The organism is Streptomyces sp. NPDC006476 (genome assembly GCF_040612015.1).
Lineage (GTDB): Bacteria > Actinomycetota > Actinomycetes > Streptomycetales > Streptomycetaceae > Streptomyces > Streptomyces griseorubiginosus_B.
Window position 1 is genome coordinate 1 of the sequence record NZ_JBEXPK010000051.1, and the last position, 56828, is coordinate 56828.

Here is a 56828-nt window from a genome sequence, read left to right on the forward strand (position 1 = left end):
GGCAGGGTGCCGGTGGCCCCGGCGGGCCGGACGACGCGTGCCCGGACACTGCCGGTCGGGCCGCCGGAGACGGTGATCCACTCCTCGTCCACCGCGGGCTTGGCGATCTCGCCGGACTGCACCTCGTCGACGGCCTTACGGCCCTCGGCGGGCGGCAGGTCGAAGAGGTACGGCGGGTTGGCGGTGGCCTCGACGAAGGCCTGGGCGGCCGGTTCGAGGACCGGCTTGACCGGTTCGGCGGTCTGGGACATCAAGTTCTCCCCAAGTGTGTGACTGGTGATGCGCGAGCACGTCGACGAGCACGCTAGGAGCGCAGGGCCGGGGCGAGTTGACTGCCGGCGCATGACTGCTGGTCCCGCAGCGCACGGGAGCGACCGCCCGCCGTCTCGCGCCACTCGCTGGGGGACATGCCGTAGGCGGCCCGGAACACCCGGCTGAAGTGCGGGGCGCTGAGGAAGCCCCAGCGGGCGGCGACGGCGGCGATGGTGCGCCTGCCCCGGATGCGGTGCAGCAGATCGCGCCGGCACTCCTCCAGACGTCGGCGCTGGATCCACCGGCCGACCGTCATGTCCTCGTCCTGGAACAGCTTGTGCAGATAGCGCACCGAGATGTGGTGCGCCGCGGCGATCACCTCGGGGGAGAGGTCCGGATCCGGTAGATGCCGGTCGACGTACCTGAGGATCCTGGACAGCAGCGGCGACTGGGCGCCCGGCGCTTCCGACGATGCCTCGCCCGAGCGCTCGGTGGCCAGGGTGGCCAGCAGGTTCACGGCGTTCCAGGACAGCATCTCGCCGATCTCGGGTGGGGAGACGGAGACCGTGTCGGCGAGCTCCGACAGGAACGGGGACAGCAGCCCACCCAGCCGGGAGGACCGGCTGACCGGCGCCGTCAAAACCCGCCGCAGGGCCTGCTCCGGCAGCCCCAGCGCCTCGCGCGACACCAGGAACACCTTCAGCCGGGCGCCCTCGGGAAGATCCAGTGACGGGGGGTGGTCGGCGTCGTAGAAACAGATGTCGCCAGGGGAGAGGGCGATGTCCGCGGGAGTCTCCGGAGCGGGTGTGCCGCCCCGGACGCCGACGAGGAGGAACTCGCCGCCGACCCCGGCGGAGAGCCGGTGCGCGTCGGGGTGGGGCAACCGCTCGCCGGGCAGCCGCACCGGCACCGCGTCGGTGACGACGATGTCGAGACCCATGGGCATCCTGCACACCTCCGAACAGGACCGAACAAAAACTCTCATCGCCTCGGAGCGTAGGGGGAAGGTGTGAAAAAAGAGTGACGAAGCCATGGCGGCACGGCTGTGACCTGCGGTTATGAACGACGGTTCAGCTCGTCGGCGAAGATCCGCAGCAGGGGATGCCCGGTGTAGCGGCCCGGTGCCGACTCGGTGACGAGGTGGGCGTCGGCGAGTTCGTCGAGCAGCCGACGGGCCGTGCGGACCGGGACGTCGGCGAGCGCGGCGGCCGTCTCCGCCGTGAGGTCCGGTCCGGAGCGGGCCGACAGCCGGAACAGTCGGGCCGTGTCGGCAGGCAGACGGCGGTAGGAGCCGGCGAACGCGGTGCGTACGTCGGCGAAGGCGTCGAGACCGGCGGAGCGGCGCAGTTCGGCGGCGACGGACGTGAGAGGGCCGGTGGCCGCCAAGTGGGCCAAGGCGAGCGGCAGTCGCCCGTAGCGCACCATGATCTCCTCGGCCGCCTCCGCTTCGGCAGGAGTCCGTTCCCGGTCGGGGTGCCGGAGCAGGATCTCGAGCGCGTCCGCGGGGGAGGGCAGACCCAGCCGCAGCGGACGGGCTCCGGCGGCGACCAGCCCGGACAGTCCGCGCCGGCTGGTGATCAGCGTCAGACAGCCGGGCGAGGCGGGCAGCAGCGGCCGTACCTGCTCGGTGTCGAGGGCGTCGTCGAGCAGTACCAGCACCCGGCGACCGGACAGCGTGCTCCGGTACAGACCGGCCAGGGCGTCCGGACCGCTCGGCAGACGGTGCTCGGGCACGCCGAGCGCGGTGAGCAGGGAGCGCAGGGCCGCCTCGGGGGTGAGCGGGTCGTCGAGGGGATCGAAACCTCGTAGATCCAGATGGAGTTGGCCGTCCGGATACCGCGCGGCGGCCTGGTGCGCCCAGCGCACCGCCAGCGTGGTCTTGCCGATGCCCGGCATGCCCGTCATGAGGACCGGTGAGGAGTCCACTGACGCGTGCAGCATGCTCAGTTCGGCCTCTCGGCCCACGAACACGTCCGGGTCCGGCGGGAGTTGGGCAGGTGGTGCGAAGGGTTCACGCGGCCGGGACCGGACTTCCTGGCGGAGCACACGTGTGTGGGCCGCCGCCAGCTCCGCGCCGGGCTTGACGCCCAACTCCCGTTCCAGCAGGAGCCGCACCGACTCGTACGCGGCGAGTGCGTCGGCCTGGCGGCCGGCGGCGGCGAGTGCCATGACCTGCCTGGCGTGCAGCGACTCGTTGAGCGGATCGAGCCGGACCGCGCGAGCGAGGTGGGGCAGTACGTGGTCCGGTGCGCCGCACAGCAGGGCCGCGTCGGCGGCCATCACGGTTGTGGCGACGAGTTCGCGCTCGACCTCGGTGAACACGGCGTGGTGGCGCACCGGTGCGGGGATGCCCGCCGCGACGGGACCTCGCCACTCGTCCAGTGCCGCGGCGAAGTGCCGCAGCGCCGGTTCGGGTCGCCCGGTGGCCGCCTCCCGCTTCGCCTGCCTGGTGAGCTCGCGGAACCTCAGCAGGTCGACCTCGTCCTCGGCCGCCTCCAGCCGGTAGCCGTCGGCCCCGCGCAGCAGTCGGCGGCCGGGGGCCCGGGCCGGCAGTCCTGGTTCCAGCAGGCGGCGCAGCGAGCCGACGTAACGGCGGACCACGTTCGGCGCGCTGGCGGGCGGGCCGTCCGGCCACAGGACGTCGATGATCTCACCGGCGGGCAGGGGCCGGCCCGCGCGTATCAACAGCAGGGCCAGCAGCGCGCGTTGCTGGGGGAAACCGAGGTCCAGTTCGGCCTCCCCGCGCGTCACCCGCAGGGGGCCCAGCACCTCGAACCGCATCACCTCGTCGTCCGTCACGCTCTGGCCGCTTCCTCAGGCGAGGTCGCGTCGGCCTTCCTGGGCGAACAGCCGCTCCCGGACCTTTTCCGCGTCGGGGTGGCCCAGGGACACGAAGAGGGTGAGCGCCTCGCGCCAGGCGGCGTCCGCCTCGTCGGGGGCGCCCATGGCGCGATGGGTGTCCCCGATGTGGACCAGCGTGGAGGCCTCCAGGTAGGGCACGCCCAACTCTCGGTACAGGGTGAGGGCGTTGTGGTAGCCCAGCAGGGCGTGCGGGTGGCGGCCCAGTCCGTGCTGGGCGTAGGCGATGCTGTCCCAGGTGGACGCCTGGCCGTAGCGGTCGCCCAGGTCCTGGAGCATGGCGAGGGCTTCGAAACAGTGGCTGAGGGCTTCCCGGTACTGGCCGAGCAGCGCGTGGTACCAGCCGACCGAGTTCAGGACGCTGGCCTGCGCGGCCCGGTCGCCGCTCGTACGGAACAGCTGAAGCGCCTGCTGGTTGTGGTGCAGGGCGCCGGGGAGGTCGCCCTGCTGGTCGGCCTCCCAGCCGAGGCTGCGATGGGTCTGGGCCCGGCCGATTGGATCACCCAGCTCCGTGAAGAGTTCCAGGGCGCGGCGCAGCCGGGGTCCGGAGCGGTCGTGCAGGCCCAGCCGGCCCTCCGCCCGGCCCAGGCCGCGCAGGCCGTGCGCCTCCCAGACCGGGTCGGACAGCCGCAGCGCGCTGGTGAGCGCGGTGTGTTGGGCGGCCAGTCCGTCGTGCCAGTGGCCCCGCCGGTCGAAGAACGGTTCCAGGGACCAGGCGAGGAGGGCGGCGAGACGGTCCCGGCCGGACTGGGCGGCCGCGTCGATCACGGCCGGCAGGACCGGGTACTCGGCGGTCAGCCAGGCCAAGGCCTGCCGGTCGTCGGACAGGTCCTCCACGCTGACGCCGGCCGGGGGTGGGCCCGGCGGCAGGGGATCGGCGTGCGGGGCGAGGATCCGGTCGGCCGCGTGCGCGGAGTGAACGTAATACGCGTACAGGCGGTCGACGGCCGTGTCACGGTCCTCCTCGGACTCGACCAGGTCGGCGGCGTGGGCGCGCAGCAGGTCGTGCAGGGCGTACCGGCCGGGAACGTGCTCGCTCGCCAGATGGACGTCCGCGAGCTCGGACAGCAGTCGCCGTGCCTCCCGCACCGGAACTCCCGCCAGTGCCGCGGCGGCCGGCGCGGAGACGTCCGGGCCGGGATGCAGGCCCAGCAGCCGGAAGAGGCGGGCGGCGCCGGGTGAGACGGCCGCCAGCGACCAGGAGAACACCGCCTCGACGTTCGCGGCCGGGTCGCTCCGGCCGAACCCGTCGAGGCTGCCCTGCGCCGCCCGCAGCTCCGCCGCCACGGCCGACAGCGGGAAGTGCGGGTGGGCGGCGGCGCGCGCCACCACACAGGCCAGCGCGAGCGGCAGCCCGCCGCACAGGGCGGTGATCTCGGCGACCGCCTCCGCCTCACCCGCCAGCCGTGCCGCGCCCAGCCGGCGCTCCAGGAACGCCCTGGCCTGCTCGGCGTCGAGCGGCTGCAGGGTCAGCGTGTGCGCCCCGTGCGCGGCGACCAGCCCGGACAGCCGGCTGCGGCTGGTGACGATCGCCAGACTGCCGGGGGTGCCCGGCAGCAGCGGCCGTACCTGCTCGGTGTCGCGCGCGTTGTCCAGCAGCACCAGGAACCGCCGGCCCGCCAACAGGCCGCGGTACAGGGCGGCTTGGGCCTCCACCCCGTACGGCACCTGTTCCGGCGGCACACCCAGCGCGGCAAGGAAGACCCGGACCGCCTCGCCCGAGCTCATCACCGAACCGGACGGGTCGAAGCCCCGGAGGTTGACGTACAGCTGCCCGTCGGGGAAGCGGTCGGCGACCCGGTGGGCCCAGTGCACGGCGAGGGTGGTCTTGCCGATGCCCGCCATGCCGCCGATCGCGGAGATGACCACCGCCCCGGTCGCGTCCGACAGGGCCAGTACGTCGTCGAGTTCGGCCTCCCTGCCGGTGAACGTCGCCAGGTCGTGCGGGAGTTGGGCGGGCTTCGGCAGGGCTGCGCTCGACGGGCCGTCCTGCCGCAACGCGCGGTGGGCGTCGCGCAGTTCGGCGCCGGGATCGATACCCAGCTCGTCGGCGAGGCGGGCGGCCGCGGTGCGGTAGGTGTCCAGGGCCTCCGGCCGGCGTCCCGTGGCCGCCAGCACCAGGATCAGCCGGGCCAGCAGGGGCTCGTCCAGCGGATGGCCGGCCGCCGCCTCCCGCAACCGGGGCAGCACCGCCTCCGGCACCCCGGCGCGCAACGCGGCGTCGGCCGCCTCCCGCACGGCCGCCACATGCTCCCCGTCGACCGCGCCGAACCCGGCCCGCTCGCGAACCTCGGGCGGGATCCCGGCGGCCACCGGCCCGTGCCACAACTCCACCGCCTCCGTGAGGAGTTCCGCCGCGCGCCCGGGCGCGGCCCACCGGGCCTCCTCCCGCAGCGCACGGAAGCGCAGCAGATCGAGCGATTCGGCGTCGGCCGCCCAGCGGTACCCGCCCGCGTCCCGCAGCAGTAGGCGTCCGGAGGCCCGGGCGGGCAGGCCGGGTTCCATCAGGCGGCGCAGCGCCCCGACATGCCGGCGCACCACGTTGAGCGCGCTGTGCGGAGGGTTCGCTCCCCACAGCACGGTCACGATCTCGCCCGCCGGGACGGGCTCCCCGGCTCGTACCAACAGAAGCGCCAGCAGGGCCCGTTCACGCGGACCGCCCAGAGCGAGCTCCGCCCCCGCCCGCCGTACCCGAACCGGCCCCAGGACCGAGAACTCCACCGGCCCCACCCCCTTGTTGATCTTCAGCCCCCAGTCGACCCTACGTGACGTTCCGAGTTACCCAGGGTCACGGCTGGGAGGGGGCGGCCAGGGCGGGGCCGAGCGTCGTCGGCCCGGAGGGCGCGCCTGGCATCCGGGGCGGCACACCTACGGCCGGTAGCGGGCCGTCACAGTCGTGAGGTACCCCCGCAGCATCACCTTCGCCTCCTCCAGCAGCCGCTCATCACCCTGTGCGTCGCGCCGGAAGGCCTCCTGGGCCAGCGCGTCCGCGGCCAGGACCGAGGCGTGACAGGCGCGGGCGAGGGCCTCGTCGTCCCCGGCGAGGTCGAGGGCGAGCAGGACGCGGCGGATCCCGTCGGCCATCCGGCGCTTGTGCTCGCGGTCGGCGGCCCGGGTGCGCTCGGTCAGGCCGCTGCCGAACCACAGGGCGCGGAAGCCGTGTTCACTGCGGTAGATCGCGGCGTAGGCGTCCACGAGCATGCCGACCGGGTCCGCCCACCGCTCGGTCGCCGCCGCCTCGGCGAAACCGTCCATGGCGGCCTCCAGCTTGGCGAAGTACCCGGCCGCCAGGGCGTCGATGATCGCGTCACGGTCGGGCAGGTACTGGTACAGCGAGCCGACCGACACCCGTGCCGCCGCGGCCACCCGGGTCGTGGTCAGCGCCTCGACCCCGTCACGGATCAGGATGTGCTCGGCCGTCTCCAGCACCCGCGCCAAGCGGGCCTTGCTGCGCGCCTGTTGCGGGGTCCGGCGCAGGGGGAGGGCCCCGCCGGGATCCGCGGTCGGCTCTCCCACGAAGGAACCTCCGAACGTGAACGTGACATTGTTTCACGTTTAGACTACGGTCGCGCCCATGACCGTCTCAAGCTCGGCGCTGGGGCCGCAGCGGGCCGCCGTGGCCGAGGCCTGCCGGCGTCTGGGGGCCGAGGGCCTGCTCATCGGTACGGCCGGGAACGTCAGCGTGCGCGTCGAGGACCGGGTCGCCATCACCGCCACCGGCGCGGTGCTCGCCGAACTGACCCCGGACCAGGTGAGCGTGGTCGACCTGGACGGCAAGCTCGTGGCCGGGACGCTGGCGCCGACCTCGGAACTGGACCTGCATCTCGGTGTCTACCGCCGCTACGGCACCGGAGCGGTCGTCCACACCCATGCCCCGATGGCCACCGCGCTCTCCCTCGTCCTCGACGAACTCCCCTGCATTCACTACCAGTTGCTCGCTCTGGGCGGTAGCGTCCGGGTCGCGCCGTACGCCACCTTCGGCACCCCCGAACTCGCCGAGTCGGTGATCGCCGCACTGGAGGGCCGCAGCGCCGCCCTGATGGCCAACCACGGCGCGGTCACCCACGCGACCACGCTCGACAAGGCCGTCGAGCACGCGCTGCTGCTGGAGTGGGCCTGCGGCGTCTACCAGCACGCCGCCGCGCTCGGCACCCCCCGCGTCCTCGACGAACAGCGGCAACTCGCAGTGATCGAGGCCGCGATCGCCCGTGACTACGGCACCACCCACCCCGTACCACCCGCGCAGGAGGAGAAGCGATGAAGGTCGTCACGATGGGCGTGCACGTACTGGACGTGCTGGTACGGCCGGTTGAGGCGATACCGGAGGGCCAGGGCGCCACCCTCGTCGAGGACATCAGGATGACCGCCGCCGGCACGGCGGCCGGCACCGCCCTGACCCTCGCCAAGCTGGGCGCCGAGGTCCGCACCGCCGGCGCGATCGGCACCGACCCGACCGGCGACCTGCTCCTGCAACTGCTGGAGCGGGCGGGAATCGACACCGGGCTGGTCGTCCGCCGGATCGACACCTCCACCTCGGCCACCGTCCTGCCCATCCGCCCGAACGGCGACCGCCCCACCCTCCACCTGCTCGGCGCCAACATCACCTACGGCCTCGACGACGTCCCCTGGGACGCGCTGGCCGAGGCGACGCATCTGCACCTGGGCGGACCGGAGTTGATCGGCGCCGAGGTCGCCGCGCGGATCCTCGCGCACGCCAAGGAGCACGACGTCGTCACCTCCGTCGACCTTCTCGCGCCGGGCGAACTGGGCACCTTCGACCAGATCGAGCCGATCCTCCCGTACATCGACTACCTGCTCCCCAACGAGGACCAGGTCCTCGGTTTCAGCGAGGAGCAGGATCTGGTCACGGGGGCCGGGAAGTTCCTCGCGGGCGGTACCGGTCTTGTCGCCGTCACCCGCGGCGGCGACGGCGCGCTGCTGGTCACGACCGAGGGCACCGAGGCGGTCCCCGCCTTCGACGTCGAGGTCGTCGACACCACCGGCTGCGGCGACGCCTTCTCGGCCGGCTTCCTGCGCGGCGTCAGCCTCGACCGCACCCCGAAGGAGGCCGCCGTACTCGGCAACGCGGCGGCGGCCCTGGTGGCGCAGGGCCTCGGCAGCGACCACGGCGCCTTCGACCTCCCGGAGGCCGACGAGTTCGCGATGACCCACAAGGCTCGGTGACCGCCGTGTCACCAATCGAGTGGTGACGGTCGCGGCACGGGCGTACGGTCGGACAGTGGACGGCATCGTTCACTGAGAGCACTTCACCATGAGCAGCAGCCCGCAGCCGACCTCCGCAGCACAGGCCACCTCCCGAGCACCGGGCGGTGGCGGAAACGGCATGGCGCTTCTGGTCATCGCGTCCTGCCAGCTGATGGTGGTCCTCGACATCACCATCGTGAACATCGCGCTGCCGCACATCCAGAGCGCGCTGAACTTCTCCACGACCAGCCTGTCCTGGGTGGTCAACGCCTACACGCTGACCTTCGGCGGGCTGCTGCTGCTCGGCGGCCGCACCGGCGACATCCTCGGCAGACGGCGCATGTTCATCGTCGGGGTGCTGCTGTTCGCCGTCGCCTCCCTGCTGGGCGGGCTCGCCCAGAACTCCGGCGAACTGCTCGCCGCCCGCGCTCTGCAGGGCGTCGGCGGCGCGATCGCCTCACCGACCGCGCTCTCCCTGGTCAGCACCACCTTCCCGGAGGGCCCCGAACGCAACCGGGCCTTCGGTGTCTTCGCCGCCGTCTCCGCCGGCGGCGGCGCCATCGGACTGCTGGCCGGCGGCATGATCGTCGAGTGGCTGAACTGGCGCTGGGTGCTCTTCGTCAACGTCCCCATCGGCGTCCTCATCGCCCTCGCCGCGCCCCGCTGGATCAGGGAGTCCGAACGCCACCCCGGCCACTTCGACATCCTCGGCGCCCTGACCTCGACCCTGGGCATGGTGCTGCTGGTGTACGGCTTCATCCGGGCCGCGCAGGAGGGCTGGCGGGACGCGCTGACGCTGGCCTCGTTCGCCGGGGCCGTCGTCGTCCTGGCCGCGTTCATCCTGATCGAACGGGGTTCCGTCCAGCCGATCACCCCCCTGCACATGTTCGCCGACCGCAACAGAGCGGGCACGTACGGCATGATGCTCAGCCTCGCCGCCGCGATCTTCGGCATGTTCTTCTTCCTGACCCTCTTCGTGCAGGACGTGCTGAACTTCAGCCCACTGCGGGCCGGACTCGCCTTCCTGCCGGTCAGCGCCGTCATCGCGGTCGGCGCGGGGCTCGCCTCGCGGTTCCTGCCCCGGTTCGGTCCCAAACCCTTCCTCGTGGTGGGCGCCCTCCTCGCGGCGGGCGGTCTGGCCTGGCTGACCCTGACCGACGTGCACTCCACCTACGCCGGCAGCATCCTCGGCCCGCTTCTCGTCTTCAGCCTGGGCATGGGCATGGAGTTCGTGTCACTGACCCTGATGGCGCTGTCCAACGTCTCCGTCCAGGAGACCGGCGCCGCCTCCGGGCTCCTCAACGCCACCCAGCAGGTGGGCGGTTCGCTCGGACTGTCCATCCTGGTCACCATGTTCGGCACGGCCAGCACCAACGAGGCCCACCAGCAGATCCCGCTCTTCCTCGCCCAGGCGACCCCGGTCGAGCGGCTGCGCTTCCGGCGCACCGGACAACTCCCGAGTCCCTGGTCCGACCAGGTCCTCACGCACGGGATCTCCGCGGCGTTCGTCGTCGCGGCGATCTTCGCCGTGGTCGCTGCCCTGATCGCGGTCGTCGTCATCCAGGTCCGCCCCTCCGACCTGGAGCGTCTCCAGGGCGGTATGGGACCCGGCCCCGTCTGAGACCACCCGCGTCAGGATTTTCCCTCCCCCATGTCACAGACACGGGGGGCTGTCTCGTCCACAGGGCAGAGACAATTCCGGGAACGGGAAGGTGATCGTTGTGCGGGTGTTCGTTGCAGGCGGGACGGGGGTCCTGGGACGGCGGCTGATTCCGCAGCTCGTCGCCAGGGGCCACCAGGTGACGGCTACGACGACCGGCGCGGCCAAACTGGGGCTGCTTGCGGACCTCGGCGCGGACGGCGTCGTGATGGACGGCCTGGACGCGGCCTCCGTCGGCGAGGCGGTGGCCACGGCACGGCCGGACGCGATCGTGCACCAGATGACCGGGCTCGGCACCGGCCAAGCCGACATGAAGCACTTCGACCGGTTCTTCGCCACCACCAACCGGCTGCGCACCGAGGGCACGGACCATCTGCTGGCCGCCGCCGAGGCGACCGGTGTGTCCACCTTCGTCGCCCAGAGCTTCGGCAGCTTCAACGGCATCCGCGAGGGCGGCTGGATCAAGACCGAGGACGATCCGCTCGACCCGATGACGGGCACGGTGCTGCGCCCGATGATCGAGGCGGTCAACCACCTCGAGGACGTGGTCGTGCGGGCCGGCGGCGCGGTCCTGCGCTACGGCGCGTTCTACGGGCCGGACGCCATCGACGACCAGGTCGAGCTGGTCCGCAGACGGAAGTTCCCGCTCGTGGGACGCGGCACCGGACACAGCTCGTGGATCCACCTCGACGACGCCGCGTACGCCACTGTCCTGGCCGTCGAGCAGCACGCGAAGGGCGTGTACTGCATCGTCGACGACGAACCGGCCCCGGCCGCGGAATGGCTGCCCCACCTCGCGGCCGTCGCGGGCGCCAGGCCGCCGATGCGGGTGCCGAAGTGGCTGGCGCGCCTCTTGGCGGGAGACCTGCCGGTGATCATGATGCTGGAGGGCCGCGGCTTCTCCAACGCCAAGGCCAAACGTGAACTGGGCTGGGAGCCGCGCCACCCGTCGTGGCGCCAGGGATTCAAGGAGGAGCTGGCGTGAGCCGCACGGAGGAGTTCGAGGAGCTGCGGCCGCTGCTGTTCGCGATCGCCTACCGCATCCTCGGCAGCGTCGGCGAGGCGGAGGACGCCGTCCAGGAGACCTGGCTGCGCTGGGAGCGCACCTCGACCCTGCCGAGATCGACCAAGGCGTATCTCTCGGCCGTGGTCACCCGGATCTCCGTCGACGTCCTGCGCTCGGCCCGGGTCCGGCGCGAGGAGTACGTCGGCCCCTGGTTCCCCGAGCCGCTGCTCACCGACCCCTACGAGGACCCCGAGCGCTCGGCGGAGCTGTCCGACTCACTGTCGATGGCGGCGCTGCTGCTGCTCGAACGGCTCTCCCCGCTGGAGCGCGCCGTGTTCGTGCTGCGGGAAGTGTTCGGCTTCGGCTTCCCGGAGATCGCCTCGGCCGTCGACCGGTCCGAGGCGGCGTGCCGGCAGCTCGCGGTGCGGGCGCGCCGGCACATGGACGCGGGCCGGCCGCGTTTCGAGGCCGACCGCAAGGAGCGCGAGGAACTCGCCGAGCGGTTCTTCGGCGCCTTCCGGGAGGGCGACGTCGACGGACTGCGGGACCTGCTGGCCGCCGACGTCCAGATGGTCGGTGACGGCGGCGGCAAGGCGCCCGCGCTGGCCAACGCCGTCCGCGGCCCGGAGAACGTGGCCCGCTTGATCGCCTCGTTCGTCTCGATGTGCGTCGCCACGGGTGTCGTGGCCGAGCCCCACCCGGTGAACGGCCAGCCGGGCGCGCTCTTCCGCGACCGGGACGGCAGGGTCGTGAGCACCTTGGCGCTGGACATCCTCGACGGACGGATCCAGACGATCCGCGGGGTCGTCAACCCGGACAAGCTCGGACACCTGGGCCCCGTGGCGGACACGTGGGCGCTCAAGGACGAGGCGATGCGGACACGCCGCCGCCAGCCCGACCCCACGGGCTGAGCTCCCCGCTCAGGACACCGACGTGCCGCCCCACTCCTCCGGGGCCACGTCCGCCAGCGTCTCGGAGAACGTCCAGTGGTGGCCGGCCACGTCCTCGGCGGTGTACTGGCGCTCGCCGTACTCGAAGTCGGTCGGCTCCATGAGGATCCGGGCGCCGTGCGCCCGGGCCCGCTCGCAGTGCGCCCGGGCGTCCTCCACCCGGACCGTCACCGAGTGCGTGACCTCGCCGGGGCGCGGTGGACGGCGGTCGTGCCGGACGTCCCCGATGATCACCGCCCCGTCGCCGAAGGCGAGTTGGGAGCGGTGGTCCTCGCCGATGCGCACCCGCTCGGTGAACCCGAAGGCCTCGCCGAGCCAGGCGACGGCGGCCCGCACGTCGGGATAGATCAGGACGGGGATGACCGTCGCGGAGGGGATGGAGCGGTTCGGCCTCATGACTGGCTCCAGGCGTTCGTGTCCCGTGGCGCGGAAGGCGCGGGCACCAAGCCCAGGCGCTGGGCCCGCAGCACCGTACTGATGCGGTCGCGTGTGCCCAGTTTGCGGTAGATCTTCTCGACGTGCTTGTGGACCGTGCGATCCGATATGCCGAGCCGCCGGCCGATCGCGGCCGCGGTCAGCGCGTCCGCCAGCAGTATCAGGACCGCCGTCTCACGGGGCGTCAGCCCGCACTCCGGGGCCGCCGAGGGGTCGGTCGAACGCCGGTGGCGTTCCAGGAGCTGCCGCTGCTGCTCCACGGCGGCCAGCAGCGGCTGGAGCTGGGCCGCCAGCCGGAGATGGTCGTCGGTGAAGTCCGTACCGGAGCGGTAGACCATGCACCCGGTGACCGGGGTCGTGGTTCCGGGCAGCGGGATCGCCAGGACGTGGTCGGCGGCCATGAGGTCGCCGATCAGCTCCGCGGTGGGGCTCGACGACCAGGCCCGCCCCGCCGCCCGGCGCGCGGTCAGCGGGGTGCGGTCCGGGCCGGAGGAGTACAGGGACGCGAAGGGGTAGCCCTCCCGCAGCAGGCCCACGGCCTCGTCCCCGAGCACCGCGAACTCGGCGGCGACGGCGGACGGCATGCCGACCGTGCCCCCGGACTCGTTCCAGTCGTCCAGCTTGTAGATCAGACTCTCACCGCCGCACACGCCGGGCAGGGCGTCCGCGAGCATCGGCCACAGCCGTTCGGGCTCCCGTTCGTGCAGTGCCGCGACCGCCACCGCCAGCATGCGTTCCTGCGCCCCGACCAACCCCTGTGCCACGTTCCCACTCCGCTCGTGCGCCGCGTACGCAGTTGTACCCATACCGGCGACGTCCAGCCTGCCTCAGACTGCAACGGAGCAACAAGGACGTTCACGGATGTACTCCAGCACAACGGCGCACCAGCGGCCGCGGCGGGGAGACCCGGCGGTTCGGTGGGGGACAGCCGGTGCTCTCCGAGGCCCGGAGCCCGTGCGGGCCGCCGGAGCGGGGGACCGGCGGCCCGCAGGGGTCCGCGGAGCTCAGGCTCCTCCCGCTCCTCCCGGCGGATTCGCCGCCCGCATCGCATCCGAGATGGACTTGACTCCGCCGTGCGCGCTCAGCCCGCCGTCCACCGGGATCTCGGCCCCGGTGATGAAGGACGATTCGTCGGAGAGCAGGAACACCACCAGCGGCGCGATGTCGTCCACCGTGCCGCTGCGGCCCAGCGGTGTCTCTCCGATGGTCGCCGCCCGGAACGCCGGGGTGGCGGCGGCGGTCATCGGCGTCTCGATGTACCCGGGATGGACGGTGTTGACCCGGATGCCCTTCGGCCCCAGTTCGGTCGCCGCGATCTTCGACAGCCCCCGCAACGCCCACTTGCTGGCGGTGTACGCCACCGGGTAGTAGCCGGTGAGCCCGGCGGACGAACCGACGTTGACGATCGAGGAACCCGGTGGCATCAGCGGCGCGAGGTGCTGGATCCCGAGCAGCGGTCCGGTGGTGTTGACGGCCTGGACCTGCGCGAAGTCCTCCGACCGCACCTCACCGAGCCGTTCGCGCCGGATGACACCCGCGTTGTTCACCAGGCCGTGGATCTCGCCGTACGACTCCTTCAACTCCGCGGCCAGCGCGGCCCAGTCGCTCTCCCTGCTGACGTCCAGCCGCCGCACGTCACCCTGCGGCCGCACGTCCGTGGCCACCACCCGGGCGCCGGCCCGGGTCAGCGCCTCCACCTCGGCGGCGCCCTGGCCGCCCGCGGCCCCGGTGACGACGACGGTCTTCCCGGTCAGCCGCCGTTCGTATTGATCACTCATGCCGCCATCCTTCACCAGCGAGGCAGCTTTGGTCGCCAGCGGCAGCGGTTGCTCGGGGAAGGCCGATTTCACCGACCCTCCCCGACTCGTGCGCGAGACGGTGACCGCCGAACGCCGAAGAGGCCGCCCACGGTTCGTGGACGGCCTCTTCGGCGGAGCGTGTGCTGCTAGGCGGGGCGCACCGCTATGCGGATCGCGGCCTCGCCGGCGTAGTGGACCGACTCCTCGCGGATCACCGCGCCCGGTCCGGGGGCGTGGATCATCAGACCGTTGCCGGTGTAGAGGCCGACATGGCTGAAGTTGTCGTTGAAGAAGATCAGGTCACCGGGACGGCTCTCGGCGAGCGGGACCACCGTGCCGGTGCTCGCCTGCTCGTGCGTGGACCGCGGCAGCGCGACCCCGGCGGCCCGCCAGGCGGCCTGGGTGAGCCCGGCGTTGTCGTACGACTCCGGACCGACCCCGCCCCACAGACAGGGCCTGCCGATCTGCGCCCGGGCGAAGGACACGGCCCGGTCCGCCTTGGTGCCGACCGGCGGCTCGGCGGGCGCCTCGGGCACCCCCGTGTCGAGGACCGACGGCTCCTGGAGCCGGCGCCACTGGTCCGAGACGGGCAGGCTCGAGTCGACCGCGACGGGCAGGTTCCACGCACCCGTGTCCATGACGGACGGCTGCTGCGGGGCCGCCTCGACGGTGGGCTGCTGGAAGCTCCACTGCGTGCCGGTGTCCAGGGCGGTCAGCTGCTGCTGCGCCCCCGTGTCGGTGATGGACGGACCCATGTCGGGGACGGCCGGCTGCTGCAGGCCCCACGGTTCGCTCACCGGCACGCCCGTGTCGAGCACGGACGGCTGCTGCATCCGCCAGGCCTCCTCGGTCGCCCGGCTCGCCTGCTCCGACCAGGGCGCCGGCGCCAGATCCGCCTGCGGCGCAGGAGTCGCGAGCGCCGACTGCGGTGCTGCCATGGTCATCGAGGGCATGACGCCCGTCTGGGATGTCGTGGCCGCCGGGGACATGAGGGTCGCCTGTGGCTCCGTGGCCGTCGGCGACATGACGGTCGACTGCGGTGTCATGGCCAGCGAGGGCATGACCGCCGTCTGCTCCGCCATGGGCGTCGGTGACATGACCGCCGACTGCGGTGTCATGGCCAGCGAGGGCATGACCGCCGTCTGTTCCGCCATGGCCGTCGGTGACATGACCGCCGACTGCGGTAGGGACGTCTGCCGGGCCGTGTACCGGTACAGCAGCTCACTCGCCGCGGCGATCTTGCGCTGGCTCTGCTCCTTGGACGTGCGCAGCGACGCCTGCCGCGGCTCGCCGCCCGTCGCGCCCGTCGCCATGGCGGACTCCTGCCGCTGCGCCGGTATGGCGGGCAGCGCGGCCGTGCCGTCACCCGCGGTCAGCTCGGCGACCGGACGGCGCGTTCCGCCCGCCGGCAGCTCGGCCACGGGCCGGCCGGGTGCCTCCAGCTCGAAGCCGGTCCGTGCCTCCGGGGAGCGCGCGGGCCGCGACGGGGCCGGGCGGGGGGAGGAGGTGCGCTGGGCGGGCATGCGGTCGGCCGGCAGGATCGCCGGGATCGTGGGCCCCAGCGAGGCGCGCGCCGCGTCGAACCACTGCCGGGTCACGTTGTCCAGGTCGGGGTCCGAGCGCCTGCCGCCGCCCGTCGGCGCGCCGCGTCCTCGCGAGCCGGTCACCGTCGGCCGGGTGAAGTTCCACTGGCCGGTGTCGGACTCGGCCCGGTCGTAGAGGCTGCTCACCCGGTCCCGGACGGCCTCCCGGCTGGGGGCGTCCTCCCCGGCGAGGGGAACGGCGTCAGCGCTCTGCGAGAGCATGGCCACCGAGGTGAGGGCCGCTGCGGCGAGGGCGGAGTTGCGCATCCCGGGGAGGCCGGAGCCGCCCGTGCGCGATGGTCGATCCGGCGCCATGGGAGCCGTACTCCTTCCGTACTCCGCCTACCGAGTTAGCTGTCGGGTTCGGGCGGTCGTGTCCGGAAGGCATGCCCTACGACCCTTGCCCGTGCGGGCAGTTGGGCCGATTCACCCCATGATTCGGTTGGGTCCCCGGCTCCGGTTCGACACCGGACTCGGCGGAGGCCACGCGTCCCGACGGGGTTCGCCGGAGGAACTCGAGTGGCCTGGACCCACGCTAGCCAACTTGTGCGGCTGGTGTGAAGGTTGAAGGGCAGAATGTCCGATACGCTTTTGTGACCTTCGTCGTGACGGGCCGTCAGATCCCATTTCCGTGCACACAGCGGATCTGGAGCGTGACCGACCGTCGCGACGGCGGGTGCCTCAGGACCGCGGACCGTCCTCCCCGGCCGCCCGCTCGGCGTCGCGCTTCTTGATCCGCGCCGCCTCCTTGCGGACCTCCGCCTGGGTGGCCCGCTCCTTCACCAGCCACTCCGGCTGCTCCTGCTTGAGCGCCTCGATCTGCTCGGTGGTCAGCGGCTCGGTCACCCCGCCGCGGGCCAGCCCCGCGATGGAGACGCCCAGCTTCGCCGCGACCACCGGACGGGGGTGCGGTCCCTTGGCCCGCAGCTCGCGCAGCCACTCGGGCGGCTCGGCCTGGAGCTGGTCGAGCTGGGCGCGCGAGACGACACCCTCACGGAACTCGGCGGGGGTGGCCTCGAGGTACACACCCAGCTTCTTCGCCGCGGTCGCGGGCTTCATCGTCTGGGTGGTCTGGTGCGACTTCATGGGGTCCAGGGTATCGACCGGGTACGGGGCCCTCGACCACGGCCGGTAACCTGGCCAGGTGACAGGCTCGGAGACATCTCCCACGTTCCGGCTCGCGTACGTCCCGGGGACGACGCCCGCCAAGTGGGTGCGGATCTGGAACGAGCGGCTGCCCGGCATCCCGTTGCACCTCATCGCCGTACCGGCCGCCGAGGCGCCCGAGGTGCTGCGCGCGGGCGAGGCGGACGCGGGCCTGGTACGGCTGCCGGTCGACCGTGGGTTCTTCAGCGCGATCCCGCTCTACACCGAGACGACGGTGGTCGTGGTCCCCAAGGACCACGTGATCACGGCGGCCGACGAGGTGACGCTCGCCGATCTGGCCGACGAGGTGCTCTTCCACCCTCTCGACGACGTCTTCGACTGGGACGCCCCTCCCGGTGAACCCGCCTTCGAGCGTCCCGCCACCACCGAGGACGCCGTGGAGCTGGTCGCGGCGGGCGTCGGCCTCCTCGTCGTCCCCCAGTCCCTCGCCCGTCTGCACCACCGCAGGGACCTCACCTACCGCCCGGTCGTCGACGCACCCCAGTCCGGTGTCGCCCTGTCCTGGCCCGAGGAAGCGACCACCGACCTGGTCGAGGACTTCATCGGCATCGTGCGCGGCCGCACGGTCAACAGCTCCCGCGGCCGCAAACAGCAGCCGGAGGAGAAGCCGAGGCGGGAGGAGCAGGAGAAGTCCTCCGCCCGCCGCAAGCCCGCCCCCGCCAAGCAGCCGGGCCGCACTCCCCGCGCGGGCGGCTCCAAGCCCGGCAGGCGAGGCAGGCCCGGCCGCCGCTCGTAGGAACGGCTCACTTCGGCGGCAACCCCGCGGCGAAGGCGTACCCCTCGTCGATCCATGCGCCCAGGACCCGGTCGTCCGTCAGCGCGGACGGGTCGACGACGATCCAGCCGCGCATCGGCCGCCCCGTCATGTCGAGGAGCCGCGCTCCCGGTCGGGTCAGTGCCGCGTCCGTGGCCTCCGGCCCGACACGGACCATCAGCCCCCCGGCGCCACTCGCGCTCACTGCCATGTTCCCCCGCAGCAGAAACGCGAGCCCTCCGAACATCCGCTTCTCAGTGATGTCCGGATCGGCCCCCAGATACCGCCGAATCCGCTCGGCCAACGCTTCGTCGTACGCCATGCCACGCCTCGCTCCGTGTACCGACTCCCAGGATTCCAGGATGGCCCCGCACGCCTGTCCGGTTCAGGCGGAGATGGGCCGCCGGTGGGAGTGGGGGCTCTCCTCGCGTCGCGTCCGCAGGGACCGCACGGCGAGGCCGAGACCGTGGCGCGACGGCCGCCGTGTCACAGGCACAAGCCGGTGGCGACGAGGGCGCGCAGTGGAATGACCGCCGTCGCGTCCGCGTCGGGGACACGGCCCCCTGCCGCCCGCAGGACATGCTGACACCTTGCCACCACGGCCCCGGCCCGCCCCGGCCCATCAGTCCGCCCCCGCCCGTCGGGCCGTCCCCGTCCGTCGGGCCGTCCCCGTCCGTCGGGCCGTCCCCGTCCGTCGGGCCGTCCCCGTCCGTCGGGCCGTCCCCGTCCGTCGGGCTGCCCTCGTCGGTGGGGCGCCCTCGTCGGTGGGGTTGCCCTCGTCCGTCGGGCCGCCGTCGCCTATCGGGGCGCCCTCGTCCGTCGGGCCGCCGTCGCCTATCGGGCCGCCCCCGCCCATCAGGCCGCCCCGCCCATCACGCCGCCCCGCCCATCACGCCGCCCCGTCCATCGGCCCGCCCCCGCCCGAGAGTCGTACCGTCATCGGCGGTCGGTGGCAGAATCGAGCGGGTGGACCGGGGGATCCTCGAGCGTGAGGCCGAGCTGACGCGGCTGGCCGAGGCCGCATATGAGGCGGCGGACGGTGCCGGCTCGGTGGCGCTCGTCTTCGGCGAGGCCGGCATCGGCAAGTCCAGCCTGGTCAGAGCCCTTCCGGAGCGATTGCCCGAGGAGGCGCGGATCCTGGTCGGCCAGTGCGACGACCTCGCCACCCGCCGGCCCCTGGGCCCGTTCCGTGACCTCGTCGGCAGCGTCGGCGCCGAGCTGGCCCGCGCCGTCACCGAGGGCGGCGATCGTCCCCGCGTCTACGAGGCCCTGCGCGCCGAGCTTGCCGTGACTCCGCATCCCGCCGTACTGGTCGTCGAGGACGTGCACTGGGCCGACGAGGCGTCCCTGGACGCCCTGCGCTTCCTGGTCCGGCGCATGGAACGGCTCCCCGCGCTGCTCGTCCTCACCTACCGCGACGACGAGCTGGGCCGCGGCCACCCCCTGCGCCACCTCCTCGGGCAGGTCTCCCGCGCGCCCCGGGTGCACCGGCTGCCCCTGGCCCGGCTGTCCCTCGACGCGGTCCGCACGCTCAGCGCGACCGCCGAGCTGGACGCCGCCCAGGTGTACGAGGTGACCTCCGGAAACCCCTTCTTCGTCGCCGAGGTCGTCGCGGCGGGCGGCACCGGAGGTGTGCCGCCGACGGTCGTGGACGCCGTGCTCGCCCGGATGCGGGGCCTGGACGCCGCGACCGTGGACGCGCTGGAGCAGCTCGCCGTGGTCCCCTCGGCGGTCGAACGGCCCCTGGTGGACGCCCTGTTGGCCGAGGGGGTGACCGTACTCGCCGAGGCCGAGCAGCGCGGGCTGCTCGCGGTGACGCCGGAACGGGTGGCGTTCCGCCACGAGTTGATCCGCCGCGCGGTCGCCGACTCCGTGCCCACCGCCCGCCGTATCGACCTCAACCGCACCGTCCTCGCGGCCCTGGTCGCCCGCCCCGGATCCGACGCCGCCCGGATCGTGCACCACGCCGCCCACGCCGGCGACGAGGACGCCATCGCCCGCTACGGCCCCGACGCCGCACGCGACGCGGCCTCCGCCGGCGCCCACCGGGAGGCCGCCGCCCAGCTGCGGCTGGTCCTGCGCCGACGCCGGCGCCACGGCCCGGCCGACCTCGCCGACCTGCTGGAACGCTACGCGATCGAGAGCTACACCATCGCCGACTCGGCCGCCGCCGTCACCGCCCAACGGGAGGCGGTGGCGCTGCGCCGCTCGCTCGGCGACATCCTCGCCCTCGGCGCCGACCTGCGCTGGCTGTCCCGTATCCACTGGTGGGCCGGGGAAGCCGACGAGGCGCAGGACGCCGCCCGCGAGGCCGTCACCGTCCTGGAGCACGCGGGCGACGACCGGCTGCTGGCCCTCGCCGTCAGCAACATCGCCCAGCTGCGCATGCTGTCCGACCGCTACCCGGAGGCCGTCGACCACGCCGAGCGGGCCATCGTTCTGGCCCGCAAGACGGAGGACCAGGCGATCCTCGCGCACGCCCTGAACAACCTGGGGACGGCCCGCTGGCGGGGCGGCGACCCCGACGGACGCAAGCAGTTGGAGGAGAGCCTGGAGGTCGCCCTGGCCGCCGGCGAGGTTGAGCACGCCTGCCGCTCCTACGCCAACATCATCTGGACCCTGCTCGACAGCCTCCAGTACAGCGAGGCGGACCGTTATCTGCCCCCCGCCATGGACCTCGCCGACCGCGCCGAACACCTCGGCTTCCTCACCTACCTCCACGTCGAGCTGGCGATCCGGCGACTGGCCGCCGCCGACTGGGAGGACGCCGAACGGCACGCCGAGTTCGGCATCCACGACTTCCTCCCCGCCCGCTGCCCCGCGCTGACCGTCCTGGCCCGCGTCCGCACCCGTCGCGGCCACCCGGGCGCCGCCGAACTCCTGGCCGAGGCGCAGGAGATCGCCGTACGGACCCGGGAACTGCAGCGCACCGGACCGGTCGCCGCCGCGCTGGCCGAGGCGGCCTGGCTGCACGGCGACGACGCGGCCCTGATCGAGGCCGTGGCCCCGGTGTACGCGCAGGCCCGCGACCTGGCCGGCATCCCCTACCGCGCCGAACTCGGCTACTGGCTCAGCAGGGTTGGGCAGCCGGTCGACCTGGAGGACTGCGACCACCCGTACGCCCTCCAGGCCCGCGGCCACTGGCGCGAGGCCGCCGCACGCTGGCAGGAGGCGGGCTGCCCCTACGAGCACGCCGCCGCGGTCGCCGAGAGCCCGCACCCCGCGGACAAGCTCGTCGCCCTTGCCGAACTCGACGCCCTGGGCGCCGAACCGCTGGCCCGCCGCGTCCGCTCCGAACTGCGCCGGCTCGGCGTACGGCGCATCCCGCGCGGCCCCCTCGCCGCGACCCGCGGCAACCCCGCCGGCCTGACCGAACGGCAGCTCCAGGTCATGCGTCTGCTCGCCGAGGGCCTGACGAACGCCGAGATCGCCGACCGGCTCGTCGTGTCCGTCCGTACCGTCGACAACCACGTACGCGCCGTCCTGGAGAAGCTGGACGCGCCCACCCGGCGCCACGCCGCCGTACGCGCCGCGGAGCTCGGGCTCCTCCCCGAGCGGGACACGTAGGTACGTGAAACGCAGGTGTGTGAAACGTAGGTATCCGAACGCCCGAGCTAGGTGATGGCCACGGATGCCCCCGCCCGCGCTACCCGAGTAGAACGTGCACAACGGCCCGACTCACGACAAACGGGGGAAACCGTATGTCCAGCACAACCGCGCAGGCGGCACGACGGGAACTGACCGACTTCACCGGCGAGCTGATCGGCCCCGACGACTCCGGCTACGAAGAGGCCCGTACCGTCTACAACGCGATGATCGACCGCCGCCCCGCGCTCGTCGCCCGCTGCGCCGACGCGGACGCCGTGGCCCGCGTGATCGGCTTCGCCCGCGCCCACGACCTGCCGCTCGCCGTCCGCGGCGGCGGCCACCACGGTGCCGGGATGGGCACCGTCGACGGGGGAGTGGTCGCCGACCTCTCGCCCCTGAAGGAGATCCACGTCGACCCCGAGGCCCGCACCGTCCGCGTCGGCGGCGGCTGCGTCTGGGGGGAGGTGGACCGCGCGACCAACGCCTACGGCCTGGCCACCCCGAGCGGTATCGTCTCCACCACCGGCGTCGGCGGCATCGCCACCGGCGGCGGGCTCGGCCACCTCACCCGCAAGTGCGGGCTGACCATCGACAACCTCCTCTCGGCCGACGTCGTCCTGGCCGACGGGCGCAAGGTGCGCGCGAGCGCCGAGGAGAACACCGACCTGTTCTGGGCGATCCGCGGAGGCGGCGGCAACTTCGGTGTCGTCACGTCCTTCCTCTTCCGGCTGCACGAGATCAGCACGGTCGTGGCGGGGCCGACCTTCTGGCCGGTCGAGATCAGCGCCGACGTCCTCACCGCCTACCGGGACTTCCTCCCGAACGCGCCCCGCGAACTGAACGCCTTCTTCCTGCACGGCACTGTCCCGCCGGCCCCGCCGTTCCCCGAGGAGATCCAGCTGCGCAAGACCGCCGGGGTCGTGTGGTGCCACACCAGCGGGGACCCCGAGGCCGCCGCCCGTGCGATGGCCCCGCTGCTCGACGCGCTGCCCCAGCCGCTGCTGCACGCCGTCGGACCGATGCCGCACCCCGATCTGCAGTCCATGTTCGACGGGCTCTACCCGCCCGGCCACCAGTGGTACTGGCGTGCCGACTTCGTCGAGGAGATCCCGGACGAGGCCGTCGAACTGCATGCCAAGTTCGGTGCCGAGGTGCCGACGGTCCAGTCGACGATGCATCTCTACCCGATCGACGGCGCCGCCCACGACGTCGGCCCCGACGAGACGCCCTGGGGCTACCGGAACGCCCGCTGGTCCACCGTCTACGCGGGCGTCGACCCCGACCCCGCCAACGCCGAGCTGATCAAGCGCTGGGCGGTCGACTACTCCGACGCCCTGCACCCGTACTCGGCGGGCGGCGCCTACGTGAACATGATGATGGACGAGGGCCAGGAGCGTGTCCGCGCCAGCTACCGCGGCAACTACGACCGGCTGGCCCGGGTCAAGGCCGCCGTCGACCCGGACAACGTCTTCCGCCTCAACCAGAACATCCGGCCCAGCTGACGATGTCCGCACCATCCTGGTGACCGTGTTCACCAGGTGTCGATGAACGGACGGTGCCCCGGGCGGGGGACGGGGCACCGCTCCAGCGCCGCCAGGATCCATCCGCGCGACCCGGCCGGGTCGATGACCGCGTCGATCTCCAGTGCGGCCGCCGCGTTGACCGCCTTCCCGCGTTCGTACAGCTCGGCGACCCGCTCCTCGAAGGCGCGGACACGCTCGGCCGGGTCCTCGATCGCCGCCAGTTCCTTGCGGTAACCGAGCCGGACGGCACCCTCCAGACCCATCCCGCCGAACTCCCCGCTCGGCCAGGCGGCGGTGGCCAGCGGCGCCCGCGTGGAGCCGCCCATCATGGCCATCGCCCCCAGCCCGTACGCCTTGCGCAGCACCAGGCTCACCAACGGCACCCGCAGATTGGCCCCCGTCACGAACAGCCGCGCGAAGTGCCGTACGGTCGCGGTCCGTTCGGCGTCCGGGCCGACCATGAAACCGGGGGTGTCGCAGAGTGAGACCACCGGCAGCCCGAACGCGTCGCACAACTGCAGGAACCGCGCCGCCTTGTCCGCCGCGTCCCGGTCGATCGCCCCGCCCAGGTGCGCCGGGTTGCTGGCCAACAACCCCAACGGCCGCCCCTCGATCCGCACCAGGCACGTCAGCACCCCGACTCCGAACCCCGGCCGCAGCTCCAGCACCGAGCCGATGTCCGCGAGCCCCGTGACCGCCGCCCGCATGTCATAGGCCCGCCGCCGGTTCTCCGGTACAACGTGCCGCAGCAGCCGCTGATCCGGTGCCTCCCAACTGCCTTGCTGGTCCTGGAAGTACGACAGATACCGGCGCGCCACCCGCACGGCCTCCGGCTCGTCCGCCGCCACCACGTCCACGACCCCGTTCGGTACCTGCACCGACAGCGGCCCCACCTCCTCCGGCCGGAACACCCCGAGCCCACCACCCTCGATCATTGCGGGCCCGCCCATCCCGATCGTCGCGTCCGGCGTGGCGATCACCACGTCACAGCAGCCCAGCAGCGCCGCGTTGCCCGCGAAGCACCGCCCCGAGACGATGCCGACCAGGGGCACCGTGCCGCTCAGGCGCCCCATCCGCTGGAAGGTGGTCACGTCGAGCCCCGCCACCGACGTGGTGTCCGTGTCCCCGGGCCGGCCCCCACCGCCCTCCGCGAACAGGACGACGGGCAGCCCTCGTTCCTCGGCGAGCTCCAGCATCCGGTCGGTCTTGCGGTGGTTCTGCAGCCCCTGGGTGCCGGCCAGCACGGTGTAGTCGTACGACATCACCACGCACCGCCGGCCGTCCACGCGCCCGGTGCCGGTGACCATGCCGTCGGCCGGCGTCGAGCGGATCAGGTCCTCCAGGGAACGGCGGCGGCGCTGGGCGGCGATCGCGAGGGCGCCGAACTCGGTGAAGGTGCCCGGGTCGCAGAGGTCCTCGATGTTCTCCCGGGCGGTCCGCCGGCCGAGCGCATGCCGCCCGGCGACCGCCTCCGGCCGGTTCTCGTCCAGCCCGACGGCGTGCCGCTCGATCATCTCGGCGAGATCGGGACGCACGGCGTCGGGATCGGCCCGTTCCTCGGCGGCTGCGCCCGCGTCCGCGCCGCTCACCTCGTGCAGCGTGGCCAACGGAGAGCCCTCGCCGACCGTTTCCCCCACCCGCGCGTGCAGCGCCAGCACCACTCCGGAGCCGGGCGCGCGCACCATGTGCTCCATCTTCATCGCCTCAAGCACCAGCAACTGCTGTCCAGGACGCACCGGTTCACCGGGGGAGACGTCGACGGAGACGACGGTCCCGCTCAGCGGCGCGACGACTGCGCCCTCCACGGAGGGGACTTCGGGGCCGACGACCGTCCCCGCCACCTCGCCGACCACGCCCGTGTGCGCCCAGAAGCGTGGCCGTGCCAGCAGCTCCCGCAGCAACGGAATCCCCGTCCGCACCCCCTCCACGCCGAATTCACCCAGCGCCCGCCGGGCCCGGGCACCCGCCGCCTCGACACCGCCGTGCGGGACGTGGGCGATCACCTTCGCGAGCAACGGGTCGTAGCGCAGGCCCACTTCGGCCCCGGCCCGGATCGCGGTGTCGACGCGGACGCCCGGCCCGGTCGGCACGTCGAAGCGGGTGATCCGCCCCGCCCCTTCGCCGTAGACCCGTGCCTGCACGGCGAATCCGCGAGGACGAGCGGGCGGCTCGGCGAGCCCCAGCTCCCCGAGCGTGGCTCCGGCCGCCACCCGCAACTGCACCTCCACCAGGTCGACCCCGGTGACCTCCTCGGTGACCGTGTGCTCCACCTGTAGCCGAGGATTGGCCTCGATGAACCAGAACTCCGCGCCCCGGAAAAGGAATTCGAAGGTGACCAGGCTGGAACAGCGGGCGGCACGGGCCAGCCGCAGCGCGCGGTCGAGGATCTTCTCCCTCACGGCGTCGGGGAGTTCAGGGGCGGGCGCGATCTCGATCAGCTTCTGGTGGCGGCGCTGGGCGCTGCAGTCCCGGTCCCAGAGGTGTGTCACGGCGCCGGTGGCGTCCCCCACGACCTGCACCTCGATGTGCCGCGCCCCCTCCAGCAGCCGCTCGGCGTACAACGCGTCCCGCCCGAAACCCTGTTGCGCCTCCGAACGGCACCGCTCCCATGCCTCGTCGAGCTCCTCTGCCCGCCGCACGACCCGCATCCCGCGACCGCCGCCCCCGCCCACGGCCTTCACCATCACGGGCCCGTCCGTCAGCAACTCCCGTGCCCCGTCCGGCCCGTCGGCCCCGTCCAGCACCGCAACCCCCACTTCGACGGCCAGCTCCCGGGCCCGGGTCTTGTCCCCGAACACCGCCAGCACTTCCGGCGAGGGGCCCACGAACACGATCCCCGCCTCCGCGCAGCGGCGCGCGAAGTCCGCGTCCTCGCTCAGGAAGCCGTAACCGGGATGGAGGTAGTCGCAGCCGGTGCTCCGGGCGGCGGCGAGCAGGGCGCCGCCGCGCAGGTAGCCGCTCACCGGTACGGACTCGTCGGCGAGCCGGGCATGGGCGTCGTCGCCCTCCTCGTACACGGCGACCGTACGCAGCCCGGCCTCCGCCGCTGCCCTCAGCACGCGGACGGCGACCTCCCCGCGGTTGGCGACGAGCACGGCGGCAGACCCCATGGAACCCTCCAGGCAGCGGACGTCATCGACCGGCCCGATCATGCTCATCGACGCCGTTGCCGCCGTCAACGCGCCGATCGCACCAGCCAGTCGTGCGCGGCCCTCGCCGTGAACTCCGGCTGGCCGCCGCGCAGGAGCAGGTCCGCGGTGGCGAACTGCGGGGCGTCGGCCTGCGCGATGAGGTAGGGGACGGCGATGCAACGCATCCCGGCCGCGTGCGCGGCGGCCGCGCCGGGTGCCGCGTCCTCCACCACCACGCAGTCCGCCGGGGAGGCCCCGAGGCGCCGGGCGGCCTCCAGGAAGACGTCCGGCGCGGGCTTTCCGTGGGGCACCTCGTCGGCCGAGACGACCGTACGCAGATACGCGTCCAGGCCCGTGCCCGCGAGGATCGCCTCGATGGCCTCCGGTGACGAACCCGAGGCCACGGCCATCGGCACGTCCTCGGTCGCGAGCAGCTCCACGAACTCGCGCATCTCCGGGTACACGCGCGTGGCGGTGCGGGCCAGCAGCAGATAACGGCGGTTCGTCGCGGCGAGCAGTTCGTCGGCGGGGGCCGTCAGGCCGTACTCCCGCTTCCACAGCTGTGCCGTCTCCTGCGTGCTCACGCCGACGTACCGCTCGTGCTCGGTCCAGGTGAATCCGGGGACACCGTGCTCGGCGAGGGTCCGGCGGCTCGCTTCGTAGTAGTTCGGCTCGCTGTCCACGAGCGTTCCGTCGAGATCGAAGATGACCGAGAGAGTGCCGAGCTTGCTCATGCGCCCAGCATGGCAAAGGTCATGTCCGGCATGGCAAAGGTCATGTCCGGGCCGACCGGCCGATCGACTCGACCAACGGCAGCAGCCGTTGCGGAACGCGCTCGCGCAGGGCGACCTCGGTGCGGGTGCGCACGACACCGGGCAGGCTGATCAGCTTCTGGATCACGTCCTCGAGATGGGCGTTGTCCCGCGCCACCACCCGGGTCAGCAGATCGCCGCCACCGGTGATGGAGAAGGCCTCGACGATCTCCGGGACGGTGGCCAGCGCGTCCCCCACGTCGTCCAGGTGCCCTTGGGTGACCTCGATGTGGACGAACGCGAGGACGGGGTGGCCGAGGGCGGCAGGGGAGAGCACCGGGCCGGTCCCGGTGATCACGCCGTCCCGTTCCAGCCGGTCGAGACGGGCCTGCAGCGTGCCGCGGGCGACGCCCAGGATGCGGGCGTACTCGCGCACGCTCGTGCGGGGCTGCTTGAGCAGCAGCCGCAGGATGCGGGTGTCCAGTTCGTCGACGGCCATCGGCGGGCTCTCCTCGTGCCTGGTCCGTTGGCTCGCCCGTGGCCGCCCCCGAACCGTTCTCGCTGTACCAATGGCCCAGCATAGGCGGAGCCGCTTGAGCCAGGAGCGGGGCGGATGCTGCAATAGGCGCGTCGATGGCGCTGCGGACCCCGCGGCGCCTTTTCCATGCCGTGGTTCGCCGCGGCTCGCCGTGGTTCAAGGGGGCGGGAAGCAGTGCTGAAGCGGGTGTTCGTGGCTCCTGATCCGGGGCGCGTCCGGCTGCGGTTCGCCGGCCGGGCCGTCGTCGGCATCGGTCTCGCCGTCGTCGTGTGCGCGCTGGCCGGACTGTCCCTCGTCGGCGCCGTCACCGGCGGGCTGGCCGCGCTGCTCGCCCTGTTCACCGTCGCCGACGCCACGGTCCGCGGACAGGCCGTCACCACCGCGCTGCTGCCCGCCGTCGGCCTGCCGGTGCTCGCCGCCGCGGCGGAGCTGCACGACCACCCGGTGGCCCGCGACCTCACCTTCCTCGCGGTCGTCGGCGCCGGCGTGTACGCGCGCCGCTGGGGCCCGCGCGGACACAGCCTCGGCGTCTTCGCGTTCATGACCTTCTTCGTGGCCCAGTTCCTGCACGCCACCGCCGCGCGGCTGCCCGAGCTGTCCGCCGCCGTCGTCCTGTCCCTGCTGAGCGCGGCGGCGGTGCGGTTCGGCCTGTGGTGCTACGAGGACCGCATGCCCCCCGCGCCCGCCCCACCGGCCGGCACCGGCCTCGCCCGCGTGACCACGCGCCAGGCCGTCCAGGCGACCGCCGGCGCGGGCTTCGCCCTGGTCGTGGGCCAGTTGGTGTCCGGGCAGCGCTGGTACTGGGCCGTCGGCGCCACCTGGTGGATCTTCGTCAACACCGCCTCGCGCGGCGAGACACTGGTCCGAGGCTTCCGCCGGGTCCTCGGCACGGTGATCGGCATCGGCCTCGGCGTCCTGATCGCCGTACCGGTGGACGGGGCCGGCCTGCCCACGGCCGTCCTGCTCGCCGGCTGCGTCTTCGGGATCTTCTACTCGGCGGCCGTTTCGTACACCTGGATGATGCTCTGCGTGACCCTCCTCGCCGAGCTCCTCTACGGCCTCCTGGGCGTGCTCACCCCGGGCCTGCTGGCCCTGCGCCTGGCGGAGACCGGCGTCGGCGCGCTGGGCGCCGCGCTCGCCGTCCTGTTCGTCCTCCCGGTCACCACGCACCTCACCACCGACGCCTGGATCCAGCGGGCCCTGCGCTGTGTGCACGCCTGTACGGCGGAGGCCGCGGCCCGCCTCGCGGGCTCCCCGGACGCCGACCCCGCTTCCAGGGTGGCCGAGCTGGAGCAGCTGCTGGGTCGTGTACGACTGTCCGTCGCCCCCCTCGTGCACCCGCTCAACCCGATGCTCGGCCGCAAGCGACGCGCCCGCCGGGTACTGGCCCTCCTCGACGACTGCGCCCGCGAGATCCGCGGCCTGGTCTCGGTCGCCGCCGACCCGGAGGCCTCCCACGACGCCCGCCTCGCCGCGGCCTGCTGGCGCGTCGAGGCCGCGGTCGAGGCCCTCACCGGCGACGGAACCCGCCAGGTCGCCCTCGCGCCCGAGCCCCCCGCCGCGGGCGCCCTGGCCCACCTGCACGGCGTGGAACGCGCCCTCGCGGAACTCGCCACGCCCCTGCGCACACCGTCCTGATCCCCGCCGGCCGGCGCCTGAACATTCACCCGCACGACAGGAACAGTCCCCACTCTGGTCTAGACCGCACGTGATCGACTGCTACCGTCACCCCCAGCGGCACAGAACCGAGAGGGGACTGCGGTGACGGATGGCGGCGAGCGGCGGCGGAGGGCCTTCATCGGGTCGTTCACGGCGGCGGGAGGGCCGGGGATCGTGACGGCGGCCGTGGCCGCGAGCGGCGGCGCGCTGACCGCCCTGAGCAGCGTGGACGGCGTACCCGACCCGTCGTACCTGGCCCTGGCGCCCGGCGGGGGCCTCCTGTACGCGGTGAGCGAGACCAGTGAGGGCGCGGTGGCCGCCTACCGGGTCGCCGAGGACCGGCTCGAGCGGGCCGGGGCGCCGGTGCCGGTCGGCGGGCAGGGCCCCACTCACCTCAGCCTCCACGCCGGGCACGTCCTGACCGCCAACTACGGCTCCGGCAGCGTCACCGCCGTACCGCTGCGTCCCGACGGCACCCTCGCCGACGCCCCGTCCGCCGTGCTCCGGCACACCGGATCCGGTCCCCACAACCGCCGCCAGCAGGGCCCGCACGCCCACCAGGTGCAGCCCGACCCCAGCGGCCGCTGGGCCGTCAGCGTCGACCTCGGCACGGACTCGGTGCGCGTGTGCGCCCTGACGGACGGCGAGCTCACCGTGCACCGCGAGATCGCCCTGCGCCCCGGCTCCGGGCCCCGCCACCTGGCCTTCCACCCGGACGGCACGCGAGCGTACGTCGTCAACGAGCTCACCCCCACCGTCACCGCCTGTCACTGGGACGCCGAGGACGGCACCCTCAAACCGCTGACCGAGACCCAGGTACTGCCCGCCGCTCCGGCCGGCGACGCCTACCCCTCGGGGATCGTCGCCTCGCCCGACGGCCGCTTCGTGTGGATCGCCACCCGCGGCGAGGACGTCCTGTCCACCTTCGTCATCGAGGGCGAGGAGCTGCGGCTGATCGGCACGGTCTCCTGCGGCGGCCACTGGCCCCGCGACCTCACCGAGTCGGAGGGCTTCCTCTACGCGGCGAACGAGCGCTCCGGGGACGTGACCTGGTTCGCCGTCGACCCGGACACCGGTCTGCCGCGCTACGAGGGCTCGATCGAGGTGCCGGCCGCGTCCTGCGTCGTCCTCGACTGAGCCACGCGGAGACGAACGCCGAAGGGCCCGGCTCCGGACAGCGGAGCGGGCCCTTCGGCAGTGTCACGTCGTGCGGTACGGATCAGCGGACCGGCGCTCCCTGCGGCTGCTGCGGGGCGATGCCAAGGGTGGTCGTGTACTTGGCGAGCGCGAGCTTGCCGATGGCCGGGTAGGGGCCCAGCGCCTCGGCGGCCGCGCAGCCCGCCTCCTTGGCCGCCTCCTCGATCAGACCGGGGTCGATCTCCGGCCCTATCAGGTACGGCGCCAGCGCCAGCTGCTGCGAGCCCGAGGAGCGCAGCTGCTCGGCCACGGAGGCGATCGAACCGTCCTGGTCCAGGGCCGCCGCCATCACCGGCACGGCGAGGCGCGCGGCGAGCAGCATGCCGGTGATCCCGGCCGCCTGCACGGCCTCGTCACCGCCCACGGAGGCCAGGATGATGCCGTCCGCCGCGGTCGCCACGGTGAACAGCCGGGCGCGGTCGGCGCGGGCCAGCCCCGCCTCCGACAGCCGCACGTGCAGCGCCTCGGCCAGCAGCGGGTGCGGGCCCAGCACATCCGTCAGGTCGGCCGCGACACGGCTCTCCATCACGGCCTGGCGGATCCGGCGCAGCAGCGCGCTGTCGGGGCCGGCCAGCAGCGGCACCACGACCGCCACCGGGCCGTCGGGCTCCTTGATGTCCAGGCCGGCGGCCTTGGCCTGCTCATAGCGGGCCGTGCGCTCCTCAGCGGCGTGCGCCAGCACACCCTGGAGCGTCGGGAACTCCGTGTCGTCCCCGTCCAGGTACGCGATGCGCGCGTCCAGACCGGGGAGCTCGGAGCGGGCGATGCTCACGACCTCCTCGGCGAGGCCGCGCGTCGCGGTGCCGGGAGTGCCCGGCACCGCGAGGACGAGCGCGGGCGCGCCCTCGGGAGCCGCCAGCGGCTCGGGTCGGCGGTGCCGCCCGGGCTGGCGAGGTCGCGGCATTCGTACTGGCAGGCCGGACGCGGGTCCAGTGGGGGAGCTCATGGCGACGCATGTTACTGGCTTCTTGGGCTCTCCCGTTCGGGGAGGGTGCAGGTGAGCGGTATCCGTCCTGTTTTGTCTGATGAGTTACGCCGGAATCGCCGGTGATCGCCGTGCGAACCGGGCGCATTGCGGAGCCTTGGGATCAGTCCCCCTTTGCGGTCACCACGGACAACATCGTCGCGTCACCCGGCAGGGTGAGCGTGCCCGCGGCCAGGTCGGCCGCGATGCGCAGGGCGCCGCTCAACGGATCACCGGCAGCTGCCACCCGCCGGGCGTTCGGCAGCGCCCTCGTCAACTCCTTCTCCAGCGGTACGAGGAGGGGGGAGCCCAGGTTGAACACGCCCCCGGTGACGGCGACGTGCGGCTCGCCCTCGGCCGGGCACACGGCCGCCGCGGACTCGGCCATGTGCCGGGCGGCCGCGCGCAGGATGCCCGCGGCCACGGCGTCGCTCCCTGCGCAGGCCCCGACCTGGGGCGCGAAGGAGGCGAGGACGGCGGGCCGGTCCGTACGGGGATAAAGGCGCCCGGGGATTCCGGACGCCGGGCCGAACAACTCCTCGGCGCGGGCCAGCAGTTCCGCCGATCCGCCAGGCCGCCCGTCGTGGGTGCGCAGGGCGGCCTCCAGCCCGGCCCGGCCGATCCAGGCGCCGCTGCCGCAGTCGCCCAGCAGATGCCCCCAGCCGTCCGCGCGCCGCCAGCGCCGCAGATCCGTACCGACGGCGATGAGTCCCGTGCCGGCGGCGATCACGGCACCGGGCCGCGTCCCGAGCGCACCGGTGTACGCGGTGACCGCGTCGGCGGCGAGAGCGACGGCCGGAACGCCGAACTCCGCGCGCAGCGCCGCCGGAAGCCCGGCACGCAGGTCGTCACCGAGGGTGGCGAGCCCGGCGGCCCCGACAGCGGCCGCCCGCACCTCCGAGACCCCGCTGTCGGCGAGCAACGCCCGCACCAAGGGCACCAGTCGCTCCATGAAGTGCCCGGCGTCGATCCCCCGCACCCCGGTCCGTACCGGCCCCGCCGACTCACGCTGCCCGAGCACGGCACCCTGTCCCGTGGCCACGACGACCCGCAGCCCCGAGCCCCCCGAGTCGACGGCGAGAACACCGGCCGAACCCCGCTCGCCGGTGCGCCCGCCGGTCACGGCAGACGCCAGTCCACCGGTTGGCCGCCCATGCCGACCAGCAGGTCGTTGGCGCGGCTGAAGGGACGGGAGCCGAAGAAACCGCGGTCGGCGGACATGGGGGAGGGGTGGGCGGACTCCACCGACGGGAGGTTGCCGAGCAGCGGGCGCAGGTTGCGCGCGTCGCGCCCCCACAGGATCGACACCAGCGGCTTGCCGCGCCCGGCGAGGGCGCGTATCGCCTGCTCGGTGACCTCCTCCCAGCCCTTGCCACGGTGCGCACCCGGCTTGCGGGGCGCCGTCGTCAACGCCCTGTTGAGCAGCAGCACCCCCTGCTGCGTCCACGGCGTCAGATCACCGGTGGAGGGCTGGGACAGGCCCAGGTCGGTGTTCAGCTCCCGGAAGATGTTGATGAGGCTGCCCGGCAGCGGACGCACATCGGGAGCCACCGAGAACGACAGCCCCACCGCGTGTCCGGGCGTCGGATACGGGTCCTGACCGACGATCAGGACCCGTACGTCGTCGAAGGGCTGTTGAAAGGCCCTGAGGACATTCGGGCCGGCCGGGAGATAGGTGCGTCCCGCGGCGATCTCCGCCCTGAGGAAGTCCCCCATGTCGGCGATCCGCCCGGCGACGGGTTCCAGGGCCTGCGCCCAGCCCGCTTCGACGATTTCATGCAACGGTCGTGGTGCCACGCGCGTCACCCTACTGCCGTACGGGCAGCGGAGATCAACCGGTGGCCAAGGCCCCCCGTTCCCCCCTGACGGCTCATCCGACCACCGCGGCCCGCACACACAGGACGTCCGGCAGGTGCGAGGCCAACTGCCGCCAGCTGTCGCCGTCGTCGGCCGAGGCGAACACCTCGCCGTTGCGGTTGCCGAAGTACACGCCCGCCGGGTCGGCGTCGTCCGTGCACATCGCGTCCCGCAGCACCGTGCCGTAGTGGTCCTCCTGGGGCAGGCCCGCCGACAGCGGCTCCCAGGACTTGCCCGCGTCCTGCGTGCGGAAGACCCGGCACCGGCGATCGGCCGGCACCCGGTCCGCGTCGGCGTTGATCGGGAACAGGTACGCCGTGTCACCGTGCCGCGGATGGGTGGCCGCCGCGAAGCCGAAGGTGGACGGCAGTCCCTCGCCGATGTCGGTCCAGTGGCCGCCCGCGTCGTCGCTTCGGTACACGCCCCAGTGGTTCTGCAGATACAGCCGGTCAGGGTTGGCCGCGTCGCGGGCAACCTTGTGCACGCACTGTCCGAACTCCGGGTTCGGATCCGGCAGGAACACCGCGGAGACCCCGGAGTTGGCGGGCGTCCAACTCGCGCCGCCGTCCGTGGTCTTGAACACCCCTGCGGTGGAGACCGCGACCGTCACCGACCGCGGGTCGCGCCGGTCGGTGAGGATGGTGTGCAGGCCCTCACCGCCGCCGCCGGGCACCCACTTCGACCGGGTGGGGTGCTCCCACAGCGGACGGACCAGCTCGAAGGTCTCCCCGCGGTCCTCCGAGCGGTACAGCGCGGCCGGCTCGGTGCCCGCGTACACCACGTCGTCCTCCGCGGCGGCCGGATGCAGCTGCCACACCCGCTCCAGCGAGGCGCCCGTGTCCTTGGGGAACTTCACGGCCGGCTGCGGCGGTTCGGTCCAGGTGCGGCCCAGGTCGTCGGAGTGGAAGACGGAGGGCCCCCAGTGCGAGCTGTCGCCCCCGGCCAGCAGGCGCGGGCGGCCGCCGCGGGTGTCGATGGCCACCGAATAGACAGCCTGCGCGTTGAAGTACGGACTCTCGTCGAACTCCCACTCGTCCCCGCGCCTGCGCCCGATGAACAGGCCTTTTCGTGTGCCTACGGCGAGCAGTACCTCGGTCATGCCGATCACCTCCGCGACGTCTCTGTCCCAGACACCGGCCAGTCTGCACCCCACCACTGACAGTCACCTCCCAAACCGCGTCGTCGCAGGTCAGACGGCGACGGCGGGACGGACTCCGGGATCTTGTGGCCTCTTTCACGAACAGGCCCGCGCGAGCGGGGTACTCGTGCGACCGTCGAGACAGGGGGAGTCGCCCTGAGCATCAGGGGACCTTCGCCCGTATGGGAGGGAGGTCGGGGATCGTTGTGCTCATGAGGAGGATGCCTTCGATGGCGTTCCGTGGTCCGAAGGTGTGGCTGTGGCGCTGGCGGCGCAACCCGCTCAAGCGTCGCGCCGACACGGTGGAGGCCTGGGTCGTGCTGGGTGCCTGGCTGGTGACCGTGGTCGCCGGGGTACTGGCCGGTCTGGCGGCGACCCAGTCCGTCGAGCACGGGCTGGCCCGTGAGCGGGTGGAGTGGCGCCAGATCGAGGCGCGGCTCATCGAGAAGGCACCCGGGAAGGCGGCCACCGGCACCGGGACGGCCAGCGGGGACCAGGTCTGGGGCACGGTCCGCTGGACCGCGCCGGACGGCTCCGGCCACACCGGGCAGGTCCGGGTCCATCCCGGCAGCCCGGCCGGCTCCACGGTCGCGATCTGGTCGGACCGCCAGGGCCACCTGGTCACCAAGCCGGCCACCGCCTCCCAGGCCCATCTGCGGGCATCCCTGATCGGCGTCCTGGTCGGCATCAGCGCGGCGGCGGTCCCCTTCGTGGGCGGCCGAGTCCTGTGCGGCCGCCTGGAACGCCGCCGGATGGCCCAGTGGGACACCGAGTGGTCCCGCTTCGGCCCGCTGTGGGGGCGCAAGACACGGTGACGGGGCGACGAAGGGCACGTTGAAGCCGGTGCTCTGCGGCGAGTGCCAGTCGTGGGCGAGTGCCATGAGCGGTGGAGCGGCGCAGGGCAGGGCGACCGGGCGGCCGGCGGACGGCACTTGCCGTGGGTGGACCCTCGCCGCCCCGCTCTTCGTCCCCTACACCCCTCCAACCGCCCCGCGACAAACCCGCAGCAGCTGTTCGTCGGCGTGGATGTCGTGGCTGCCGTACCCGCCCAGCGCGGCCTGGTGCCGTCGCCTCGCGGTCAGTTCAGTGTGCAGCAGGTCGTGGAGGAGGGCGCCCTCGGGGCCCAGCTCCGCGACGCACGTGGCTATCGGGACGCGCGTGTGCGGGTTCTGGGCCCAGGCGGCCCGCAGGACGGGGACGGCCGGCTCCGGGTCCCCGCTGATGCGCCACACCGCGCACGCGGCCGCCATCCGCTCCCACAGTTCGTCGGATCCGGTCATACGGGTCAGCTCCGGCAGCGCGGTACGGGCCGCCGCTCCCAGGCGCCCCAGTGTCTCCGCCGCCCGTCTGCCCCGCCCGCTCGTCAACTCCCGCACCAGGACCGGCAGTACAGCAGCCGCGTCCCCCTCCACCGACCACAGCGCGCCGGCCGCGGCGACCGCGGACCCGGTGTCCAGCAGGCCCCGAAGCGCCGGGATCGCCGCGTACGCGCCCGCTCCGAAGGACTCCAGGGCCCGTACCGCCGACTCCACCACCGACTCCCGCAGCCGCAGCCCGTCAGGCACCCCCAGCAACAGCCGCAGCACCTCGGGAACGGACTCCGCGTCGGCGAGGGCCGCGAGCGCGGCCAGCAGGGGTGTCGCCCGGTCGTACGTCTCCGGGGAGTCCAGCGGGATGTCGCCGAGCCTGCGTCGCAGGGCGGGGGCGAGCGGGGTCGCGGCCGGTCCGAGATGGGTGATGACATGGCCCAGGTCGTTCGGTACCACCGGCCCGTCCAGCACCTCCGCCAGCACCGGAACGGCGCGCGCGTCGCCGCTTCTGGCCAGGGCCTTGACCGGGTCGCCCAGCGTAGGCGCCCCGCGCTCCCACTGGCGTACCCACAGGTCCGGACGGGACTCCACCAGCGCGGCCAGGTGATCGGCGGCGGGAGTGGCGAGTTCGAAGAGGTCTTCCAGGACGGCCAGTGCGGCCTCCCGCAACCGGTCCTCCGGTGCCGCCAGTTGGGCGCCGATCAGCGCCACCGGCTCCCGGTAGTCGGCACGCCACTCCCGCATCAGTCCCGGCGACATCCACACGGCGTTGACCCGGTCCGTCGACGCCGGACTGTTCAACTGCCCCACCAGCAGGGCGATCCGGTCGCTCACCCGGTCGTCGAGCGCGGAGTGCAGGGTCCGCAGCAGCTGGGAGCCCTCCTCGTCCGAGGGCCGCAGTCGCCGCAGATGGCCGACGAGCGTGTCGGTGTCGGGCCGGTCGGGCTCCTGTGACCGGCCCGACGGCCGCTCCGACCGGTCCCGCAGCAGCCGTACGACCGTGGTCACCAGGTCGGTCGGCAGCCGCTCGGGCGCGCAGCCCGCGAGCTGGCCGAGCGCGGCCAGCCGCAGTGCCGGGCCGAACGACGGCGCGCTCCGGGCCGTCAGCAGATCCACCGCCTCGGCGGCGTACCCCGGGTGTCGGCGGGCGAAGACGCCGAGGCTCTCGGTGAGGGCGAGCAGGACCCGGTCGTCCCGCTCGACGGTGATCCGCTCCCGCAACAGACCGAGAACGCGCTCCGGTTCCTCGAGAAACCGCACCAGCGCGCCGACCGCCGCCCGCCGCACCTCGGGGTCCTGATCCCCCGTCAGCCGGGCGAAGACCTCGGCTCCCGCACGGACCGCGGTGCACGCCATCGCGTAGGTGTCGGAGGCGGCCTCCCGGTCCTCGCCGTCCTGCCCGATGCTGACCAGGAGTTCCACGACGCCGCCCCGCTCCTCCACCGCCCTGCTCCCGACCAGGGCGAACAGGAAGGGAATGCAGGCCAGGGTCGAGTCGTAGACGTCACCCTGGTGGTGCACCGCGCCGTACATCCCGTCGAGCGCGATCTCCCGCTCGGCCGGGTCCGCCGAGGCCAGCCCCCTCAGCAGTCCGGGCACGTCCTCCGCGCTGCCGTACGCATGCCGCAGCGAGGCCCAGTCGACCTCGTCGATCCCCGTGAACACGTTGTCCTCCCCCAGGCGCAGTGCCAACTGATCGCGAGTGTGCACCACGCCACTGACAACGCAGTGGAATCGGGGGGTGGCGCAGTCCGGGGCTCGGTTTCAGCCGTCGGCGGGCAGTGCGCGCTCCAGGATCGTGTCCACGCCGGCGCCCTCGGGCAGGGTGCCGAAGGAGTGGCCCCAGTCGCCGCCCAGCCGGGTCGCGCAGAAGGCGTCGGCGACGGCGGGCGGGGCGTGCCGGACCAGCAGGGAGGCCTGCAGGGCCAGGGCCATCAGCTCCACCAGCCGGCGCGCACCGGCCTCGGACCCGGCGGCCAGCAGTCCCTCCAGCCGGACCACGGCCGCGTCCAGCCGGGCGTCCGCGCCGCGCGCCAGGGCGAGTTCGTCGAACAGGGCGTGGGCGGTGGCGGGTTCGCGCCTGAGCGCCCGCAGCACGTCCAGGGCGTTGACGTTCCCCGAGCCCTCCCAGATCGACAGCAGGGGTGCCTCGCGGTAGTGGCGGGGCATGCCGGACTCCTCGACGTAGCCGTTGCCGCCCAGGCACTCCAGGGCCTCCGCGGTGAAGGCCGGGCCCCGCTTGGTGACCCAGTACTTGCCGACGGCCGTCGCGATCCGCCGGAAGGCCGCCTCGCCCGCGTCGCCGCGGACCGCCCGGTCGGCGGCCCCGGCCAGCCGCAGGGTGAGCGTCGTGGCGGCCTCGGACTCCAGCGCCAGGTCGGCCAGGACGTTGCGCATCAGCGGCTGGTCGATCAGCCGCGCCCCGAACGCGCTGCGGTGGCGCACATGGTGGCCCGCCTCGACCAGCGTCTTGCGCATCAGCGTGGCCGACATCATCACGCAGTCCAGGCGGGTGCAGTTGACCATCTCGATGATCGTCTTCACGCCCCGGCCCTCGGGCCCGACCAGCCAGGCCACGGTTCCGTCGAACTCCGGCTCGGAGGAGGCGTTGGAGCGGTTGCCCAGCTTGTCCTTCAGGCGCTGGATGCGGAAGGTGTTGCGGCTGCCGTCCGGCAGGATCCGCGGCACCAGGAAGCAGGAGAGCCCCTCCGGAGCCTGCGCCAGCACCAGGAACACGTCGCACATCGGGGCCGAGGTGAACCACTTGTGCCCGCGCAGGGTGTACACGCCGGGCTCGGCGGTCGGGGTCGCCACGGTGGTGTTCGTGCGGACGTCCGAGCCGCCCTGTTTCTCGGTCATCCCCATGCCGGCGAGCAGACCGGGCTTCTCGGTCGGGACCCGCAGCTCCGGGTCGTAGTCCCTGGCGGTCAGAAGGGGTTCGTAGATCTTGGCCAGTTCCGGCTGGGCACGCAGGGCGGGAACGGCCGCGTACGTCATCGACGTCGGACAGCCGTGCCCGGCCTCGGTGTGCCCCCACACCAGTCCGCCCGCCGTGCGCACGACATGGGCGCCGGGGCGGGCGTCCGCCCAGGGCGCGCCCGCCAGCCCCTCCGCTACGGCGGCCCGCATCAGGTGGTGCCAGCTCGGGTGGAACTCGACCTCGTCGATCCGGTTGCCGTACCGGTCGTGCGTGCGCAGCACCGGTTCGTGCACGTTGGCCAGTTCGGCCCACTCCTGCGCCTCGGCGCTGCCGGCCCGCAGGCCGAGCCGGCGGATCTCCTCCTCGGCCCACCCGGCGCCCTCCCGGCGCAGCCCCTCGAGCAGGGCGGTGTCCCGGGCGGCGTCGTAGGGCGTCAACGGGGGCGGCTGGTTGGTGACGTCATGGGTCGCGTGCGCGGGCGTGGGTGTCGAGGCCATGCGGCCATGTTGCACCTTTTCTTCGACCGTAGCAATGTTGCAACAGGGAGGCGCACGTACAGTACGTGCCCATGCGCATGAACGTGTCAGAGCCGTCCGGCGAGGTCGACCTGCGGCCGCTGTCCGCGCGGTCGGTCGTGCTGAGCCTGCTGCTGGGCACGCATCCGCCGGAGCTTCCGGTGAAGGACCTGGTCCGCGTGGTGGAGCCGTTCGGGGTCGGCGGCTCCACGCTGCGTGCCGCGCTCAGCCGCATGGTGAACGCCGGTGACCTGCGGCGCGCGGACTCCGTCTACCGGCTCAGCGACCGGCTCCTGGCCCGCCAGCGCCGCCAGGACGAGGCCGTGGACGCCCGCACGCGCGCGTGGGACGGCGACTGGGAGATGGTGGTGATCACGGCGACGGGCCGCGGCCCCGCCGAACGGGCCGACCTGCGCGCCCGCCTCACCGCTCTGCGACTGGCCGAACTCCGCGAGGGCGTCTGGCTGCGCCCCGCCAACCTGATCCGCCGCGTGCCGGAGGAGGAGCTGGCACCGGTGGCCCAGTCCTACACCGCCCGGCCCGACCGTCCCGCGCGTGAACTGGCCGCCGCCCTGTGGCCCTTGGACGCCTGGGCCGCCACGGCTCGCGCCCTCCTCGCCCATCTCGCCGAGGCCGATCTCCCGGCCGACCGCTTCACGGCCTTCGCGGCGGTCGTACGCCATCTGCTCGCCGATCCCGTACTGCCCCCCGAACTGCTCCCCGCCCACTGGCCGGGCGCGGCCCTGCGCACCGCCTACGCGCGGTACCAGCGGGAGATCACCGGAGCCGTCACCCGATGACACGGCGGCCGTACGAACGAACGGCGCCTACTTAACGGCGCCTACTTATAGGTGATGTCCGAGCTGGAGTACTTGCAGCAGGTCCCGTCAGGACCAGTGCCGTTCTTGGGCGGCTCGGCGCCGGTCACCGACGACCGTGATCTTCTTCAGGGTCGCGCTGTCGCCGCGGACGCCGCCGGTGCCGAGGTCGCCGCTGCCGTAGAGGCGCTCCCGTGTGTCGTGATCATGGCTGACGTGAGCCCGAGGGCGGCCAGGGCGCCGAGAGGCGCGCGGCGACTCGCACGCACGCGCGCGTGCTGCTGAAGTCCCGCTTCACGCTCAACGGGACGGCCTGTGCGACGGGTTGACGCCCTCCCGGGAAGCCGCGGGCGAAGTGCCCGACTTCGGGCGCCGCGCCCGAATTGCGCTTACTCCGACCGGGTGACCAGGCTGTGAGTGGGAACCCGACGTGTTTAGGCGAGCGACGTCATACGGATCGAGGACAGTCATGGCTCGGCAGGAGCGACAGTCGTCGTCGGCCACCCTCCCGGAGCCGCTGCGTAACGCGGCGTCCGTGTTGCGGAAGGTGCCCGGCGCGGGAATGGTGAGCAGGGCGACCGAGGGGGCCCTGGACAAGGTCGGAGCGGTGTCGCCGCGCGGGCGGCGGATGGCGGTGTACGCGGGCGCGGGTGTACTGGGTGTCGCGGGCGTCGTGGAGTGGCCCGTCGCCGTCACCGGTGCGGCGGTGGCCTGGCTGACGCAGCCACGGCCGAAGCAGCCCAGCGGCGGGAACGCGGTGAGCGCCGAGGACGGCGCACCCGCGGTGGAGGAGGCGATGAGCACGCCCGTCGGCACGGAACCGACGGCCGGCGGGGCCGTACCGCCGCCCGTCACCGAGGTGACGGCACCGCTGGGACCGACACCCACACCTCCGGGCGCCGAGTCGGCACCCACGGGAACCGCCCCGGTCACCGACGCCCCCGGGCCCATCTCCCCGCACCCGGGCGCCGAGGCGGCCCCCGCCGCGCCAGGCCCGGCCGCCGATGTTCCCGGACCGACGGCACCGGATCCCGGAGCCCCCGGTCCGGCCGAGCCCCTCACGGGGCGGAGCGACGCGCAGGAGCAGCCCCACCGCACGACCGACTGAGGGCGCGCGATGGTGCTGGGAGCGCTGTCACGTCCGGCCGTCGCTCTGGTGGGATGGGCGGCGGTCGGGCCCCGGTTGCTGGTACGCGGGGCCGCGCCCGCGATGGGTGCGGCCGCCGGGGCGGCGGCCGGCACGGCCCGCGCAGGTGTACAAGGCGCGGACGGCGCGAAGTACGTCGTATGCGCCGTCCGCGCCTCGCTGCCGCGCGGTCCACGCCCCTGGCGGTCCGGCGCCCGCGCCCACCTCGCCCTGCGACCGGCAGACCCGGACCCCGACCTCGCGGACGGCGGGCGGGAGCACCGGATCCGACGGGTCGTCGAGGCGCTCGCCGAGCACCCGGACGTGGCCTTCGCCTACTGGGACGGAGGGCTGGAGCGGCTGGTGGTGGCCGCCGTGGAGGAGGAGGCCGGCGACCGGGTCGTGGACGAGGCGGTCGACCTCGCCGCCCGGCACGGACTGACCCAGACCGACGAGGACGTCGAGGACTTCGGGCATCCGGCGGATCCCGCCGGGGTCCGGGCCGCGGCCGAGGCGCTCGGCGCCGACGCCGCCGGCATAGCGATCGGCGTGGCCGGATACCTGCTGCGCCTGCCGCCCTCACCGCGCCAGGTGACCGCCCTGGTCACGCTGCTGCGCGAGAACCCCTCCGTGCGCGGCTGGCTGCGCGACCGGCTCGGTCGCACCCGGATGGACCTGCTGCTGGCGGTCCTGAACGCGGCCGCGCACGGCGCCGGCAGGACACCGACGGCCCTGGTGCTCGACGGCGTCCTGCGCAGCCTCCAGCTGGCGGAGACCGTGGCGCGCACGGCCGCCTTCGAGACGGTGCACGACGACGTGTGTTCACCCGGGCGTCCGGGCGTCGCCGCCGGCCACTCACCCCGTCCGCCCCTGCGCACCTCCCCGGCGCAGGAGTACGCCACCAACGCCTCGGCCGGCAGTCTGCTCGGCGCGGTGGCCACCATGCTGGTCAAACACAACGGGACGGAGGCCGCCGAAGCGGTCCTCGCGGGTTCCCCCAAGGCCGCGCGCTACGGGCCCGCCGCCTTTCACGCCGTCCTGAGCACCACCCTGTCCCGTGGGGGCGTCCTGGTGCGCAACACCGAACGGCTGCGCGAGCTGGAGATGGCCGGCACGGTCGTCCTGCACCCGAGCGCGCTGCTCGATCCGGACGGCGAAGCGGACGCGTGGGCCGAGCCGGTGCTGGACGCGGCCCGGCGCGCCGGGCTGAGCGTCGTGCTGGTCGACGACCCCGCCCTGTCCGACATCGCGGGCCTCGCCGACCGGGTGGTCTCGCGCGACCGGCCGCTGAGCGAGGTGGTGCGTGAGCTGCGCGAGGAGGGCGACACCGTCGTCACGGTCGCCCGCCCCTGGTCGGCGGACGACACGGACGTCCTGGCCGGGCTCCTCGGCGGTGACATCGCCGTCGCCCTCGCCGACCACGACAGCGCCGTCGTCTGGGGAGCGGACGTACTGGCCCTGCACGGCCTGACCGACGTGTGGCGACTGCTCACCGCCATCCCCGCCGCCCGAGGGGTGGGCCGCCGCGCCCAGGTCCTGGCCCGCTCCGGTGCCGCGCTGTCCGGGCTGCTGGTGGCCGTCGGCGAGACCCGCAAACCCAGCCGCACGCCCTGGCCCGGCCTGCGGCACACCCCGGTCGACGTGGGCGCCGCGGTGGCCCTGTTCTCGGGGGCACGCTCGGCCCTGCGGGTGGCCGCGACACCCGTCCCGCATCCGCGTCCCCGCGTCGCCTGGCACGAACTGGACGCCGAGGACGTCCGGACCAGGCTCGAGGGGACACCGCACGAGCAGGAGCCGGAGCCGCAACCGGCCGACGAGCCCGGCACCGGGCACCCCCTGCTGGTGCCCCTGCGCTGGTCGGGGCAGCTCTTCCACGCGGTGCGCGAGGAACTGGACGATCCGCTCACCCCGGTCCTGGCCGTCGGCTCGGCCGCCGAGGCGATCCTCGGGTCCGCCGTGGACGCCCTGCTGGTCGTCGGCGCGCTCGACCTGAACGCCCTCGTCGGCGGAGTCCAACGGCTGCGCGCCGACCAGGCCCTGTCCAGTCTGCTGGCCGGCCAGAAGCAGAAGGCACGGGTCGCGCCCCCGGAGGACGACGCCGAGGACGAACCCCGGACCGTCGACGCGGCCAGGCTCCGGCCCGGCGACATCATCGAGCTCAAGACCGACGACGTGGTGCCCGCCGACGCCCGGCTGCTGTGGCAGGACGGTCTGGAGGTCGACGAGTCCGCGCTCACCGGCGAGTCCTTGCCGGTGGAGAAACAGGTCGACTCCACCCCGCATGCGGCGGTCGCCGAACGCCGCTGCATGGTCTTCGAGGGCACCACCGTCGCGGCCGGCAACGCCCGCGCCGTCGTGGTGGACACCGGCGAGCGCACCGAGGCCGCCCGCGCCGTCCACCTCGCCGCCCGTACCCCTCCGGCGCCGGGCGTGCAGGGCAGGCTGCAGGAACTCACCCGTCGCGCCCTGCCGTTGACGCTGGCCGGCGGGGCCGCGGTCACCACGCTGTCACTGCTGCGCGGTACGCCCATCCGCGAGGCGGTCAGCGGGGGAGTGGCCGTCGCGGTGGCCGCCGTACCCGAGGGGCTGCCGCTGGTGGCGACCGTGGCACAGCTTGCGGCGGCCCGGCGGCTGAGCCGGCGCGGTGTCCTCGTGCGCACCCCGCGCACGCTGGAGGCGCTGGGCCGGATGGACACCATCTGCTTCGACAAGACCGGCACGCTCACCGAGAACCGGCTGAGGCTGGCCCGTGTCGCCGAGACCGACGGCGAGGTCCTCGCCGCCGCCGACGCGACCGAGACCCAGACGCTGCGCTCCGCCGCCCGCGCCTGTCCGCGGCTCAACGGCGGTACGGACCGCCCGGTGCACGCCACCGACGAGGCCGTGCTCGACGCCGCCGGGCCCGACCCCGAGTGGACCCAGCTCGAAGCGCTGTCGTTCGAGGCCGCCCGCGGATACGCCGCCGCGGTCGGCCGGGTCGGCGAGGGACCGCGCACGTTCGTGGTCAAGGGCGCCCCGGAGACGGTACTGCCCGCCTGCTCCGAACTGCCCTCCCACGCCTGGGACACGGCGCATGCCCTTGCCGCCGACGGACTGCGGGTCCTGGCCGTGGCCGAGCGGTGCCTCGACGACGGCGCTCAGGACGCCGACGTACTCGACGCGCCGCTCGGGGACCTGGAGTTCACCGGCCTGCTGGCGCTCGCCGACGCGCCCCGGGAGACCTCGCCCGCGCTGATCCATGGCCTGAGCGAGGCGGGCGTACGGCCCGTCATGCTCACCGGGGACCATCCGCAGACCGCCCGCAGCATCGCCGAGGAGCTGGGCTGGCCGGCGGACACGGCCGTTGTCACCGGCGAGGAGCTGACGGCGGCCGACCGGTCGGCCGGGGCGGCGATGCTGCGGGACGTGGGAGTCGTCGCCCGGGTCGCGCCCGAGCAGAAACTCCAGGTCATCGAGGCGTTCCGGGACGCCGGCCGGGTCGTGGCCATGGTCGGCGACGGTGCCAACGACGCCGCCGCGATCCGCGCAGCCGACGTCGGCGTGGGCATCAGCGCCCGTGGCTCGGCCGCCGCCCGCAACGCCGCCGACCTGGTGCTGACCGAGGACGATCTGTCGGTGCTGATCGACGCCGTCCACGAGGGGCGGGCCCTGTGGCACAGCGTCGCCGACGCCATCGCCATCCTGATCGGCGGCAACGCGGGCGAGGTGGGCTTCGGCATCCTGGGCACCCTGCTGGGTGGCCGGGCACCCCTGTCGACCCGGCAGATGCTGCTGGTCAACCTGTTCACCGACCTGTTCCCGGCGATGGCGGTGGCGGTCACGCCGGACGAGGAGGCGATTCGGGCGACCGCGGACTCGCCGGAGGACACCTCCGACGTGCTGGGCGCGCCGCTGATCCGGCAGATCCGGCACCGGGCCATCGGGACCACGCTGGGCGCGCTCGTCGCCTGGCTGTTCGGCCGGTTCACCCCGGGCACCGGGCGCCGCTCCAGCACCATGGCCCTGTGCGGTGTGGTCGGCACGCAGCTGGCGCAGACCCTGCTGGACCGCCGGGACAGCCCCCTGGTGCGGTTCACCTCCCTGGGGTCGGCCGTCGTTCTGGTGGCCCTGGTCCAGACCCCGGGCGTCAGCAATCTGTTCGGCTGCACCCCGCTCGGCCCCCTCGCGTGGGCGGGCGTCGTGGCGGCGATCGCGCTCGCGCTGCTGGGCCAGCGCGTCCTCGTCCGTCGGGAGCAGGGGTGACGAGCGTGGTCACAGGATGTTCGCAGCATGAGTGCAGAACTCCCGCGCGTCCCCCCGAAGACGTTTGACCGGCTCTGGTTTATTGCTCGTCGGCCATGAACCCGCCGCACGTCTGGGGCACGCATGAATTCGAGTGAGTACGACCGTCTGCCGGTGTACGACAGTCTGGTGAGGGAGCGCGGCGACGTCGTGACGGAGACCCGGGAGGTGGCCGAGCGGGCGCAGCACCAGGCGCGGGAGGCCCTCAGCGGCCACACCAACCCGCCGCCCGGTCACCCCCAGGGGGCCGTGTCGTCCTGACCCGCACGAACCGGCGGTACTGGGCGGGCACGCGCACGCCGGCACCGAGTTCAGGGGCCGCACGCCGCGTCCCCCGCCGGGCCGTAACAGCCGGCGGCAACCAGGTGCGACGGCCTAGTCCACCTCTTCCCGGGACTCCTCGACGCCCTGCTCGCCACCGCCACTCGGCAGGCCGTCCGGCTCGGGGACGGAAGTCGTCTTCGTGGGAAGGTGGTTGAACAGCAGGTTCAGGACGATCGCCGTCAGGCATCCCGCGCTGATCCCGCTGTCCATCACCGTCTGGAACCAGTCCGGGAACTTCTCGTACACCGTCGGCACCCCGACCGGCAGCATGCCCACCGCGACCGAGACCGCCACCACGGTGAGGTTGTGGTTGTCCCTGAAGTCCACCTGGGCCAGCGTGCGCAGACCGCTCGCGGCCACCGTCCCGAACATCACCAGACCGGCGCCCCCGAGCACCGGCGCCGGTATCGCCGCGACCACCGCGCCCAGCTTGGGCAGCAGACCGAGCAGCACGAGGATGCCGCCCGCCGCGGCCACCACCCAGCGGCTGCGCACCCGGGTCATGCCGACGAGGCCGACGTTCTGCGCGTAGGCCGTGTAGGGGAAGGTGTTGAAGACGCCGCCCAGCACGGTCGACAGACCGTCGGCCCGCAGACCGTCCGCGAGGGAACGCGGCTCGACCCCGCGCCCGGTCATCTCCCCGACCGCGATCAGGTCACCGGTCGTCTCGGTCATCGTCACCAGCGCCACCACCAGCATCGAGACGATCGCCGAGACGTGGAACGTGGGCGCACCGAAGTGGAACGGCGTGCTGATGCCCACCCAGTCCGCGTCGCCGACCCCGCCGAAGTCCGTGAACCCGAAGGGGACGGCCACCGCCAGGCCCACCGCGATACCGATCAGCACCGCGATCCGGGCCAGGAACGCCGGCGCGAACCGCTGCACACCCAGCACCATCAGCAGCACGAACAGGGCCAGGCCGAGGTTCTTCGGCTCCCCGAAGTCCTTCGAACCGGCGCCGCCCGCCGCCCAGTTGCCCGCGACCGGCAGCAGCGAGACGCCGATGATCAGGATCACCGTGCCGGTCACCAGCGGCGGGAAGAAGCGCAGCAGCCTCCCGAAGACCGGCGCGAGCAGTACGATCGCCAGCCCCGCCACGATCACCGACCCGTAGATCGCGGGCAGTCCGCCACCCGTCGTCCCGATCAGCACCATCGGCGAGACCGCGGCGAACGTACAGCCCTGCATGATCGGCAGCCGCACCCCGAACCGCCAGAAGCCCACGCACTGGATGAGCGTCGCGATCCCGCACACCAGGAGGTCCGCGGTGATCAGGTACGCCAGATCCGCGGGTGACAGCTTCATCGCCCCGCCCACGATCAGCGGCACCGCCACCGCGCCCGCGTACATCGCGAGCACGTGCTGCAGCCCGAAGGCGGCCAGCTGCCGTACGGGCGGGACCTCGTCGACGGGATGGACGGGCGCGGGTGTGGTCATGGGGACTCCAGAGCGGCGGAGGGGACATCCGAACAGGACGCGACCGTAAGCGGATTGAACAGTTCGTTGATTGCCGGGGTGTTGTCGCTCTGTGTACTGCCCACCCGTCCGCGTCCGACTCCGCTACGTCGCGCGCGCCGCCGCCAGCAGCGAGTCCCAGTCGGCCAGCTTGACCACGCCCCGCCCCAGCGAGGCCCCGAGCGCCGCCTCCGCCCGCTCGATGGCCTGCCAGCCGGCCCAGGTCACCGGGTCGACGCCCGCCACGGACAGCGCGGCCACCGGGTCGTCGGGCACGTCCTTGCGTACGAGCACGTCGGCGTCCTCGAGCAGGGAGGTCACCGTCTCCTTGGCGTCCGGCCGGTTGGTGCCGATGACACCGGTCGGGCCCCGCTTGATCCAGCCGGCCACGTACTCGCCTGGCACGACTACGCCCTCGCGCAGCACGCGCCCCGCGAGATGCGGCACCGTGCCGTCGGCCGGGTCGAACGGCAGCCCCTCCAGCGGCACTCCGCGATAGCCCACCGAGCGCAGCACCAACTGAGCCTCGACGTCCTCGAACGCGCCGGTGCCCGTCACTCCGCCGTGCCCGTCGGGAGCCGTGCGCTCGAAGCGGACCGCGCCCACGCGGCCGTCGTGCGCGAGCAGTTCGACGGGGCGCAGGAAGAAGCGCAGCCGGATGCGGCGCGGGGCGTCCAGGGGCGGCACCTGGGACCAGCCGCGCAGGACCTCCACGTTGCGCCGCTGGGCCGCGGGCAGCGCGGACGGGTCGGCGCACGCCGGGTCCAGCGCCAACTCGTCCGGGTCGACGACGACTTCGGCGCCGGGCAGCCCGCTCAGCTCGCGCAGCTCCTTGGTGGTGAAGCGGGCCTGGGAGGGGCCGCGCCGGCCCACCATGTAGATGTCGGTCACCTGGCTCGCGGCGAGCGCGCCGAGCGCGGCCTGCGGCATGTCGGTCGGGCTCAGCTCGTGCGCGCCGCGGGCCAGCATGCGCGCGACGTCCACCGCGACATTGCCCACGCCGATGACGACCGCCGACCGCGCGCCCCGCAGGAACCCGTCGTCGGCGGCGTCCGGATGGGCGCTGTACCAGGACACGAACTGCGTCGCCGACCAGCTGCCGGGCAGGTCCTCGCCCGGAATGCCCAGATGCCGGTCGGTCGCGGCGCCCACGCAGTACACCACCGCGTGGTACAGCTCCCGCAGCCGCGCCGTCGGCACGCCACCCGGGCCCACCTGCACGCCGCCGAGGAACCGCACCCGCTCGTGCTCCAGGACCGTACGCAGGGTGTTCTGCAGGGACTTGATCTTCTCGTGGTCCGGTGCGACCCCGTAACGCACCAGGCCGTAGGGACAGGGGAGCCGGTCCAGGACGTCCACGACGACGTCGGGGTCCAGCTGGGTCAGGCTCTGGGCGGTGTAGACCCCGCTCGGCCCGGAGCCGACGACGGCGACACGCAGCACGGCGGAACTCCTCACGGCGGGAGATCGCTGACGCCCCCAGCATCGCACCGCGCGTGCTCGGCTGACAGGGTGCAGGCGCGCCACACCCGTGCGTGTCCCGTTCGTACGCAAAGTGATCATGCGGTTACGTTGCGTGTGTGCTAGAAGCATCCTTTCTTAATCTTTCTGATCGTTGTCCGACGGACGGCGTCGTCTCCGTGTGGCCCGCGTGGGAAGTGCGGGAAGACAGGGGCAGTACGTCCTGGTTCACCGTGCGGCTGGCGTTCCCCGACGGTGCCCGCGTCGACGCGCTCGCCGTGGTGAGCGAGGGATGCGTCTCCCTGGAGGACGTACGGGCCCTGCCGGCCCTCTCCCTGGACGACCTCGCGGTCCTCGCCGACTGGATCGAGGAACCGATCTTCGAAGCAAGCGGCCTCGCACCGGAACCGGCCGGCGACCCGGCACCCGGCCGCCGGGCCCGCCCCACCTGGCCCCGCGGTCTCGAAGGCCGCCGCCTCGTCGCCGAGGAGTACCGCGCGGCCCAGGAAGACGGCTACGACCCCGTGCTCGCGGTGATGCACGCAACCGGCCACAGCCGCCGAAGGACCCTCCGCCTGATCTCCCAGGCCCGCGACGCGGGCTACCTGACACCGGGTCACGCCCGCCGCTGACCTCCGACGACGGAGGTGTCCTCCGGCGTCACAGCAGCGTGCGCATGCGGGTGATCTCTGTCGTCTGCTGGGCCACCACGTCGTCCGCCATCTCCTCGATGAGGAGGTTGTTGCCCTGGGCCTTCACATCCGTGGCCATGGTGATCGCGCCCTCGTGATGAGTGATCATCAGAGTCAGGAAGAGCTGGTCGAAGGCCTTGCCCCGGGCGGCGCGCAGTCGACTCAGCTGCGCCTCGGTCGCCATGCCGGGCATGGCCTCGTGGGTGTGTCCCGCGGACTTCTCCGCCTTGCCGTGCGTCGTCAACCAGCCCCGCATGGCGGCGATTTCGGGGCCCTGCGCTGCAGCGATGCGTTCCGCCAGCCGCTTCAGCGACGTCGACTCCGCACGGTCCGGGGCGAGTTCGGTCATCTCCAGTGCCTGGCGGTGGTGCTCGATCATCATGCGGGCGTACGAGACGTCCGCGGAGTTGGGTGAGTCGTCCTCGGCGCGCTGCGCGGCGGCGTCCGCGGGGGACATGGTCCGGTTCCGCTCACCCGGACCGCCCGGCACGATCACCGAAGGCCCGTCGGTCGGCGGTGACTTGGCCTGGGACGCGGACTCACAGGCCGTCAGGGCGAGCAGGGTCACAAGAGTCAGGAGCGCCGACGAAGCCCTGGCGCCTGCCCTCCTGCCTGACCTGTCGAAAACCTTCATTGCGATTTCGTTGCCCTCTATTGATCTGCCCATGGCGAAGACGATACTTCGGTGATGCGTGAACCGTTCCGACACGGATGGAACAAGGGAGAAACAGTGATCCTGTCCAACGCGTCCCGAACGCGGCACAGACGCCTGGGAGTTGCCGCCACCGCGGCCGGACTCCTGGCCGCCCTGCTGACCGCGGGCCCGGCCGCTGCGACCCCCGACCCGGGGGACACGCCGGCCACCGGCAAGGCCGTGTCCAAGACCGCACGGGAACAGGCCGCCGAGGCCATCGCGAGCGGTGAGATACCCGGCCAGGACGAGAGCGTCCACTCCGCCAACATCCAGCCCCTGGCCAACATCCCCAAGGACGCCCTGCCCGGCACCAACTCCGACCTGGCCTTCCAGGGCAGATACGCGTTCGCCGGCAACTACGACGGCTTCCGCATCTTCGACATCGGCAACCCGAAGGCCCCGAAGACCGTCGCGCAGGTCCTGTGCCCGGGCTCGCAGAACGACATCTCCGTCTCCGGCGACCTGCTCTTCCTGTCCACCGACTCCTCGCGCAGCGACAGCAGTTGCAACAGCACCACCCAGCCCGCGACCGAGAAGTCCTCCTGGGAGGGCATGAAGGTCTTCGACATCAGCGACAAGCGCAACCCCAGATACGTCGCCGCCGTCGAGACCGCCTGCGGCTCCCACACCCACACGCTGGTGCCGCAGCGCCGTGACGTCTACGTCTACGTCTCCTCGTACTCGCCCAGCGCCGCCTATCCCGACTGCCAGCCGCCGCACGACGGCATCTCGGTCATCAAGGTCCCGCGCAACCACCCCGAGAAGGCCGCGGTCGTCAACTTCCCGGTCCTCTTCCCGGGCGACGGCCCCGACGGCGGCGGCAACCCGGGCGCGCCCACCAACCCGGGCGTCTCCAAGACCACCGGCTGCCACGACATCACCGTCCTGCCCTCGCAGGACCTGGCGGCGGGCGCCTGCATGGGCGACGGGATCCTGTTCTCCATCAAGGATCCCGAGCACCCCAAGGTCATCGACCAGGTCCAGGACAACGTCAACTTCGCCTTCTGGCACTCCGCCACCTTCAACCAGAAGGCGAACAAGGTGGTGTTCACCGACGAGTTGGGCGGCGGCGGAGCGGCCACCTGCAACGCGGCCGTCGGCCCGAACCGCGGCGCCGACGGCATCTACGACATCGTCGGCAAGGGCGACAAGCGCAAGTTGGTCTTCCGCGGCTACTACAAGATCCCCCGGCATCAGGCCGACACCGAGAACTGCGTCGCCCACAACGGCTCGTTGATCCCGGTCAAGGGGCGGGACATCATGGTGCAGGCCTGGTACCAGGGCGGTGTCTCGGTCTGGGAGTTCACGGACTCGACGAAGCCGAAGGAGATCGCCTACTTCGAGCGCGGCCCGCTGACCACCGACACGCTCACCGTGGGCGGCGCCTGGTCGGCGTACTACTACAACGGCCACATCTACGCGAACGACATCGCCAAGGGCCTCGACGTCCTGAAGCTCACCGACCGGCGCACGGACCCGGCCCAGCGGGTGCGCCTGAGTGAGCTCAACGTCCAGTCGCAGCCGGACTACTTCGACTGAGCGGGCGACGGGCCGGGCTTCTCGTCCGGCCCTTCGCCGGTGGCGAAGTAGCGGGACAGATCCGTCTGGTGGGTCCCGCCGGACGCTTCCCCAGTGTCCGGCGGGACGCCCATCTCCCAGTCGAGCCGATAGCGCTTGAACAGCTCGGCCCGCAGGGTGGTGATCGGCATCGGCACGTTCGGCAGGACCATCGCGTAGACGGCGCCCATCAGTTGGGAGCGCAGCATCGGATAGTCCGCGTCCCCGGAGCCGTGCCGGGCGACGGTGTCCCGCAGCAGCTCGGCCAGCCGCTGCTGCTCCGGGCACTGCACGAAGCCCTCCGCCTGCAGCAGCCCTGCCATGTGCTGACGCATCAGCACCGGCCGCTCCCGGGCCAGGCCCAGGATCGCGTCGATGGCCCGCGCCATCCGCTCCCGTCCGTCCTCGGTGCGCGGCTCCCGCTCCAGCCCCTCCTCCAGCGTCCGGTGCATCAGCCGGTGCACCGCGGACTGCACCAACTGCCGCTTGCCCGGGAAGTAGTACGACACCAGGCCGCGCGCCGAACCGGCCCGGTCCGCGATGTCCGCGAGCGTCGTCGCCTCGTAGCCGTGCTCGGCGACCATCTCGACAGCCGCCTGCAGGAGCCGCTCCCGGGAACGTCTCCGCAACTCTTCATTGACCGAGGCGCTGCGCGGGGACATGCTGTAACTCCTGCGTTGACTGGCTGCCAGCCAACTATACTCAGCATGACCGGTCCGCCGCTTTCGCGGGCCTGGTCAGTGCTGCCGTCCGTCTGGGGCGACGCGGGGGATCGTCTCAGGCGGGCGGTCTCTTCGCCCGATGGTTACCTCGGGCGACTTACTTGGGCTTTCGCGCATCCGTCGCACGGCCGCCGCGCCGTCCCTAGAGTGGTCACGAGTGTCGACCGGAGGAGCGTGCGGAGATGGAACAGGACCAGCGGATCCTGGCGAGGATCACGGAAATGGTCGAGGACGAGCGCAAGCTCCGTGAGTCCCTCGCGAACGGCGAGATCGACAGCTCGACGGAACACCAGCGGCTCGCCCAGCTCGAGGTGGAACTCGACCGGTGCTGGGACCTGCTGCGACAGCGGCGCGCCAAGGCGGAGTTCGGGGAGAACCCGGACGACGCGCAGGTGCGGCCGTCCTCGCAGGTGGAGGGCTACATCGAGTAGGGGAGCACGGGCGGCCGGTCAGTCCACCAGGTCGAGCACCCGGCGCAGCGCGTCGGGGCGCTCGTGTGCCGGCAGATGGTCGACGAAGTGCACCTGGCAGCCCAGGTCGGCGGCCCCGCCGTCGGCCTCCCGGTTGTCGCCGACCATCAGCGCCTCGTGCGGTTCGACCTCCAGCGCTTCGCAGGCGACCGCGAACAGCCGGGTGTCGGGTTTCTGGATGCCGTGCTCGTAGGACAGCACGTACGCGTCCACGAACCGGTCGAGGTTGTACGCGTCGAAGATCGGCCGCAAGTCCCACCCGATGTTGCTGACCACGCCGATCCCCAGCCCGCGCTCGCACAGCGCGTACAGCACCTCGGCGGCATCGGGATACGGCGTCCACGCCGCCGGCGTCATGTGCCGGTCGTACAGCGCGTCGTACAACGCCGGGTCGGGCAGCGGCACTTGGCGGGCGAGCCCGGTGTAGGCGGCCCGGTGCGACTCGGCGCTCTCGTCCCGGACCCGCCACAGCTCGGCGAGTTCGCCGGGCAGCCGCTGCGGAGCCGCCCCGCCCGGCAACGCACCCGCCACCTCCAACCCCTTCGCAGCCTGCGCCAACTCCGCCTCCGGCAGGGCGACTCCGACCTCGTCCAACGTGGCCCGCAGCCAGGACTCGGTGGACTCGATACGGAAGAGGGTGCCGGAGAAGTCGAACAGAACAGCAAGCATGAGTGGATCTTACGGGGCGATGTTCCAGCGTGCGGGAAGCTCCCCACCGCAGAAGACACAGACGAAGTCGCCTTCCCGAACGATGCCGACCTCCGCACACGCCGGACATCGCCGGAACACCACCTCGTGTGTGAACCCGCCGGGATGCTCGAGGCCCAGGGCCTCCAGGGCGGCGCGGACGGAGTGCCAGGAGTCGAGGTCCGGGCAGTAGCCCGTGGACTGGTTGGTGACGTCCTCGACCGCCCAGCCGCCCGATCCCCGGGTCAGTCCCAGCTCACCTGCGGCGAGGACCCGTCCGCCGCCGGCGCAGGCCACATGCTCGCTGCGCCGTGGCGCCAGCCGCAGCAGGCCGTCCAGTCCGATGACGTAGGTGAAGGGTTCCGCGGCCTCTTGCGCGCCGCGCTCGGTCATCCAGACGTCCAGGTCGGCGGACGTGCGGATCGCCCGTCCCCCGGCGCCCCCTCCTGCCTTCGGCCGCAGTTCCTCCGGCCCGATGTAGCCGTAGCCCCGCGTGCTCACGGAGCCCATCGCCGGTGTGCCAGGGCGGCCAGTACCACCAGCAGCGCGCCCAGCAGCCAGCCTCCCAGTACGTCCGACGGCCAGTGGACGCCCAGCCATACGCGGGTCAGGCCGACGCCGACCACCGAGACGACGGCAACCGTCAGGGCCGTACGCCACAGGGTGCGGCCCGTGCCGTGGCGGTGCAGGAGCCACAGGAGGAGGCCGCAGACGACCGTGGCCGTCATCGCGTGGCCCGAGGGGAAGGCCGCGTAGTGGGCCGAGTCGACGGGGTCCGGCCACACCGGGCGCGGTCGGTCGATCGCGGCCTTGAGGGACTGCTGAACCAGGGAACCCACCGCGACCGTGACCGCCAGCCACAGCGCCGTCCAGCGCGCCGAGCGGCGCCAGACCAGCCACACCACGACGACCGCGGTGACCAGGCGCATCGTCCACGGGTCCCAGACCCAGTCCGTGAGGACGCGGAAGGCGTGGGTGAGGCCGGGTTCGTCGACGGCCCAGCGGTGCGTGGTGCGGGCGATGTCGGCGTCGGCGTCGATCAGGGGGCGCCACTTCTGCGCCACCGAGATGAGCAGGAGGACGGAGGACAGGGCAAGGGTGAGCAGGAGTGCGGCGCGCGGGGCCACGTGTTGGGTTGGCGCGCGGGGTGGGGCGTCGACGGGCGGATGGTGCATAAGACGATCCTCGCCGCCCGGTCGTGCCTGAAACCCGCTCCGGTGGTGCGGGCTCGGCCCCCGCCACTCACAGCGTGATCAGCATCGCCACCATCGCGATCCCCATCGACAGCCGGCACGCCCGTGCGACCTCCGGCCGGTCACCCCATCCCGCCGAGCCGCCCCCCGCGGCGACCGGAACGAGTCGGACGCCGGAGAGCAGGACGTATCCCATGAAGTAGAGCAGCAACACCCCGGTCACCAGCGGCACTCCGGACGGTCCTCCATGGCCGGCATGGTGCTGGGGCGAGGCCGCCATGACCAGTGCCATGTAGACCATGGCCGACGCGCCCACCAGATGGTGCAGATGGTGCGCGCCGGTCCGCGCCGCCCAGAGCGCGCGCAGCGCCGCGGCGCCGAACACGGCCGCGTAGACGGGCCAGGCCCATGACGGCGGGCTGAACACCGCCGCGGGTACTGCCATCGCGGCCATGCCGAACCCCATCAGCGCCTCGCCGCCCGCGGCCCGGCGCTGCTCCTCGACGGTGCTGCGCATCCGCAGCAGACAGTAGGCCCCGGTCGCCGCACACAGCGCGACCAGCAGCCAGCCGGGCGAAGCCGGTCCGTGCACGCGCACCTCCCTGCTCGACGGTGTCGACAGTCCGTCGATGCCCGGGCCGTCCGGCGCGCACGCGAGCGCAAGGATGTACACGGGGAGCATTCGAGGGAGCACGGTGGGTGAGCCGTGGCGTCCAAATTCGTTCACGGGTAAAACACCTGCTAATGTTATGTCACATGCCATCCGCGACCGCCCCCTCCACCCCACGCCCCCGCCGCCGCCTCCCCTTGGCAGGCGTCCTGCGTCTCGGCCGGCCTTCGGACATCTGGTTCAAGCCGGCCCTCAGCGTGATCGCCTCGGTCGCTCCGCCCAACCTCACGCTCCTGGCCCTCGGCCGCCTCGACCTGGCGATGTACACCATGGCCGGGTCCCTGTGCGCCCTCTACGCCCACAACCGCCCCTACGCCGCCCGGGCCCGCGCCCTCGCCTGGGTCGTCCTCGGCATGGTCGGCGGCCTCGCCGTCGCCCTGGTCACCGCGTCCCTCACCACGAGTGCCGTCGTGCTCGTCACCGTCGGCGCGCTGCTGGCCGCCGTGCAGAAGGCGCTGTGCGACGCGACCCGGATCGGCCCGCCCGGCCACGTCGTACCGACCTTCATCACCTCAGCCGCCCTCTTCGCCCCGCAGACCCTCGTCCAGGTCCCCGGCCATCTCGCCCTGGCCCTCGTGGCGGGAGCCTGGGCCTGGCTCGTCGGCATGGCGCCCGGCCTGCTGCGCCCGCACGGCCCGGAACGCCGGGCCACCGCCCAGGCCCTGAACGCTGCCGCCGCCCACGCGACCGCTGCCCAATCGACCGCCGTCCACGCCACCGGTGAGGCCGACCCTCGCTCGCGTGCCGCCGCGGCCGCCGCCGTCCAGGCCGCCTGGCAGACCCTCCTCGCCACCGACGACACCCCCACCCGGCGCGCTCTGGAACGCCTTGTCGTCCGCGCGGAGGTCGCCCTCGCCGCCCCCGACGACACCGACCCGCGGCGACTGCGGGCGTGGGCCCGCGAGCTGTGCGGCACCGGACCCGTCCCCGACCTCGACGACCCGCAGGCCGCCGACGAACTCCTCGGAGTGGAAGCCGAACTGGCCGTCCCCGCCCGCCCGTTGTGGGCGAGGCTCGGCCCGCTCGCCCCCATCGCCGTCCGTACCGCCCTGGGCTGCACCCTCGCCGGTCATGTCTCCCTCGCCCTCGGCCGCCCCTACTGGGCGCTGGTCACCGCCGCCTCCCTCTACCAGGCCAACCTGGCCCTCACTTGGAGCCGGGGCATCCAGCGCGTCGTCGGCAACCTCCTCGGCGTGCTCCTCTTCGCGGCCGTGGCTCCGCTCGCCCATGCCGGTCAGGTCTTCCTGGTCCTGTTCTGCCTGGCCTTCAACTTCGGTGCCGAGGCGCTGATGGGCCGCAACTACTGGCTCGGCACCGTCTGTGTGACCCCGATGGCGCTGCTCATCACCGAGTTCGCCCACACCCAGCAGCCCGGGCAGCTGATCACCGAGCGGGTCGTGGACACGGTCGTCGGTGCACTGGTCGGCTTCCTCGCCGCCGTCGCCGTCACCAACCGGCGCGCGGGCGACCGCGTCGAACACGCGCTGACCGCCGCCGAGCGCGCCCGGGAGCACGCCGTCCGGCTGCTCGCCGAGCCCGCGCCCGCACCCGCCGACCTGGAGGCCGCCCGCCGCGGTCTCGCCGCCGCGCTGGCCGACCTGCGTGCCACGGCCGACGCCGCCGCCGGCGAGTGGTGGCAGCGCGCCCTGCCCCAGGAGCGGGTCGTGCGCGCCGAGCGGACCGGACACCGTACGCTCGCCGCGACGGTACGGCACCCGGGGCTGCACGGGACGACGAGCGCGGAGGGCATACGGCCATGACGGCACCGAACGGACGCCAGTCGGGCGCGACCAGGGGCGACACCGTCTCCGCGGTGGTCCGGCAGTGGCGGGCCGTCCATCCGGACCTGGACACCGGCCCGATGGAGGTGATCGGCCGGATCAACCGCTGTGCCGCCCTCCTCCAGCAGGCCGAGG

Annotated in this window: 47 protein-coding genes, 2 pseudogenes and 1 riboswitch (1 of these 50 running past the window's edge); of the genes and pseudogenes, 20 read left to right on the plus strand and 29 right to left on the minus strand. The window is 73.1% G+C overall.

Translation table 11 applies throughout. From position 1 onward, the window contains the following. The 5 genes and pseudogenes from ABZZ74_RS38440 to ABZZ74_RS38460 all read right to left on the minus strand — a co-directional run. A pseudogene (locus ABZZ74_RS38440) lies at positions 1 to 251 on the minus strand (esterase); the annotation flags it as partial. A 53-nt stretch (positions 252 to 304) separates the two neighbouring features. Next, positions 305 to 1198: a helix-turn-helix domain-containing protein gene (locus ABZZ74_RS38445; RefSeq protein WP_356773111.1), complete on the minus strand. Its 894-nt coding sequence runs from the start codon at positions 1196 to 1198 to the stop codon at positions 305 to 307. A gap of 110 nt (positions 1199 to 1308) precedes the next feature. Next, on the minus strand, positions 1309 to 3051 hold the full coding sequence (locus ABZZ74_RS38450) for a BTAD domain-containing putative transcriptional regulator (protein WP_356773113.1): 1743 nt from the start codon (positions 3049 to 3051) through the stop codon (positions 1309 to 1311). Positions 3052 to 3066: 15 nt separating this feature from the next. Further along, positions 3067 to 5832, minus strand: coding sequence for a BTAD domain-containing putative transcriptional regulator (locus tag ABZZ74_RS38455; protein ID WP_356773115.1), 2766 nt, complete (start codon positions 5830 to 5832; stop codon positions 3067 to 3069). A 147-nt stretch (positions 5833 to 5979) separates the two neighbouring features. After that, positions 5980 to 6627: a TetR family transcriptional regulator gene (locus ABZZ74_RS38460; RefSeq protein ID WP_356773117.1), complete on the minus strand. Its 648-nt coding sequence runs from the start codon at positions 6625 to 6627 to the stop codon at positions 5980 to 5982. Between the two features lie 58 nt (positions 6628 to 6685). On the opposite strand from ABZZ74_RS38460, the gene ABZZ74_RS38465 reads away from it, so the two are divergent. From ABZZ74_RS38465 to ABZZ74_RS38485, 5 genes are all read left to right on the plus strand, one after another. Next, positions 6686 to 7372, plus strand: a complete 687-nt coding sequence (locus ABZZ74_RS38465; protein ID WP_356773119.1) for a class II aldolase/adducin family protein — start codon at positions 6686 to 6688, stop codon at positions 7370 to 7372. Further along, positions 7369 to 8295, plus strand: coding sequence for a carbohydrate kinase family protein (locus ABZZ74_RS38470; RefSeq protein WP_356773121.1), 927 nt, complete (start codon positions 7369 to 7371; stop codon positions 8293 to 8295). Before ABZZ74_RS38465 ends, ABZZ74_RS38470 begins: the two co-directional genes overlap by 4 nt. 88 nt (positions 8296 to 8383) lie before the next feature. Further along, complete coding sequence (locus ABZZ74_RS38475) at positions 8384 to 9937, plus strand: MFS transporter (protein ID WP_356773123.1); 1554 nt, start codon at positions 8384 to 8386, stop codon at positions 9935 to 9937. A gap of 91 nt (positions 9938 to 10028) precedes the next feature. Further along, complete coding sequence (locus tag ABZZ74_RS38480) at positions 10029 to 10961, plus strand: NAD(P)-dependent oxidoreductase (RefSeq protein WP_356773125.1); 933 nt, start codon at positions 10029 to 10031, stop codon at positions 10959 to 10961. Beyond that, positions 10958 to 11893 carry an RNA polymerase sigma-70 factor gene (locus tag ABZZ74_RS38485; protein WP_356773127.1) on the plus strand — a complete coding sequence of 312 codons (936 nt, stop codon included), beginning with the start codon at positions 10958 to 10960 and terminating at the stop codon, positions 11891 to 11893. Before ABZZ74_RS38480 ends, ABZZ74_RS38485 begins: the two co-directional genes overlap by 4 nt. 9 nt (positions 11894 to 11902) lie before the next feature. Here the strand turns inward: ABZZ74_RS38485 and ABZZ74_RS38490 are convergent, their stop codons facing one another. From ABZZ74_RS38490 to ABZZ74_RS38510, 5 genes are all read right to left on the minus strand, one after another. Continuing rightward, complete coding sequence (locus ABZZ74_RS38490) at positions 11903 to 12328, minus strand: VOC family protein (RefSeq protein WP_356773129.1); 426 nt, start codon at positions 12326 to 12328, stop codon at positions 11903 to 11905. Further along, positions 12325 to 13098, minus strand: a complete 774-nt coding sequence (locus tag ABZZ74_RS38495; RefSeq protein WP_356773199.1) for a LuxR C-terminal-related transcriptional regulator — start codon at positions 13096 to 13098, stop codon at positions 12325 to 12327. Before ABZZ74_RS38495 ends, ABZZ74_RS38490 begins: the two co-directional genes overlap by 4 nt. Before the next feature lie 273 nt (positions 13099 to 13371). Then, positions 13372 to 14145, minus strand: a complete 774-nt coding sequence (locus tag ABZZ74_RS38500; RefSeq protein ID WP_356773131.1) for an SDR family oxidoreductase — start codon at positions 14143 to 14145, stop codon at positions 13372 to 13374. A gap of 167 nt (positions 14146 to 14312) precedes the next feature. After that, positions 14313 to 16064 carry an NlpC/P60 family protein gene (locus ABZZ74_RS38505; protein WP_356773133.1) on the minus strand — a complete coding sequence of 584 codons (1752 nt, stop codon included), beginning with the start codon at positions 16062 to 16064 and terminating at the stop codon, positions 14313 to 14315. 8 nt (positions 16065 to 16072) lie between these two features. After that, a riboswitch (cyclic di-AMP (ydaO/yuaA leader) is annotated at positions 16073 to 16238 on the minus strand. Between the two features lie 192 nt (positions 16239 to 16430). Next, on the minus strand, positions 16431 to 16835 hold the full coding sequence (locus tag ABZZ74_RS38510; protein WP_356773135.1) for a DUF5997 family protein: 405 nt from the start codon (positions 16833 to 16835) through the stop codon (positions 16431 to 16433). 58 nt (positions 16836 to 16893) lie between these two features. On the opposite strand from ABZZ74_RS38510, the gene ABZZ74_RS38515 reads away from it, so the two are divergent. Further along, the gene (locus ABZZ74_RS38515; protein ID WP_356773137.1) at positions 16894 to 17652 is read left to right on the plus strand and encodes a LysR family substrate-binding domain-containing protein; all 759 of its coding nucleotides are present in this window, start codon (positions 16894 to 16896) and stop codon (positions 17650 to 17652) included. A gap of 7 nt (positions 17653 to 17659) precedes the next feature. On the opposite strand, the gene ABZZ74_RS38520 is transcribed toward ABZZ74_RS38515, so the two are convergent. Beyond that, positions 17660 to 17992, minus strand: coding sequence for a TfoX/Sxy family protein (locus tag ABZZ74_RS38520; RefSeq protein WP_356773139.1), 333 nt, complete (start codon positions 17990 to 17992; stop codon positions 17660 to 17662). A gap of 644 nt (positions 17993 to 18636) precedes the next feature. On the opposite strand from ABZZ74_RS38520, the gene ABZZ74_RS38525 reads away from it, so the two are divergent. After that, the gene (locus ABZZ74_RS38525) at positions 18637 to 21237 is read left to right on the plus strand and encodes an AAA family ATPase (protein ID WP_356773141.1); all 2601 of its coding nucleotides are present in this window, start codon (positions 18637 to 18639) and stop codon (positions 21235 to 21237) included. Between the two features lie 134 nt (positions 21238 to 21371). Continuing rightward, positions 21372 to 22760, plus strand: a complete 1389-nt coding sequence (locus tag ABZZ74_RS38530) for an FAD-binding oxidoreductase (RefSeq protein ID WP_356773143.1) — start codon at positions 21372 to 21374, stop codon at positions 22758 to 22760. A gap of 29 nt (positions 22761 to 22789) precedes the next feature. Here ABZZ74_RS38530 and ABZZ74_RS38535 read toward each other — a convergent pair whose 3' ends face one another. From ABZZ74_RS38535 to ABZZ74_RS38545, 3 genes are all read right to left on the minus strand, one after another. After that, a complete protein-coding gene (locus ABZZ74_RS38535; RefSeq protein WP_356773145.1) occupies positions 22790 to 25891 on the minus strand; it encodes a carboxyl transferase domain-containing protein in 3102 nt (1033 codons plus the stop codon). A gap of 65 nt (positions 25892 to 25956) precedes the next feature. After that, positions 25957 to 26646 carry an HAD family phosphatase gene (locus ABZZ74_RS38540; protein WP_356773147.1) on the minus strand — a complete coding sequence of 230 codons (690 nt, stop codon included), beginning with the start codon at positions 26644 to 26646 and terminating at the stop codon, positions 25957 to 25959. 40 nt (positions 26647 to 26686) lie between these two features. Continuing rightward, complete coding sequence (locus ABZZ74_RS38545) at positions 26687 to 27163, minus strand: Lrp/AsnC family transcriptional regulator (RefSeq protein WP_356773149.1); 477 nt, start codon at positions 27161 to 27163, stop codon at positions 26687 to 26689. A 213-nt stretch (positions 27164 to 27376) separates the two neighbouring features. Here ABZZ74_RS38545 and ABZZ74_RS38550 point away from each other — a divergent pair, with 213 nt between their 5' ends. Continuing rightward, positions 27377 to 28840: an FUSC family protein gene (locus ABZZ74_RS38550; RefSeq protein WP_356773151.1), complete on the plus strand. Its 1464-nt coding sequence runs from the start codon at positions 27377 to 27379 to the stop codon at positions 28838 to 28840. Positions 28841 to 28963: 123 nt separating this feature from the next. Continuing rightward, entirely contained in the window at positions 28964 to 29998 is a 1035-nt protein-coding gene (locus ABZZ74_RS38555; RefSeq protein WP_356773153.1) for a lactonase family protein, read from the plus strand. A gap of 82 nt (positions 29999 to 30080) precedes the next feature. On the opposite strand, the gene ABZZ74_RS38560 is transcribed toward ABZZ74_RS38555, so the two are convergent. The 4 genes from ABZZ74_RS38560 to ABZZ74_RS38575 form a co-directional block, all read right to left on the minus strand. Continuing rightward, on the minus strand, positions 30081 to 31004 hold the full coding sequence (locus ABZZ74_RS38560) for a hypothetical protein (protein ID WP_356773155.1): 924 nt from the start codon (positions 31002 to 31004) through the stop codon (positions 30081 to 30083). Positions 31005 to 31146: 142 nt separating this feature from the next. Beyond that, positions 31147 to 32145 carry a BadF/BadG/BcrA/BcrD ATPase family protein gene (locus ABZZ74_RS38565; RefSeq protein ID WP_356773157.1) on the minus strand — a complete coding sequence of 333 codons (999 nt, stop codon included), beginning with the start codon at positions 32143 to 32145 and terminating at the stop codon, positions 31147 to 31149. After that, positions 32142 to 32819 (minus strand): uracil-DNA glycosylase, encoded by a 678-nt coding sequence (locus ABZZ74_RS38570; RefSeq protein ID WP_133046836.1) that lies wholly within the window; start codon positions 32817 to 32819, stop codon positions 32142 to 32144. The genes ABZZ74_RS38565 and ABZZ74_RS38570 overlap by 4 nt, the downstream gene beginning before the upstream one ends. A 73-nt stretch (positions 32820 to 32892) precedes the next feature. Next, complete coding sequence (locus tag ABZZ74_RS38575; RefSeq protein WP_356773159.1) at positions 32893 to 33978, minus strand: exo-alpha-sialidase; 1086 nt, start codon at positions 33976 to 33978, stop codon at positions 32893 to 32895. 269 nt (positions 33979 to 34247) lie between these two features. Here ABZZ74_RS38575 and ABZZ74_RS38580 point away from each other — a divergent pair, with 269 nt between their 5' ends. After that, positions 34248 to 34832 (plus strand): hypothetical protein, encoded by a 585-nt coding sequence (locus ABZZ74_RS38580; protein ID WP_356773161.1) that lies wholly within the window; start codon positions 34248 to 34250, stop codon positions 34830 to 34832. A gap of 156 nt (positions 34833 to 34988) precedes the next feature. Here the strand turns inward: ABZZ74_RS38580 and ABZZ74_RS38585 are convergent, their stop codons facing one another. Continuing rightward, complete coding sequence (locus ABZZ74_RS38585) at positions 34989 to 36992, minus strand: HEAT repeat domain-containing protein (RefSeq protein WP_356773201.1); 2004 nt, start codon at positions 36990 to 36992, stop codon at positions 34989 to 34991. Between the two features lie 99 nt (positions 36993 to 37091). Then, positions 37092 to 38744 (minus strand): DNA alkylation response protein, encoded by a 1653-nt coding sequence (locus ABZZ74_RS38590; protein WP_356773163.1) that lies wholly within the window; start codon positions 38742 to 38744, stop codon positions 37092 to 37094. A gap of 71 nt (positions 38745 to 38815) precedes the next feature. Here ABZZ74_RS38590 and ABZZ74_RS38595 point away from each other — a divergent pair, with 71 nt between their 5' ends. After that, positions 38816 to 39562, plus strand: coding sequence for a PaaX family transcriptional regulator C-terminal domain-containing protein (locus ABZZ74_RS38595; RefSeq protein ID WP_356773165.1), 747 nt, complete (start codon positions 38816 to 38818; stop codon positions 39560 to 39562). Between the two features lie 41 nt (positions 39563 to 39603). Here ABZZ74_RS38595 and ABZZ74_RS38600 read toward each other — a convergent pair. Then, positions 39604 to 39693, minus strand: a pseudogene (locus ABZZ74_RS38600) (pectate lyase); the annotation flags it as partial. Between the two features lie 356 nt (positions 39694 to 40049). On the opposite strand from ABZZ74_RS38600, the gene ABZZ74_RS38605 reads away from it, so the two are divergent. The 3 genes from ABZZ74_RS38605 to ABZZ74_RS38615 all read left to right on the plus strand — a co-directional run bounded on the left by ABZZ74_RS38605 (position 40050) and on the right by ABZZ74_RS38615 (position 45248). After that, positions 40050 to 40688 carry a hypothetical protein gene (locus ABZZ74_RS38605; RefSeq protein ID WP_356773167.1) on the plus strand — a complete coding sequence of 213 codons (639 nt, stop codon included), beginning with the start codon at positions 40050 to 40052 and terminating at the stop codon, positions 40686 to 40688. Positions 40689 to 40697: 9 nt separating this feature from the next. After that, a complete protein-coding gene (locus ABZZ74_RS38610; RefSeq protein WP_356773169.1) occupies positions 40698 to 44948 on the plus strand; it encodes a cation-translocating P-type ATPase in 4251 nt (1416 codons plus the stop codon). 123 nt (positions 44949 to 45071) lie between these two features. Continuing rightward, positions 45072 to 45248, plus strand: coding sequence for a hypothetical protein (locus ABZZ74_RS38615; protein WP_356773171.1), 177 nt, complete (start codon positions 45072 to 45074; stop codon positions 45246 to 45248). A gap of 114 nt (positions 45249 to 45362) precedes the next feature. Here the strand turns inward: ABZZ74_RS38615 and ABZZ74_RS38620 are convergent, their stop codons facing one another. Both ABZZ74_RS38620 and ABZZ74_RS38625 read right to left on the minus strand, forming a co-directional pair. Next, positions 45363 to 46748: a nucleobase:cation symporter-2 family protein gene (locus ABZZ74_RS38620; protein WP_356773173.1), complete on the minus strand. Its 1386-nt coding sequence runs from the start codon at positions 46746 to 46748 to the stop codon at positions 45363 to 45365. 123 nt (positions 46749 to 46871) lie between these two features. Continuing rightward, the gene (locus ABZZ74_RS38625) at positions 46872 to 48209 is read right to left on the minus strand and encodes an FAD-dependent oxidoreductase (protein WP_356773175.1); all 1338 of its coding nucleotides are present in this window, start codon (positions 48207 to 48209) and stop codon (positions 46872 to 46874) included. A gap of 137 nt (positions 48210 to 48346) precedes the next feature. On the opposite strand from ABZZ74_RS38625, the gene ABZZ74_RS38630 reads away from it, so the two are divergent. Beyond that, a complete protein-coding gene (locus tag ABZZ74_RS38630; protein ID WP_356773177.1) occupies positions 48347 to 48859 on the plus strand; it encodes a DUF6214 family protein in 513 nt (170 codons plus the stop codon). Between the two features lie 28 nt (positions 48860 to 48887). Here the strand turns inward: ABZZ74_RS38630 and ABZZ74_RS38635 are convergent, their stop codons facing one another. Continuing rightward, positions 48888 to 49553, minus strand: coding sequence for a DUF305 domain-containing protein (locus ABZZ74_RS38635; RefSeq protein ID WP_356773203.1), 666 nt, complete (start codon positions 49551 to 49553; stop codon positions 48888 to 48890). A 96-nt stretch (positions 49554 to 49649) separates the two neighbouring features. On the opposite strand from ABZZ74_RS38635, the gene ABZZ74_RS38640 reads away from it, so the two are divergent. Beyond that, positions 49650 to 51152 carry a hypothetical protein gene (locus ABZZ74_RS38640; protein ID WP_356773179.1) on the plus strand — a complete coding sequence of 501 codons (1503 nt, stop codon included), beginning with the start codon at positions 49650 to 49652 and terminating at the stop codon, positions 51150 to 51152. On the opposite strand, the gene ABZZ74_RS38645 is transcribed toward ABZZ74_RS38640, so the two are convergent. Continuing rightward, positions 51140 to 51832, minus strand: coding sequence for a helix-turn-helix domain-containing protein (locus tag ABZZ74_RS38645; RefSeq protein WP_356773181.1), 693 nt, complete (start codon positions 51830 to 51832; stop codon positions 51140 to 51142). The genes ABZZ74_RS38640 and ABZZ74_RS38645 overlap by 13 nt on opposite strands. Positions 51833 to 52074: 242 nt before the next feature. Between ABZZ74_RS38645 and ABZZ74_RS38650 the strand changes: the two genes are divergently transcribed. After that, on the plus strand, positions 52075 to 52323 hold the full coding sequence (locus ABZZ74_RS38650; RefSeq protein ID WP_356773183.1) for a DUF2630 family protein: 249 nt from the start codon (positions 52075 to 52077) through the stop codon (positions 52321 to 52323). Positions 52324 to 52341: 18 nt separating this feature from the next. On the opposite strand, the gene ABZZ74_RS38655 is transcribed toward ABZZ74_RS38650, so the two are convergent. The 4 genes from ABZZ74_RS38655 to ABZZ74_RS38670 form a co-directional block, all read right to left on the minus strand. Beyond that, a complete protein-coding gene (locus ABZZ74_RS38655; RefSeq protein WP_356773185.1) occupies positions 52342 to 53031 on the minus strand; it encodes an HAD-IA family hydrolase in 690 nt (229 codons plus the stop codon). A gap of 9 nt (positions 53032 to 53040) precedes the next feature. Beyond that, positions 53041 to 53559, minus strand: a complete 519-nt coding sequence (locus tag ABZZ74_RS38660) for a hypothetical protein (protein ID WP_356773187.1) — start codon at positions 53557 to 53559, stop codon at positions 53041 to 53043. Beyond that, positions 53547 to 54224: a phosphatase PAP2 family protein gene (locus ABZZ74_RS38665; RefSeq protein ID WP_356773189.1), complete on the minus strand. Its 678-nt coding sequence runs from the start codon at positions 54222 to 54224 to the stop codon at positions 53547 to 53549. Before ABZZ74_RS38665 ends, ABZZ74_RS38660 begins: the two co-directional genes overlap by 13 nt. Positions 54225 to 54291: 67 nt before the next feature. Beyond that, positions 54292 to 54834 (minus strand): DUF5134 domain-containing protein, encoded by a 543-nt coding sequence (locus tag ABZZ74_RS38670; protein WP_356773205.1) that lies wholly within the window; start codon positions 54832 to 54834, stop codon positions 54292 to 54294. Positions 54835 to 54998: 164 nt separating this feature from the next. Here ABZZ74_RS38670 and ABZZ74_RS38675 point away from each other — a divergent pair, with 164 nt between their 5' ends. Together ABZZ74_RS38675 and ABZZ74_RS38680 are read left to right on the plus strand one after the other, a co-directional pair. Then, positions 54999 to 56672, plus strand: a complete 1674-nt coding sequence (locus ABZZ74_RS38675; RefSeq protein WP_356773191.1) for an FUSC family protein — start codon at positions 54999 to 55001, stop codon at positions 56670 to 56672. Further along, on the plus strand, positions 56669 to 56828 hold the beginning of the coding sequence (locus ABZZ74_RS38680) for a MarR family transcriptional regulator (protein ID WP_356773193.1). Its footprint extends 380 nt past the window's final position; 160 of the gene's 540 nt are visible here — the first part of the coding sequence; the start codon lies at positions 56669 to 56671; its stop codon lies beyond the right edge, outside the window. Before ABZZ74_RS38675 ends, ABZZ74_RS38680 begins: the two co-directional genes overlap by 4 nt.

What these genes read in the sequence shown, in the direction of transcription:
- ABZZ74_RS38445 (WP_356773111.1), bottom strand. Translation starts at nt 1,198, where the DNA reads ATGCCCATGGGTCTCGACATCGTCGTCACCGACGCGGTGCCGGTGCGG.
- ABZZ74_RS38465 (WP_356773119.1), top strand. Translation starts at nt 6,686, where the DNA reads ATGACCGTCTCAAGCTCGGCGCTGGGGCCGCAGCGGGCCGCCGTGGCC.
- ABZZ74_RS38470 (WP_356773121.1), top strand. Translation starts at nt 7,369, where the DNA reads ATGAAGGTCGTCACGATGGGCGTGCACGTACTGGACGTGCTGGTACGG.
- ABZZ74_RS38475 (WP_356773123.1), top strand. Translation starts at nt 8,384, where the DNA reads ATGAGCAGCAGCCCGCAGCCGACCTCCGCAGCACAGGCCACCTCCCGA.
- ABZZ74_RS38490 (WP_356773129.1), bottom strand. Translation starts at nt 12,328, where the DNA reads ATGAGGCCGAACCGCTCCATCCCCTCCGCGACGGTCATCCCCGTCCTG.
- ABZZ74_RS38495 (WP_356773199.1), bottom strand. Translation starts at nt 13,098, where the DNA reads ATGCTGGCGGTGGCGGTCGCGGCACTGCACGAACGGGAGCCCGAACGG.
- ABZZ74_RS38500 (WP_356773131.1), bottom strand. Translation starts at nt 14,145, where the DNA reads ATGAGTGATCAATACGAACGGCGGCTGACCGGGAAGACCGTCGTCGTC.
- ABZZ74_RS38505 (WP_356773133.1), bottom strand. Translation starts at nt 16,064, where the DNA reads ATGGCGCCGGATCGACCATCGCGCACGGGCGGCTCCGGCCTCCCCGGG.
- ABZZ74_RS38510 (WP_356773135.1), bottom strand. Translation starts at nt 16,835, where the DNA reads ATGAAGTCGCACCAGACCACCCAGACGATGAAGCCCGCGACCGCGGCG.
- ABZZ74_RS38520 (WP_356773139.1), bottom strand. Translation starts at nt 17,992, where the DNA reads ATGGCGTACGACGAAGCGTTGGCCGAGCGGATTCGGCGGTATCTGGGG.
- ABZZ74_RS38530 (WP_356773143.1), top strand. Translation starts at nt 21,372, where the DNA reads ATGTCCAGCACAACCGCGCAGGCGGCACGACGGGAACTGACCGACTTC.
- ABZZ74_RS38535 (WP_356773145.1), bottom strand. Translation starts at nt 25,891, where the DNA reads ATGGGGTCTGCCGCCGTGCTCGTCGCCAACCGCGGGGAGGTCGCCGTC.
- ABZZ74_RS38540 (WP_356773147.1), bottom strand. Translation starts at nt 26,646, where the DNA reads ATGAGCAAGCTCGGCACTCTCTCGGTCATCTTCGATCTCGACGGAACG.
- ABZZ74_RS38545 (WP_356773149.1), bottom strand. Translation starts at nt 27,163, where the DNA reads ATGGCCGTCGACGAACTGGACACCCGCATCCTGCGGCTGCTGCTCAAG.
- ABZZ74_RS38560 (WP_356773155.1), bottom strand. Translation starts at nt 31,004, where the DNA reads ATGAGCTCCCCCACTGGACCCGCGTCCGGCCTGCCAGTACGAATGCCG.
- ABZZ74_RS38575 (WP_356773159.1), bottom strand. Translation starts at nt 33,978, where the DNA reads ATGACCGAGGTACTGCTCGCCGTAGGCACACGAAAAGGCCTGTTCATC.
- ABZZ74_RS38580 (WP_356773161.1), top strand. Translation starts at nt 34,248, where the DNA reads ATGGCGTTCCGTGGTCCGAAGGTGTGGCTGTGGCGCTGGCGGCGCAAC.
- ABZZ74_RS38590 (WP_356773163.1), bottom strand. Translation starts at nt 38,744, where the DNA reads ATGGCCTCGACACCCACGCCCGCGCACGCGACCCATGACGTCACCAAC.
- ABZZ74_RS38595 (WP_356773165.1), top strand. Translation starts at nt 38,816, where the DNA reads ATGCGCATGAACGTGTCAGAGCCGTCCGGCGAGGTCGACCTGCGGCCG.
- ABZZ74_RS38605 (WP_356773167.1), top strand. Translation starts at nt 40,050, where the DNA reads ATGGCTCGGCAGGAGCGACAGTCGTCGTCGGCCACCCTCCCGGAGCCG.
- ABZZ74_RS38610 (WP_356773169.1), top strand. Translation starts at nt 40,698, where the DNA reads ATGGTGCTGGGAGCGCTGTCACGTCCGGCCGTCGCTCTGGTGGGATGG.
- ABZZ74_RS38615 (WP_356773171.1), top strand. Translation starts at nt 45,072, where the DNA reads ATGAATTCGAGTGAGTACGACCGTCTGCCGGTGTACGACAGTCTGGTG.
- ABZZ74_RS38620 (WP_356773173.1), bottom strand. Translation starts at nt 46,748, where the DNA reads ATGACCACACCCGCGCCCGTCCATCCCGTCGACGAGGTCCCGCCCGTA.
- ABZZ74_RS38635 (WP_356773203.1), bottom strand. Translation starts at nt 49,553, where the DNA reads ATGAAGGTTTTCGACAGGTCAGGCAGGAGGGCAGGCGCCAGGGCTTCG.
- ABZZ74_RS38645 (WP_356773181.1), bottom strand. Translation starts at nt 51,832, where the DNA reads ATGTCCCCGCGCAGCGCCTCGGTCAATGAAGAGTTGCGGAGACGTTCC.
- ABZZ74_RS38650 (WP_356773183.1), top strand. Translation starts at nt 52,075, where the DNA reads ATGGAACAGGACCAGCGGATCCTGGCGAGGATCACGGAAATGGTCGAG.
- ABZZ74_RS38655 (WP_356773185.1), bottom strand. Translation starts at nt 53,031, where the DNA reads ATGCTTGCTGTTCTGTTCGACTTCTCCGGCACCCTCTTCCGTATCGAG.
- ABZZ74_RS38660 (WP_356773187.1), bottom strand. Translation starts at nt 53,559, where the DNA reads ATGGGCTCCGTGAGCACGCGGGGCTACGGCTACATCGGGCCGGAGGAA.
- ABZZ74_RS38665 (WP_356773189.1), bottom strand. Translation starts at nt 54,224, where the DNA reads ATGCACCATCCGCCCGTCGACGCCCCACCCCGCGCGCCAACCCAACAC.
- ABZZ74_RS38675 (WP_356773191.1), top strand. Translation starts at nt 54,999, where the DNA reads ATGCCATCCGCGACCGCCCCCTCCACCCCACGCCCCCGCCGCCGCCTC.